Below are 54,327 nucleotides of genomic sequence, written 5' to 3' on the forward strand. Positions count from 1 at the left end.
AGGTGGAGGTGACGGCACATCGGCGGGAGTGCCCTTGAGGTCTGCCCCGCAGACCGGTTTGCACAGAGTCGATATCCCTGTATGGTCTGCCGTACGGCCGCTTCTCGTCGGTGCGGGTCACACGAGCGCGTAGGCCCGGATCACCGTCTGCTCGGTCCGGTTCCCGGCGGCGTCCCACGCCACGACCCGCAACGAGACGAACCCGTTGGTGGCCGACGGCTTCGGGTGGTGCAGGGAGACCTCGGCGGTACCGTCACGGCCGAGTTTCACCCGGTCGGGACTCGCCCAGGTCGAGCCGTCGTCGTAGGAGACCTCGACGGTCATGCCCGTGACACCCGGCCCCTCGTACCCGGCGGGCCGCGAGGTGGTCACCTCGAAGCCGAAGCGCGAGCCCGCGTGGGCCTGGTTGTACAGGTCGAGCGGCACGTCGTACCCGGTGAGGATCACCGGCAGCGCCTCACAGGCCGCCGCGTCGGGCCACATGAACGCGCACCCCTCGGGCATTCCCGAGGTCGGCGCGGCCGAGCGGAACGTCCAGGACGTGTCCACCTTCGTGCCGAGGCTCTCGACCGCGGTCGGCGTGCGCGTCAGGCCGTAGTCGATGCGGTAGCTCGCCTCCTCGGGCACGAGCAGCGTGTCGTAGGAGTCCTGCCGCACGCCGTCGCGGAAGAAGGCGACGGTGTTGGCCGCGCCCGCCGATCCGTAGTGCGTCGGGTCGGAGTCGCCGAAGGGCGCCACCGCGAACAGCGACCCTGAGTCCGTGCGGCACATCGGGCACGGGTAGTTGCCGTTGGCGGCCGGCACCCCAGGGGCGCGCGACCAGTCGCGGTGATAAGTCCGCCCGGCCTTGAACGACGTGACCGGCTCCTGCGTGGAGGCGGCGCTCACCGTCGACGTGCGGACGGCCTGCTGCCACACGACCCCGTCGCGCGCGTAGACGTAGTCGTCGCGCTCGCCGGGAGCCCAGTGGTAGTTGGCGACCCGGCTCGACGTCGGCTGCGTCGGGAACCACGACAGGGTCGAGTCGTAGGCGAGCCTGCCGACGCGGTCGGCGTGGAAGTCGTTGGCCAGCTTCGCGAAGTCGTCCCGGTCGGCCGTCGCCGTCGGCCTCGCCGGGATCTTCCCGTCGAACTGGACGGGCAGCGAGTACGTGAAACGGCTGTCCATGCGGCCCTTGAGGGTCACCGTGACCGCTCCCCCGCCGAGCGCGGCGATCAGGTCGCGGCCGGCGTCGTAGGGGACGGCCGCGGCGGGCAGCACGACGTCACCGAAGGCCGAAACCGCCGTGGTGCCCGGCGTCGCGCGCGTCTGGAGCAGGCCGGCGGCGCCGTGCGCGGCGGCCGTGGCGATGCGCGCGGTGAGACCACCGGGCTGGTCGGTGACGGCCAGGACGAGCTTGCCTGTCACGTCGAGACCGGCGTAGTCGGCCTCGGTGCCTGCGCCGACCGCGACGACGCTGCCGCGCACGTCACCGTCGAAGCGCAGACCCACGACGGACGACAGCACGTCGAGTGCCTTCGTGCGGTGACCCGAGGCGATCGTGGCGGTCAGGATCGGGTCGCGCAGCTCGTGGCCGATGTTGAGGGTGAACTCGCCGTGCCGCGCCTTCGTCACCGAGGGGATCACGCCGTAGACGGAGTCGCCGTCGGTGAGCAGGTCGAAGTCGCCGAGCCCGATGCCGGCCCCGTCGGCACGGACTCGCCCGAGGTGAACCGACACCGACTGGGCCTCCATCGGCCGCTTCTCGCCGCGCACGCCGGCGGTCACGTCCACCGCGTCGCGGGCGTCGGCGTCGAGCGTGACGTCCTCGTCGAGCACGATCTCGGGCTCGCCGTAGTAGTCGGTGGAGGCGATGGCCGTCCCGAATCCGTCGTCGTAGGTCGTCAGGCGGATCTGCACGGCGTAGCGCCCCTGCGGGACGGTGATGCTGTGCTCGGCCTCGCCGAGGGTCGTGGCGGTGCGGTAGACGACCGCGTCGGTCGCGACGTCGAGCAGGTCGATGTTGGCCTGACCGGCGGCCTCACCGTCGCGTCCGGTGAGGTGGAAGGTCATCGTCCGCTGCGGCGGCGCCTTGATGTAGCCGACCGAAGTCGTCAGTGTGCGGCCATTGGCAGTCGCTGCCAAATATCCGTTGTAGCGGCCGATCTCGCCGATCGAGGGGTCGACCGTGACGGTCACGTCGGCGGTGCCGTGCGCGGGGACGTCGAGGGTGGTCGCCGACAGCGCGACCGCGCCGGCGGGGACGGCGTTGCCGCGGTCGAGGTTCAGCGCCAGCGAGAGGGTCACGGCCGCGTCGCCGGTGTTGGTGTAGGTGACCGCGCGGGTCTGCGGCCCGGCATCGGAGCCGACGTTGCCGAAGTCGGCGGTCGAGGACGCGAAGACGGTGGCCTTCGAGGCCTCGTCGACGGCGAGCCGGCCGCCGCCCTGCTCGTACACGGTGTACTCGGGGGCGTTGTCGGCGGTGGAGACGAGGGCGTCCTTGAGCTGCCGCGCGGTCCAGTCGGGGTGCTGCTGGACGAGCAGCGCAACGGCCCCCGCGACGTGCGGCGTGGCCATCGAGGTCCCCGACAGCGACGTGTAGTGGTCGTCGACGGGCCGCCCGGCGGCGGTGCCGGAGGCGCGCGCGGCGACGATGTCGACGCCCGGACCGGCGATCTCGGGCTTGATGGCGCCGTCGACGCGCGGCCCGCGGCTGGAGAAGTCGGCGAGGCGGTCGCTCTTGTCGAAGGCGCCGACGGTCAGAGCGCTGTCGGCGATGCCGGGTGAGCCGACGGTGGACTCGCCCGGGCCGGAGTTGCCGGCGGCGATGACGAACAGGACGCCGGTGGAGGCGGTGAGCGCCTCGACGGCCTCGGTCATCGGGTCGGAGACCTCCTGGGTCGCTCCGCCCAGGCTCATGCTGATCACGTCGGCGCCCTGCGCGGCCGCCCACTCCATCCCGGCGATGATGCCGGAGTCGTTGCCGGAGCCGCGGTTGTTCAAGACCTTGCCGACGAGCAGGTCGACACCCGGCGCGACGCCCTTGTAGGCGCCGCCGGAGGCCGCGCCGCTGCCCATGATGGTGCTGGCGACGTGCGTGCCGTGCCCGTTGAGGTCGGCGACGGCCTCGCCGTCGATGAAGCTGGCGGTGGCGGAGATGTGCCCGGCGAAGTCGGGGTGGGTCTCGTCGATGCCGGTGTCGAGGACGGCGACCTTCACGCCGGTCCCGTCGAAGCCGCTGTCCCAGACTTCGGGTGCGCCGATCAGCGGGACGCTGACGTCGAGGACGGCGTCGACCCTGCCGTCGAGGGAGATGCGCTCGACGGCCCCGGAGGTCGCCTCGCGGTAGAAGTCCTCGGCGGCGGCCTTGTCGACCTCGACGGCGCTGGCGCCGATGGAGGCCAGCGGCGTCGACGCGGTGACCGCGTCGAGGGCCGAGGCGTCGCGGGAGAGCGTCGCCGCCGAGGGCGTGCCGGAGTAGTCGACGATCAGCGGCAGCGTGGCGCTGTCGGCGTCGCCGTGGCCGTCGGCGACGAGCCTGGTGATGTTGAACAGGTCCCGGTCGAGCAGGCCCGCGGCCATGCCCGCCGACGCGCTGTCGGGGTAGATGAAGGTGTCGCCCTCGGGCGAGGTCTCAGTGCGGTAGATCGGCGAGGTGCCCTCGGCGGGAACGGCCGTGAAGCCGGTCTTGCCGTCGGGGCCGGTGCTGACGGTGATGGTGTCGCCGGTGACGAGGGTGACGGTGGCGGTCGGGGGCAGGGCCGACGGCCAGGCGAGCGACCCGGACGGGACGCTCGGCGCGGGATCGGCGGCGGCCGTCCCCGGCGCCGACAGCACGGCCAGGGTCACCGCCGACGCGAGAACGAGACCGAGTCTTCGGTTGGTGGACTTCACGGGGGCTCCAGGGCTGAAGGGCATGATCGTCGGTGATGCTTCAGCAGTAACGAGCCTTGCTCAATGCCTTCGGCTGGCGGGTGCTTGCCAGTGGCACAAACACGTCATGCCCCGTCGGGACCGGCCGCCCGGGGAATGTCGGGGCGGCGCAGGCCGCTGGCGCGCCAGGGCGCGGTCACCCACCCCAGCTGCGCGGCCTGCCACCCCAGCTGCATGCGGGTCGCCGCGCCGGCCCGGTCCATGAGGGTCTTCACCCGCCTGGCGACCGTGCGCCGCCCGATGCCGAGCTGACGGCAGATCGCCTCGTCGGTGAACCCGGTCAGCAGCAGCACCAGCAGCTGCGCCTCCTCCTCCGACAGCCCGTCGGTGCCCGAGGCCGACATCGGCAGGGCGTGCAGCCACAAGATGTCGAACAGCGAGATCAGCGTGTCCAGCAGCGGTGAGCGGTGCACGAGGAAGGCGCCGCACTCGCTCGGCGTGACACCGTGGCGCTGCGGGAGGAGGGCGTACGCGCGGTCGACGATGACGAGCTTGGTGGGCGTGTGGTCGAGGACGCGCGCCTGCTCACCGGCGACGACGAAGGTCTCGGCGCGCTCGAAACCGCCCGGCTCCTCAAGGCCGCGCCGGTCGTAGATCGTGCGATAGGTGATCCCGGCGGCCATCTGCTCCAGCTGCATCGGATTCGCCTTGACGTCGAGATAGGGCGGGGCGTCGACGATCAGCACCTCCCGCTCGGCCTGCCCCTGCACGTCGGCGAGACGGCGCGCGACGGTCGGCCCGGGCAGCAGCTCGATCAGCTCGGCGTCGTCGGCGGGGACACTGCGGTAGCGCTCGGCGAGGTCGTTGAGCTCCTGGCGGGCACGCTGGAGGTCGCGGGCGCGGTCGAGGAGGAGAGCCTGCCCCGTCAACTCGGGCGGGGAGGCGGTCACCACGCCGGGACGGTCGCGCGCGACGTCGAGAAGACCGAGAGCTACCAGCCCCTCGATCGCGGCGGCGACCTCGTCGGACGTCAAGCCCGTGACGGCGGGCAGACCGTCGACAGCGGCACTGCGGCGCTCGGCGACCGCGCGGTAGACGGTCGCCTCCCGCGTGGTCAGGCCCAAAGCCTCCAGCGCCATCCCGACAGTCTGCCCCGCCGAAGATCACGCGGCGGTCGAGAAGAGGGCTCGTTACGACGCGTACCGCGCCGCCATCACCGAGAACAACTCCTTGCGCTCCCACTCCGCCTCAGCACCGAGCATCCGCACCACCCCGTAGGAACCCAGCTCGGCCGCCCCCGTCCGGCCGAAACCGGCGAAGGTGAACCACAGGGCCGTATCGACGCCCTTCTCCTCGAACACGTCCAGCAGCTCGTTGAAGTAACGCACCTGCTCGCCCTCGTCGGCGACCGCGTCGGCCGGCGCCTGCCACGCCATCCCCCCGCGCAGCCCCGCACCGGTGTACGCGCACGTGCCGTACTCCAGAATCGCCACGGGTTTCCCGAAGTCGCCGAGCGCGGCGATCTCCTGGGGAAAGGTCTGCGCGTTGTAGGCCGCGCGGTAGGCGTCGGCGCCCACGTAGTCGAACGGCGTCCAGTCGATGAACTCCCACGGCGCCGCCGCGTAGGTCACCGGCCCCCCCGAAGTGCTCGCGCACCCGCCCCACGAGCCCGGCGAGATGCTCGTTGAGGCGCGCGATGGCCGGTCCCAGGTTCATCCACCACTCCTGGTCGGCGTTGCCGATGACCTCAAGGCGCTCGCCGTAGCTCGCACCGGGAATGAAGCCGGGCATGAAGGCGGTGAACTCGCACCCGGTCACCAGACGCACCGAGGCGCCGTCCGCGCGGAGCCTTTCGGCGCGGACGGCGCAGTCGGTGAACAGCTCGGCCGCCTCGGCGTGCGCGACGTCGACGGGAAACGGCGCGAACCAGATCTCCAGCCCGGCCTCGGCGGCGTGTTCGGCGGCGGTACTGAGCCGCTCGGGGTCGCCACCGGAGATCCGCACGGCGTCGCAGTGCAGTTCTCCGGCGATGACGCGCATGTCGCGCGCGGCGATGTCGGGGGTGAGGTGCGGGCGGCTGGTGAACCCGGGAAGGAAACCGGTGTCGTAGTTGATTCCTCGTGCTCGCATGCCTACGAGTGTGGCTACTCCTGCTCGTCCTCGGCGCCCCTGGCGATCGCGACGGAGCATTCGGCGTGATGGATCAGCGCGTGGCTGACCGAACCGAACAGCAGGCCGCGGAAACCGCCGCGACCACGACCGCCGACGGCGATCATCGAGGCGGTACGGGAGGCTTCGACGAGCGCCTCGGCCGGCTGGCCGCGCACGATCTCGGCGCTGACCGACACGTCGCCGGGAGCGGCGTCGATCTCGACCAGCGCGGTGTCGAGGAGCTTCTCGGCCGCGGCGAGCGCCTCGGCGCCCTCCTCAGGCGGGAAACCCTCGGGGAGGGCGTGCAGGGCGCGCACGGTCGCGCCGCGCAGTTTGGCCTCCGTGATGGCGAAGCGCAGTGCGAGGCGGCCTTCGGGCGAGCCGTCGACGCCGACGACGATGGGCCCGGTGGGGTCCTCGCGCGGCACGTCGGGGCGCACGACCAGCACCGGGCACGTGGCGTGCGCGGCGACCTGCACGGCCGTCGAGCCGACCAGCAGTCCGGTGAAGCCCCCGTGGCCACGGTTTCCCACGACGATCAGGTCGGCGTTCTCGCCCTCGGAGAGCAGCGCCTGCGCGGCGCCGGCGATCTCCATGTGCGTGGAGATCTCGATCTCCGGGGCCGCCATGCGGGCGCGCTCCTCGGCGTCGGCCAGAATCACCTTCGCCGCCTCGCGCAGGTCCTCGCGCGGAATGCCCATCGCGGCCAGATCCATGGGGGTGTCCACCATCGACCAGATCACGGCGTGCACGATCCGCAGCCGAAGCCCTCGCAGCATGGCTTCGTGTGCGGCGGACTCGATCGCGCGCGTCGACGATTCCGATCCGTCCGCGCCTACGACTACCTGCCCGACCATGGTGATCACCTCTCCACGTCCAATGTTTCACGTGAAACGGCGCGTTGTCCCCGGCTCAGTCGGGCCGGCGGTCACCAAGAAGCCGGGTGGCCAGGACCGCCGCCTGTGTGCGGCGCTCCAGGTCGAGCTTCGACAGCAGACTCGAAACGTAGTTCTTGACGGTCTTCTCCGCCAAGTACATCCGTTCGGCGATCTGCCGGTTGGTCAGACCTTCGGCGATGAGCGAGAAAATGCGCCGTTCCTGTTCCGTCAAGGCGCGCAGCTCGGCCGGTTCCTCCGGACCGCGGCGGATCCGTTCGAGCACCCGGGAGGTGACCACGGGATCGAGCATGGACCGCCCGCTCGCGACGATCCGTACCGCGTCCACCAGGTCCGTGCCACGCACCTGCTTGAGGACATACCCAGCAGCGCCCGCCATAATCGCGGCGAAGAGGGCCTCGTCGTCCTCGTATGAGGTGAGAATGAGGGCTTTGACCGCCGGATCGGCGGCTCTGACCTCGCGGCAGACGTCGATGCCGCTGCCGTCGGGGAGTCTCGCGTCGAGGATCGCCACATCCGGGCGCAGCGCCGGGATCCGGCGGCGGGCCTCCTCCGCCAGGCCGGACTCGCCGACCACCTCGATGTCGCCCTCGCGCTGCAAGAGTTCGCACAGGCCTCGGCGGACGACTTCGTGGTCATCGAGCAGAAAGACCCTAATCATGCTGCATTCTTACCGCGCGTAACGGCCGCGCCTTCGGGCCCTTGGCCTGTTCGGGTGAGGTCGGGCGGCCCTTGTGGACGGACGGCGGGCCGGGTACGGAGTCGGGCCGGCCGCTCGGCTCGCCGTTCTCGTCATCGCCGCCCGGGTCATGGTCCTCGCCGTCGTCGTTCTCCTCGTCGACGCCCAGCAGTTCGCGGCAGTGGTCGCCGACCTTGCCGTGCCCGCCGGCCTCGGCGCGCAGCGCCGGGAAACCCGGGTCGCGGCGGGCCGTCCACTCGTCGTCGAGGTAGAGCCGGCACAGTGACGGGAAGTCGGCGGCGGGTGCGCTCTCCTCCGCACCCGGGGTGGGGGCCGAGGGCTCCTTCGCCGAAGGTGGTGGCGGTTCCTCGCCCGCCAGAGTCGCGGGTGTGCCGTCGGTGGTCTCGCGCTCCCCGGCGGCGGTGTCGGCGGTGTTCCCCGGGACCGCGGGGTGCTCCGGCGGCTCGCTCGAACTCGCCGCGAGCGCGACCCCGCCGAGAAGGGTGATGGCGATGACTGCCTTGACGACGGCGAAGCGGACGAGGAGGCGGCGCGCCCTTGTCGGCTGGACCGGCGACAGAAGGGTGCGGTAGGCGCGGACGGCCTCCTCCTCCCCGGCGGTCTCGCCCGGACGCGCCGGAGCGGCGGCCGCCGTGAGCAGCGCGGCCAGGCGCTCGTCGACGAGGTCGGGCTGTCGGCTCATGTCGTTTCCTTCGAGGTGAGCGCCGGTGCCGTGGCAGCCGGGGTCGCGTCGGCGGCGAGCCGGTCGGCGAGGCGGCGCAGACCCCGGTGGGCGGCGGTGCGCACGGCGCCGGGCCGTTTCCCGAGGACGCGCCCGGCCGAGCGCGCGTCGAGGCCCATCACCACGCGCAAGAGGACCGCCTCGGCCTGCTCGCGCGGGAGGGAGGCTATCAACGCGATGGCTGCGTCGGTCGCGAGGGCGTCGACGGCGAGCAGGGCGGTGTCGGCGGGGCCGCCGAGTTCGGCGAGCTGCTCGTCGGAGACGGTCGGGCCGGGTGTGCGGCGTCTGCGGCGGACGTGGTCCATCGCGCGGTGGCGGCCGATGGTGGCGGCCCAGCCGCGAAAACCGTCGAAGTCGCCGTCGAAGCCGTGCAGGTCGCGGGCGATGTGCAGCCACGTCTCCGAGGCGACGTCTTCGGCGTCGGCGCCGACGAGGGCGCGGAGGTATCGCAGGAGGCGGGGCTGGACCTCCCGGTAGAGCAGGCGAAAGGCGTCCTCGTCACCACGACGTGCCGCCTCGATGAGGGAGGACAGGTCGTCGGTCACCGCTCAAGGGTGCCTCAGGAACGGTGACGGGCAACACCCGCCGACAGGTGTAACACCACGACCCACCCGGACGCTTAACCGGTGTGGAGGCGGCCGAAAGTACGGGTCGCCACGGCGTTGTGCAAATTTTCCTGTCAACCATCGATTTATCGAAGATTGCACCGGTCTTTTGCTTGACCATCCGGAGATTCTCCGGCAGAGTCGAGGCGCCGGGCCGCCATCCCGGCGTCGCCGCACCGGCGGGCCTTCGGGCCGGCGACCAACGGTGCGCGTGGCAATTGCCGCCCGCCTGCTCCGCGGCTCACGGCGCGGGGCGCACCTGCGGGGGTTTCCCCGACCCCCGCAGGCCGGGTCTCCCGACTCGTCCCCGCACACCGCGACCGAATGTACCGGCAGGTGCGCCCCCGGGACCTCTTCATCGATTAGAACGAATGTGCGAAGATCTCCGGGTGATCAACGGCGAGAGACTCGACCGCGCCGACCCGGCGAGGAAACCCGTGCGAGCGTGGCAGACCCTGAACGGCGAACACCGCGTGGTCGTGGGCCGCCTTCGCGGCCGCTGGTACGTCGAGCACCGCTCGCAGCACTGGCGAGCGCACACCTACGACGAGCGGGGTGAGGCGATGGTGATCGCCGACCGCGTGCGCGCCTCGATCCCCGGTCACGCGTGGATCGAGCTTGAGCCGCTGCACTGAGGGGTCCCGCACCGACTCGGCTCAGCGGAGCCGGTCGTAGACGAGCGCCAAGGTCCCGTACTCACCCGCGTGCTGGCTCGCGAGCGTCCACCGGCCGGTCGGCAGACCGTCGTCGAAGAGACGCGGGCCGCCGCCGAGGAAGACCGGGAAGATCGTCAGCGTGAGCCGGTCGACCATGTCGGCGGCGAGCAGGGCCTTGATGACGCTCGCGCTGTTGAGCACGAGGATGTCGCCGCCTTCGGTCGCCTTGAGGTCGGCGACCACCTCGGCGGTCGGCTTGCCGGCGATCGTCGTCCGCTCCCACGGGGCCTGCGTGAGGGTCGAGGACAGCACCACCTTGTCGGTGTCGAGGAGCCATTTAGCGAAGCCCTCGTCACGCGGGTCGACGCCCTCGGTTCCGATCACGGTCGGCCAGAAGGCGAGGAAACCCTCGGCGTTGACCCGCCCGAGCAGGGCCGTCGTCGCCGACTCCCGGATGCTGGTCATGTGGTCGCGGGCGACGTCGGTGTGCGCGTAGGGCATCACCCAGCCGTTGTCCTCGGGGTCGCGCGGCCCGGCGTAGTGGCCGTCGAGGGAGAGGCTCATGTTGGTGACGACCCTGCGGCCGGTGGTCTGCGTGCTCATGCCGTGTTCCTCTTATCGGTGTCGAGTGAGTCGGCGGCGAGGATCGCCACAAGCTTGTCGAGGCTCTGGCCGAAGCCGATCTCGATGCCCGCGATGAAGTCGGCCGCATCGACGGTGGTGTCGGTGGTCTGGAATCGGATGTCGAGTTCCGTGCCGGCGTCGGCCGGGCTGAGACCGACGTCGAAGTGGGCGGTGAACGCGGGCCGGCCGTCGGGAAGCCGGGGGGTGAGCCGGTAGGCGAGGTGTTCGCCGGGGCGGACCTCGTCGACGACGCCTTCCGCGCGGCCGGCGACCAGGTCGGAGCCGTCGGCGTCCTCGACGTCGCGGTACTCCTGGACGATCTGCCCGCCCGGCCTCGCCTCGAAGACGAGTTCGGATACGCGGAGATCGTCGGGTGTCCACCAACGGGCGAGCAGCGCGGTCTCGGTCAGGTGCCGCCAGACCAGCGCGGGGTCGGCCGCGAGTGTGCGCAGGAACCTGAAGGAGCGGCCGTCGGCCCAGCCCGGCTCCTCGGCGGCGAGGCGTTCGGTGTCGAGACTGAGCCCGTAGCGGTCGAAGGTCGCGCGGGACCCGTCGGCCTGTTCGGCGGTGTCGGCGGTGTCGGCGAGGTGATTGAGCGCGGCGACCAGGCGACGCAGGGGCTCCGACCGCAGCGCGTAGACGCGTCGCTGGCCGGAGCGCTGCGAGGTGACCAGGCCCGCGCGTTCGAGGGTCTGGAGGTGCTTGGTCGTCTGCGGCTGGCGCGCCTCGGCGAGCTGGGCGAGGACCCCGACCGAGCGGGGCCGCTCGGCCAGCAGATTCACGAGCCGCCAGCGGGCCGGGTCGGCCAGCGAGGCTAGGAGTGCGTCCATGGACAGAAGTATTCCTTATGAGGAATATTCTTGTCAAGGAATATCTTTCGCCTGGTCAGCGCCGCCCGCCGAACTCCCAGGCGTGCACCTCGATCTCGGCGTACAGGCCGGCCGTGAGCGATGCCCTCGCGGCGTCCGGGCCGGGTGCCGTGACCAGCGCGCCGGTGCCCAGCCAGGCGTTGCCGTCGTCGGACAGCAGCGGGCCGAAGGCGATCAGCGCGTCCCGGTCCGCGGGCACCGGTTCCTCGATGAGGCCCGCGCCGAGGCCGAGGACCAGGTATCGCCGGGCGTCGCGGTCGCCGGGAAACGCCCACATGTCGCGGCCCAGCTCGTTGCGCCAGCGCCGCAGCAGCACGTCGCGGTAGACGCCGGCCTGGTAGCCGGGCTCGTCGAAGGCGAAGGCGCGGGCGGCGGCGACGTCGGGGAGCTCGGCGATGTGGACGCTGCCGGTCGGCGTCTCACCGTCGGCGGCGAGGGTCGGGCCGCGCGCGATCAGCTCGGCGGCGAAGCCGTCCATGTAGGACCAGTGGGCTTCGACGAGTTCCTGGCGCAGGGCCAGGGAGCCGGGGCGGTCGCGGTGGTAGCAGAGGAATTCCATGGGCACAGTCTCGCCCACGACGGCGAAAGGGCCGGGCGGCTCAGTCCCGCGAGGCGTTCTCGCGCTGCGCGCGGAACCACAGCATCGGCCCCACGCCCAACATGAACACGCCGGTCAGCGCCAGCACTGCGCCCAGGTGGAACTGCGCCTCCGCGGTGAGGGCATGCGGCGGGCTCACCGGCTCCGAGGACCGTGCATTGCTGTGGACCCTCGATCCCATCGACGGCACGGTGAACTACGCGCACGGCGTGCCGCTGTGCGCGTGTCGCTGGCACTGCTCAAGGACGGCGTGCCCGTCGTCGGCGTCATTGATCTGCCGTTTCTTGGGACGCGGTTCCATGCCTCCCGCGGCGGCGCCTTCCAGGACGGCGAACCGATCTTCGCCAGCGACACGGCGGCACTCTCGGACGCCCTGGTGTCCCTTGGGGACTACGCGGTCGGCAAGCGATCGGAGGAGAAGAACAGGCGCCGCCTGGCGTGGTCCGCTGACGCGTTCACCGCGCTCCTGACGCCTGGCTTCCGAGCCGTTGACAGTGGAGCAACAGCAGTGCCGCGACGGCGTTCGCCGACCGGATGTCACCCCTCGCGTGTCATCGGATAGGTGTCCCCGTCGATCCACAACGCGTCCTCGTCGGTGACGAAAAGGAAGAGACCGCGCTCGGGCGGCGGGTTGCGCAGGTAGGCCACAGCGGATTCGGACAGGTGGACCTTGCCGTCGCCGAGGTGGGTGATGCCCGGCGGTTCCGTATGCTCGGCGAGCCATTCCGCCCGCTCCGCGTCCATGACCGTCTTGTAGACCCGTGAACGGCCCGACTGCTCCAAGTCGCGCACGATGTCGTCGTACCGGGCGAAGGTCAGGACGGTTTCCAGCGCCTCCTCGAAGGTCTGTTCACCCAGGAACTCATTGTTCCTGAAGGTGCCGTCGCGCGGAACCCGGGCGTAGGAGATCCAGGTGGAGCCCGAGGACACGACGTGACCGACGGGGAACCCATCGGGATGCCCGTCGGTCAGACGGACCGACACGGTCTGCGAGCCGGGAACCGAGGAGGGCTCCCGGAGCAGGAAGAGGTCGCGCACCGCCAACTGGCCCTTGAGGTCGGCGCCGATGCGATTCAGATCCATGGATTCCTCCGGTGACGACCGCGGCGACCCATCGGCGGATGAAGGTGACACCGCCCGGCATGGGAGGACAAACATGAAGATTACCCGGCGACCTAACGGGGACGAATCCTGTCAACGGGGAGATCTCCCGAACGAACTCACTCGTGAACGGGCGACGCCGGCCGGATGTCGGACCAGGAGGCTTAGCGTCCTCGTCGCAACCAGCTGACCCTGACCCACGGCTGGCGGTAAGGCTGATGGGGTGGTGTCCTGCTGAGTGGGTGGCTCGTTGTTCTGGTCCTGCCGGTGGAGTTCTTAACAGATGATCAAGCCACGTCGTTCGCGGCAAGGTCGGCAGCCCACCGCCGCGACCACTCGATGACCGGACACAGGGCCTCGCGGGCGTCGTGGCCGAGTGGGGTGAGGGTGTAGTTGCCGTCGCGCAGCACCTCGGCGAGCCGAGCCTCTTGGAGCTCTGTGAGCCGTTGCTGCAGGACGCTTGACGACATGCCGTCGCAGCGCCGCTGCAGGAGCCGGAAGCCGAGCGGCTCGTTGCCCAGTTCCCAGATGATGCGCAGAGTCCAGCGGCGCCCGAACAGGTCCAGTGCGGCCATCAACGATCGTCCCGTGGTGGAACCGCGGACCGGCCGGCCCGGCATGGGCGTCGGCGACTCGTTCATGACTCTCCGTCAATTCTGGCGCTTCGGATTCCGAAACGGTAGTATCGCACATCGCGACCGCGCTTCGGAATTCGAAGCACTCATTCCGACACTGGAGGTTCCATGCCCAAGGGCTACTGGGTCAGCGTCTACCCCACCATCACCAACCCTGAGGGGCTTGCTGTCTACAACGAACTGGCCGGTCTGGCCCTCAAGGCCGCGGGCGGGCGGGTGCTCGCCAGCATCGGCAGCCGGGTCGTCGCCCACGAAGCCGGAATCGCCGAGCGCGTCGTCCTGATCGAGTTCGACAGCTTCGAACAGGCGGTCGCCGCATACGAGAGTGCGGCCTACCAGGAGGCGCTCGCCGAACTCCCCGACGGCTTCGAGCGCGACTTCCGCATCATCGAAAGCCTCGACTGACCGAAGTCCGGTCAGGTCTTCACTGAAGCTTCGATGAGTCGAGGCCCGGAGCGCTTGGCGCTGCGGGCCTCATACGTAAGGAGCGAGACGGTAAATCATCTGCGAGAGGGGAGCGGCCCATGGGGACCGTGCAACGACGATCCGCGCCTGCGCAAAGATCTCGACCGGTCCTGTCCGATGAGGACGTCGACGCCCTCACCGCCGACACCGTCCAGCCCTTCCACGATCGCGCCTTGTGGTCGCTGCCGTACGAGTCGGTCGCCCGCTCCGAGGAAGTGCTCTTCCTCGACATCCGCGCCCACCGCGCGAAGGTCCGCAGAAACCCCCTGAGCAGCATGAAGGCCGGTCGCCGCCCCTGTTCAGGAGTGGTTACCGGCCTTCAAGGTCAGTGGAGACTAGGGGACTCGAACCCCTGACCCTCTGCTTGCAAAGCAGATGCTCTTCCAGCTGAGCTAAGCCCCCGGGGCGCCGGTGCGCGCTAGCGCACGTCCTCGGCGGGGGTGGTGGCCTCGTGCCAGAGCGCGCGCTCTTCACCGGCCGCCTTGACCTTCTTGACAACGATCGCGGCGACGGTCACAACGCCCGCCAGCAGCAAAAGCTTCTTCCACATCGGCAATGTCCCCCTAAGGAATCTGTCCTGCCGTCAAACGCGACCAAGCATACCTCCGGCCCCGGCGCAACCTCCCTTGGCGTACGGACTTGCGTGTCGCTGCGCACGTGGTGGCAACCGAAACGGTCACGTGCGCGTCGTGGGTGCGCGACGATCGGGTCATGAGCATCCTTTCGAACGATCCCGACGACATGGGCGACGACGAGCAGGAGACCGAGACCGCGCTCTACGAGCGAAACATCGAAGACCCGCCGTCCGAGCTGATCATCGACACCGACGACGACGGTGTGGTGGGCATCGAGGAGTGGCTGCCGATGGAGACGCGCCCCGGCGACGCTCGCAAGGAGGCGGAGGAGACCGACGACCGCTCGGCCGAGGAGGCCGCCGAGCACGTGTCGCGGCGGGACACCTACTAGGCGCGGATGTCGGCGACGGCTTCGCGGACGTCGGGGTGGGAATCGTCGGCGAGGCGGGCGAGGAGTTCGGCGGCGCCGGGCGTGCGCCAGCGGCCGATCGCCCAGGCCAGTGACTCGCGCACCTGCCAGGCGGGATGGTCGGCGAGGGGCGCGAGACGGTCGACCGGGCCGCGCCGCCGCCGGCCGAACCAGTGGAGCACCGACTCGAGTTCGGCGACGTCGTCGGGCGCGGCCGCGTCCAGGCGTGCGAGCAGCACTCGCGGTGGCGGCGCGGGCGGATCGATGGAGCCGGGGCGGTCGCGCAGTCGCCGGGACCCGAAGCTCCCGAGGGGCTGGCAGCAGGGACAGGGGCGGGTCCCGTGCACATCGGGCTTGTAGCGCCACCCGAGTCCTTGGGAAACCTCGCGGACCTTGTGCACCTCGCGTCGGGAAACCCCGCGCCGGATCAGGACCTCCCAGCCGCGCGGGTCGTCGAGTCCGGCGATCCGTCCGACGGCCTCGGCGGCGCCCACGACCTCGGGGACGGCGGAGTAGCGGCCGACGGTGACCTGCTCGTCGTCGGCGACGCGGAAATGGACGGCGACCATGCCGCGCCGGGACTTGTGCCGGGCGAGCTCGCGCAGCCATTGGTGGGTGAGCGTGTACGACGGCAGCACGGGGAAGCAGTAGACGCCGCGTGAGCCTTCGCGGCCGTGGCTGACCGCTCGGATCCCGGCGCGGCGGATCCGCGCTGCGTCGACCCGCGGGGTCAGGTGCACGAACATGGGCATCGGGTCAGTCTGTCAACGCCGCGCGCATGCGGGAAATGATTTCCTCGGCTTCGTCGAGGGTGAACTCTCCGGTGATCTCGGTGGTGGAGTCCACGATCGGCCCGGAGATGCTGGGGGCGGTGAGGACCTCGTCGCCGATGAGGAGGGCGACCTGGTTTCCCACGTTGGCGGTGGTGAAGGCCGCCCATCTGTCGGCGCCGGCGGCGGTGAACTCAAGGATGATCTTGTACCCGCCGGTGTTGATGTCGGTGTCGATCCGAGCCTCGGCCAGATCGCCTCCGTTGAGCGCCCGCGGGTCCAGGAGGTACTTGACCGCGTCGGAGTCGCAGGCGGCCGTCTGGGCGGCCGCGTCGGGGTACTGGCGCGGGAGGTCGGCGAGCTGGCCACAGTGGATGTAGGGGACGTTGAAGGCGACCTCGGGCGGCAGCAGCTCGACCTCGGCCGGGCTGAGCCCCGCGAAGGGCGCCAGCGCGTCGCCGGAGCCTCCCAGCGCCGCGGGTGCGGTCAGTGAGCGGGCGAGATCGGCGGCCTCCGTGCCGACCTTCGCCCAGAGCTCGTCGAGGTTTCCCGCCTCCGGCTCACTCGCCAGACCCTGCTGCACGGTCCCGTCGGTCTGCGCGACCACGGCACGGAACCCGACGGCGTCGGGACTGATGGCCTGGGTGGGCCACGGGTACTCCAGCTCCGCCGTCTGCTCCGCCTCGGAGCAACCCGTCGCGGCGAGGAGCCCCGCCGTTAAGAACACCGCGATCGTCTTCTTCAACGCCGCCTCCCCCACACGTCGATGTGCAAGGAACCCTACCCAGTGCGTGCACATCGGACCAGACCGTCACACCCGGTCGTAGCGGAGCAGCACGGTGGTGCCGTCGAAGGCGCGCGTCTCGACCAGGCGCAGCCGGACGCGCGAGTCGGCCGGGGCGAAGACGGGTTTCCCGCCGCCGAGCAGGACCGGGTGGACGACCACGTGGTACTCGTCGATCAGGCCCAGTTCGGTGAGCTTCGACGCGAGCTTCGAACCGCCCATGAGCAGCAGCTCGCCGCCCTCCTCCTTCTTGAGCTCCGCCAGCCGCGCGCCGATGTCGCCGCCGATGACCCGCGTGTTCCAGTCCGCCTCGGTGAGCGTGTTGGAGAAGACGATCTTCGGGGTCTTGCGCCACACGGGGGCGAAGCGCAGGTCGTGCGGGTCATCCGAGATGGTCTCGGCGGACGGCCAGTACGACGACATCATGTCCCACACGAGCCGCCCGTACATGAAGACGTCGGCGCGGTCGGTGAGCTCGTGCGAATAGTCGGAGAGTTCCCGGCCCATCGTCGGCCAGTCGAACTCGCCGGCCGGGCCCTCGATGAAGCCGTCGGCGGACTGGTGGACGAAGTAGACGACCTTGCGCATGACTCGCTCCTCTGCTGGTGAAGGCGCCCGGTGGCGCTCTCAGCATGGGGTCGGGGCGAGGTCGCGCGCTTCGACATCTCGCGGAGAGGTTTTCTCCCGCGCCTCAGCCCAGTGCGGCTTTCGCCGCCTCCGCGAAGCGACGGCCGTCGGCCTTCCCGACCGCCTTGACGGTCATCCGCGCCTCCCCCTGCCTGATCGTGACCACGCCGACGAGCAGGCCGTTCCAGGTCACGTCGTCGACGCGGCTGAGGGGAAGCGTCTCGACGCTGCTTCCGGCGGCGAAGACCAGGCGCTCGTTGGTGAGGGCCAGCAGGCCGCGGCCGGAGGCCGTCTCGCCGGCGGCGAGGCAGACGACGATCTCGTCGTCGCGCACATGCCGGTCGAGGAGGGCGAGCGTCCCCGCCGGTCCGGGGACGGCGAGGTCCTCGGCCGCGGCGGCGATGTCGGGGCGGGGTTCGTCGGGGTGCATGGGGAGAGCGTGGCAGGCGGGGTGAGGGCTTGGGTAGGGGGATCAGAGGCGGGCGAGGACCTCGGCGCGCTTGGCGGCGTACTCCTCGTCGGTGATGAGGCCTTCGGCGTGCCAGTCACGAAGCGACTGCAAGGTCGCGCGAGGATCAGCCCCGGGCGCTGCCTGCGCCGCCGGCACCGCCTGTGGGGCGTAAGGGGGCGGCGGTGGAACCACGAACGGCGCGGCGTACACCGGTGGCGTCGCCGAGTCGGTGGAAAGCATGCCGGCGTAGGCGCCGACGGCCGAGCGTGCGGCTTCGACGAGCTTCACGCCGTCCGCCTTCAGCACGCCCTTGATCTCGGCCCGCGCCTCGCCGGCCGCGACCGTGATCTCGCCACTGAGCATCCCGGGGCGCCACTCCACCGCCGTGACGCGAGGCAGTGGGAACTCTTCGTGCGTCTGCTTGCTGCGACCGTGCACGAGGAACAGTAGCCGCTCGTTCGTCAGCACGACGAGTCCCTGGCTGCCGCTGTAGGTTCCCGTCGCCATCAGCTCGACGAGTTCGTGCTCGTACAGGTACGTCACGAGCTCGTGGATCTCGCGTTTCCCGCCCAGCGTGGCGATGCCCTTCGCAGCGGCGGCGATATCACCGCGAAGCCCCGACGTGTCCATCCGTCCACTTTCGCAAGCGGCGGTGGACCCGCCCATCGGATGATCGGATACGCGGGCGGCCGCCGGCGCAGGGAAACCTTCGCCACCCGCCGAGCCCGGTGCCGTGCACGCACCAACGCCCCAGCCGCGTCAAACGCCCGGCGCGACCGGCCCAGGCGCTTCCAGTGCGTCGGCTTCCCGCTCCAGGCCCGCCGCGATGTCATCCCAGTCGGGTCCGTGCATCCAGAGACTGGCCGCCGCCGCCCGCATGAGCTTCGGCTCGTTCGGCCGCTGCAACAGCACCAGCCGGTAGGCGAGGTTGCGAACCCACACTGGAAGATGACCATCGGCGATATGCGGACACAGCTCCTGCAGCATCGCAAGGATCGCCTCCGCGTCGGAGAAGGTCAGCACCTCGACGAAGCGGTTCTCGCCGTGGCGGCGATCGCACTCCGGCGTGGGCCGGTATTCATCGCCGTACAGGCATCGTGCGTGCTCCGCCAAGGTCGTGTGCATGACCGCAGCCTATGGCCGTGCGCAAGCGAAAAAGAAGCGCCAGGACCGACCGGGTTTCCCTGGTCTGACCTGGCGCTTCGTCACACTGGTGGGGCTAGATGGAATCGAACCATCGACCTCAGAGTTATCAGCTCTGCGCTCTAACCGACTGAGCTATAGCCCCAGACGCGACGAGACGAAACGATACCTTAGGCACCGGGCGCTCGTCGCGCAGGTATGGGGGTAAGCGCCGGCGGGCGACTACTCCTTCTCCGACAGGGTCAGTTCGATGCCGCCGACGAGGTCGGCGCACACGTTGTAGATGAACGCCCCGAGGGTCGCCATGGCCGTGAAGAGCACCATGTTGACCACTCCGAGCAGTGCCGACACGCCGATCACGCCCCGCGCGGTGAACGTGAACCCACCGCTCTCACTGCCCGACCCGACGAGCGAGCCGACCAGGTCGTTGAGGCTGGTGAAGACGCCCATCGAGTCCAGCGCGATGTACAGCACCGTCGTGGCCACGATCAGCACGATGAAGAGAACCAGTGACACGGCGAAGGAGAACTTCATCACCGACCACGGATCGATCCGCTTGAGGTGGAGCCTGGCTCGCCGTGGACCGCGCGCCGCGGCCGCCGAGACGGCCTGACGGGCCGCCTTAACAGCCTCGGCGACCTTGGTCGACGAGCTCGTCTGCGGTGGTGGAGGCAGCGCCTCTGGTGAAGTCGGCGGAGGCGTCATGCCGGGCGGCCGGGTTACCTTGCTGCCCCCCGGCACGTCGGTCACCTCAGCGCCGCCCACGTTGGCGCGACCGACCGCCGCCGGGCCGTTCGCCTGCGTGTCCGTCATGCGTTAAGTCCTGTTCGTCCGGCTCGTCCGCGCTACGAGCGATAGCCACCAAGGTAACGCCTTCCGGCAGATCCATCAGCTTGACGCCCATGGTGTTGCGATCCCGTGTCCGCCGGACAGGTTTGACAGGCGTACGGATCACTCCGCCGTTGGAGGTGATCGCGAAGAGCTCGTCGTCCGGTAGGACGCTCAGCGCGCCGACGAGGCCGCCGCGCCGTTCCGTGATCTTCGCGGTGAGCACGCCCTTCCCACCCCTGCCCTGACGCGGGTACTCGTCGACAGGTGTGCGCTTGGCGAAACCCCCTCCGGTGGCGACGAGGATGTCCATGCCCTCGCGCACCACCTCCATCGTAAGGAGAACGTCCCCATCGGTGAAGCGCATACCGATGACTCCGGACGTCGCACGGCCCATCGGACGCAAGGATTCGTCGGTCGCCTGGAAGCGGATCGCCTGCGCGTTGCGGCTGACCAGCAGCAGATCGTCCTCGGGACCGATCAGCGCGGCGCCGACGAGCTCGTCCTCGCCCTTGAGGTTGATGCCGATGACGCCGCCGGTGCGGTTGGAGTCGAAGTCGGTGAGCTTGGTCTTCTTGACGACGCCGTCCCGCGTGGCCAGCACCAGGTAGGGCGCGACCTCGTAGTTCGTGATCTGGATGACCTGCGCGATGTGCTCACCGGGCTGGAAGGCGAGCAGGTTGGCGACGTGCTGGCCGCGGGCCGTACGCGACGCCTCGGGCAGCTCGTAGGCCTTCGCGCGGTACACGCGGCCCTTGTTGGTGAAGAACAGGACCCAGTCGTGGGTCGAGCACACGAAGAAGTGGCTCACGAGGTCGTCGAGCCTCAGGGTCGCGCCCTGGACGCCCTTGCCGCCGCGGTGCTGGGTGCGGTAGGCGTCGACCTTCGTGCGCTTGGCGTAGCCGCCGCGCGTGATGGTCACGACGACGTCCTCGCGGGCGATGAGGTCCTCCATGGAGACCTCGCCCTCGAAGGGCACGATCTTCGTGCGGCGCTCGTCGCCCCACTTGGCGACGGTGGCCTCGAGCTCTTCCTTGATGATCGAACGCTGACGCTCCGGGCGTGCCAGGATGTCCTCGAGGTCGGCGATCTTCGACTCGATGTCGACGAGCTCGTCGATGATCTTCTGCCGCTCCAGCGCCGCGAGGCGGCGAAGCTGCATGTCGAGGATGGCGATCGCCTGGATCTCGTCGACGTCGAGGAGCTGCTGGAGGCCCAGCTTCGCCTCGTCGGCCGAGGGCGCGCTGCGGATGAGCTGGATGACCGCGTCGAGCTGGTCGAGGGCCTTGCCCAGACCACGCAGGATGTGGGCCCGCTCCTCGGCCTTGCGCAGGCGGTACTGGGTGCGCCGGACGATGACGTCGACCTGGTGGGCGACGTAGTGGCGGATGAACTGCGCCAGGTTGAGCGTGCGCGGCACGCCGTCGACCAGGGCGAGCATGTTCGCGCCGAAGGTCTCCTGCAGCTGCGTGTGCTTGTACAGGTTGTTGAGGACGACCTTGGGGATCGAGTCCCGCTTGAGGACCAGGATCAGCCGCATGCCGGTACGGCCGGAGCTCTCGTCGCGGATGTCGGCGATGCCGGTGAGCTTGCCCTCCTTGACCAGCTCGGCGACCCGCAGCGCGAGGTTGTCCGGGTTGACCTGGTAGGGCAGCTCGGTGACGACGAGGCAGGCGCGCCCCTTGGCGTCCTCCTCCATCTCGATGACCGCGCGCATGCGGATCGAGCCGCGACCGGTGCGGTAGGCGTCCTCGATGCCGGAGCGGCCGACGATCAGGCCGTAGGTCGGGAAGTCGGGACCGTGGACGAGCTTGATCAGCTCCTCAAGGGTCTCCTCCTCGGGCACGTCGTGGTGCTCCAGGCACCAGTAGACGGCCTGGGCGACCTCCCGCAGGTTGTGCGGCGGGATCTTGGTCGCCATGCCGACGGCGATGCCCTCGGAGCCGTTGACGAGCAGGTTGGGGATGCGGGCCGGCAGTACGAGCGGCTCGGTGGTCTTGCCGTCGTAGTTGGGGCCGAAGTCCACCGACTCCTCGTCGATGTCGCGCATCATCTCCATGGCCATGGGATGCAGGCGCGACTCGGTGTACCGCATGGCGGCCGCGCCGTCGTTGCCCGGCGAACCGAAGTTGCCCTGGCCGTCGATCAGCGGGTAGCGCAGCGACCAGGGCTGCGCCATGCGCACGAGGGTGTCGTAGATCGAGGAGTCGCCGTGGGGGTGGTACTGACCCATCACGTCACCGACGACGCGGGAGCACTTCACGTACCCGCGGTCGGGGCGGTAGCCCCCGTCGTACATGCCGTAGAGCACCTTGCGGTGCACCGGCTTGAGGCCGTCGCGCACGTCGGGCAGGGCCCGGCCGACGATGACGCTCATGGCGTAGTCGAGGTACGACCGGTGCATCTGCACATCGACGCCTACCGGCTGGATGCGCCCGCCCGACGCGTCGTCCGACACGGTGGTCTCCGTCACGGTTTGCCTTTCACCTTGCTTGAGAACCTGTGGATAAGTCTGTGGATAATGTGGACGGCCCTGTGGACCGAAGCCGGGGGCCGTCCACGATGCGCACTAGATGTCCAGGAAACGGACATCCTTGGCGTTGCGCTGGATGAAGTTCCGCCGCGACTCCACGTCCTCACCCATGAGGACGCTGAAGAGCTCGTCCGCGGTTGCCGCGTCGTCGAGGGTCACCTGGAGCAGGGACCGCGTCGCCGGGTCCATGGTGGTCTCCCACAGCTCGTGGTAGTTCATCTCGCCGAGACCCTTGTACCGCTGGATGCCGTCGAAGCGACGGGGGTCGGCCTTGCCGGCCGCGATGCCCATCTCGATGAGGCCGTCGCGCTCCCGGTCGGAGTAGGCGTACTCGACCACGTCGCCCTTGCGGTTCCACTTGATCTTGTACAGCGGCGGCTGCGACATGTACACGTGGCCCATCTCGACCAGCGGGCGCATGAAGCGGAACAGCAGCGTGAGCAGCAGGGTGTTGATGTGCTGGCCGTCCACGTCGGCGTCGGACATCATGATCACCTTGTGGTACCGGAGCTTCTCGATGTCGAACTCTTCGTGGATGCCGGTGCCCAGGGCCGTGATGATGGCCTGGACCTCGTTGTTCTTCAGCACCTTGTCGATGCGGGCCTTCTCGACGTTGAGGATCTTGCCCCGGATCGGCAGGATGGCCTGCGTGCGGGGGTTGCGCCCCTGCTTGGCCGAACCGCCGGCGGAGTCGCCCTCGACGATGAACACCTCGGACTCGCGCGGGTCGGTCGACTGGCAGTCGGCCAGCTTGCCCGGCATCGACGACGTCTCCAGCAGGCTCTTGCGGCGCGCGAGTTTCCTCGCCTGCGCGGCGGCCTTGCGGGCCTGCGCGGCGGCCGAGGCCTTCTGGATGATCGTCTTGGCCTCGCCGGGGTTGCGCTCGAACCAGTCCGCCAGACGCTCGTTGACGATCTTCTGGACGAAGCCCTTGACCTCGGTGTTTCCCAGCTTGGTCTTGGTCTGGCCCTCGAACTGCGGCTCGCGCAGCTTCACCGAGATGATCGCCGCCAGGCCCTCGCGGATGTCCTCACCGGAGAGGCGGTCGTCGCCCTTGAGGAGCTTGCGGTCGGTGCCGTACTTGTTGACGATCGTCGTCAGTGCCGCACGGAAACCCTCTTCGTGCGTGCCGCCCTCGTGAGTGTTGATCGCGTTGGCGAAGGTGTAGACCGACTCGCCATAGGACTCGTTCCACTGGAGCGCGACCTCGGCGCCCATGCCGGCGTCGTCGTCCTGCGACTCGAAGTGCACGACCGTGCGGTGCAGCGGCGACTTCGTGGCGTTGAGGTGCCGGACGAAGTCGGCGATGCCCTCGTCGTAGCGGAAGGTGACCTCGCGGGGCTTGTCCTCCTCGAAGTTCTCCGGCCGCTCGTCACGCAAGATGATGGTCAGGCCCTTGGTGAGGAAGGCCATCTCCTGGAGGCGCCGGTAGATCGTCTCGAAGTTGAACTCGACCGTCTCGAAGATCTTCGGGTCCGGCCAGAAGGCCACCGAGGAACCCGTGGTGGTCGTGGTCTCGCCCTTCTCCAGCGGCGAGGGCTTCGAGTAGTCGTACGTCTGCCGGTAGACGTTGCCGTTCTTGTGGATCTCCACGGCCATCTTGGTCGACAGCGCGTTCACGACGGAGACACCGACGCCGTGCAGTCCGCCGGAGACCGCGTAGGCCTTGCCGTCGAACTTGCCGCCCGCGTGCAGAACCGTCAGCGCGACCTCGACACCCGGCTTCTTCAGCTTCGGGTGGAGGTCGACGGGGAAACCGCGGCCGTTGTCGATGACACGGACGCCGCCGTCTTCGAGCAGGGTGACGTTGATCGTGTCGCAGTAGCCGGCCATGGCCTCGTCGACCGCGTTGTCCACGATCTCCTGGACAAGGTGGTGAAGACCACGTTCGCCGGTGGAGCCGATGTACATACCGGGACGCTTGCGTACTGCTTCAAGCCCTTCGAGGACCTGGATTTGGTTTGCGCCGTACTCGTCCTTGGCGGCTGCGTTCACGCAAGAACCCACTTTCTGATGTCTCGTGCTGCCCGACCGGGACTGTGGCCCCGGGCCGTTCGCGAGCCGGCGCACGTCACACCACACGAATGGCACTGACGGGCCGGCCCACTTCGATCCTACTTGCCCCCTGCGACAGGAACGGCACCGCACACGCCCTGAGTTCGCCGTGTGGCGCCGAAAACCCCGCTCGCCTACTCCCCCACTCGGGTGCAGGCTACCCGTACGTGTCGCGCGAGCCTGGAAATCGTACGCGCCGAGGGCCGAGATTACGGCGGGTCTGGGTGGGACCGTGCACGCGCACCCTGGTGACCAGCCCGTGGCCGATGTCCTCGGCGATCTTCTTCAGAATCGTGCCCTGGAAGAGCCGCAGCTGAGTCGCCCAGGCCGTCGACTCCGCCTCGATGACCAGCTCGGTCTCGGCCAGCGAGACCGGACGGCAGTGCGCGGCGATCTCGGCGCCGACGATGGCCTCCCAGCGGCCGAAGACGCCGTGGTGGGCGGCCGGCTGCTGCCAGCCGCGGTCCTTGAGGAGCTTCGCCAGCAGCACCGACAAGGCCTGCGGGTCGCGCTTGTCGGGCCCCGGCCCGGTGTACCCGGCGGACTTCCGGCGCGGTCGGTAGGGCATCCCCTGCTCACGCGACAAGGCGGCCACCACCCTCGATCTGACGGGAAACCCGCAGGTCAGACGACACGGCGAACCTCCCCTTCGGCGACGTCGTAGCGCGCGCCGGCCAGCGCGGCGGGCACGTCCCCGGCGACCGCGCAGGTCACCAGGACCTGGGCGGCGCCGTCGACGAGCTCGGCGAGGCGGTCGCGGCGGCTGGCGTCGAGTTCGGCGAACACGTCGTCGAGGATGAGCACCGGCTCGATCCCCTCGGCGCGCAGCAGGTCGTATGCGGCCAGGCGCAGCGCCAGCGCGAAGGACCACGACTCGCCGTGGCTGGCGTAGCCCTTGGCGGGCAGGTCCCCCAGCTGGAGCGTGATCTCGTCGCGCTGCGGCCCGACGAGCGTCGAGCCGCGGTCGATCTCGGCGTCGCGGGCGGCGGCCAGCGCGTTGAGCATCCGCGCCGACAGCAGCTCCCGGTCGGCGGTCAGCTGCCCGGTCCCGTCGTCGAGGTTCGACCTGTAGGTGATCGTCGCCCGCCCCTTGCCCTGGCTGACCGCGTCGTAGGCCTTCGTGACGTACGGCGTCAGCGTCTCGACCAGCGCCAGGCGCCCGGCGAGCAGCTCCCCGCCGTACTCGGCGAGCTGCTTGTCCCAGGCCTCCAGGGTGCGCAGGTCGCCGGAGTCGGCGGCCGCGCGACGGCCGGTCACCTTGCGGGCGAGGTAGGCCGTGCGCAGGAGCGTGTTGCGCTGCTTGAGCACCCGGTCGTAGTCGCTGCGGACACCCGCGTAACGGGGGTGGCGGGCGACGAGCAGGTCGTCGAGGAAACGCCGGCGCTCCGACGGCTCGCCCCGCACCAGCGCGAGGTCCTCCGGCGCGAAGAGGATCACCCTCAGCGCGCCCAGCAGGTCCCGCGCCCTCGGCAGGGCCGAGCGGCCCAGCCGCGCCCGGTTCGACTTGCCCGGGACCAGTTCGAGTTCGGCCAGCAGCTCGCGGCCCTCGTGGACGATCGCCGCCCGCAGGATCGCGCGCTCGGCGCCGGCCCGCACCAGCGGCGCGTCGGCCGAGACCCGGTGGCTGCCCAGCGTCGCCAGGTAACCCAGGGCCTCGACGAGGTTGGTCTTCCCGGCGCCGTTGGGCCCGACCAGGACGCTCGGCCCCGGCTCAAGGTCGACGACCACGTGCGGGTACGAGCGGAAGTCGATGAGCTCGAATCGACGAACGTGCACGTCCCTACCGCCCGACCCGCCTGTGGTTCTCGGTTATTTCTTGTTCTTGACGGCGTGTCCGCCGAACTGGTTGCGCAGGGCCGAGACGGCCTTCATCGCCGGGGAGTCGTCCTGCCGGGACTCGAAGCGCGCGAACAGCGACGCCGAGATCACGTGCAGCGGGACCGCGAGCCGGATGGCCTCCTCGACCGTCCAGCGGCCCTCTCCGGAGTCGCTGGAGTAGCCGGTGATGTCGGCCAGCTCCGGGTCCTCCTGGAGGGCGTTGTCGAGCAGGTCCAGCAACCAGGAGCGGATGACGGTGCCCTCGCGCCAGGACTTGATCACGGCCGGGACGTCGGTCACGTGCTCGCTGGCTGCCAGCAGCTCGTAGCCCTCGGCGTAGGCGTGCATCATGCCGTACTCGATGCCGTTGTGAACCATCTTCGCGTAGTGCCCGGCACCGACGCCGCCGGCGTGCACGAAGCCGAATTCACCTTCGGGTTTGAGCGCCTCGAAGATGGGCATCAAACGGGCCACGTCCTCGTCGGAGCCGCCCACCATCAACGCGTAGCCGTTCTTCAGACCCCAGACCCCGCCCGACACTCCGGCGTCGACGTAGCCGATCCCCTTGGGCTTGAGGTGCTCGGCGTGCACAAGGTCGTCGCTGAAGCGGGAGTTTCCTCCGTCGATGAGGATGTCGCCCTCGGAGAGCAACTCCCCGAGGGCGTGCACGGTGTCGCGGGTGGCGTCACCCGAGGGGACCATGATCCACACGGCGCGGGGGCCTTCGAGGCCCTTCACGAGCGCCTCGAGACTGTCGACATCGGACAGGTTCGGGTCGCGGTCGAAACCGACGACCTCGTGGCCGGCGTTGCGCAGGCGGGTGCGCATGTTCCCGCCCATCTTTCCCAGGCCGACGATGCCGAGCTGCATGGATGGTCCCCTTTTCGCTTAACTCTCGAACCGGAGCGGCTGGAGCAGGTACTTGTAGCCCTCGATCTCCTGGACCTCGTCGTCCTCGCCGGGGGCGGCACCGGTCAGCACGACCGGCTTCATCGGATCTGTGAACGAGAGTACGGCGGTCGGCGCGTTGATGGCGGACAGACCGTCCAGCAGGTACTGGGAGTTGAAGGCGACGGTCATCGGTTCGCCGTTGTAGTCGCAGTCCATGGCCTCGCTCGCCTTGGCGTCCTCGGTGCCGCCCGCCTCGACGACGAGCCCGTCGGTGTCGATCCGCAGCTGGATGCGGGTGTCGCGTTCGGCGACGAGGGCCACACGGCGGGAGACCTCGACGAGTTCGGCGGCGGTGACACGGAGCTTGGCGTTGTAGGCGGTCGGCAGCAACGACCGTAGCTTAGGCAGCTGGCCGTCGAGCACGCGGCTCGTCGTGTGCCGGTTGTGCGCCGAGAAGCCGACCAGGCCGGTGCCGCCTTCCTGCGGCATCGCGATCGTGACGTCGCCGCCACCGCTGCCGAAACTGCGGGCGGTGTCCGACAGGGCCTTCGCCGGGATCAGCATCGTCAGGTTGATGTCGTCGTCGTTGGGCGCCCAGTCGAGCTCGCGGACGGCCATGCGGTAGCGGTCGGTGGCCAGCAGCGCCAGGCTCGTGCCGATCATCTCGACCTGCACGCCGGTCATCGTCGGCAGTGTGTCGTCACGGCCGGCGGCGACGGCGACCTGGGAGACCGCGGTGGCAAAGACGTCGGCGGGGATCGTCCCGACCGCGCCGGGCATCGCCGGGAGCGCGGGGTAGTCCTCGACGGGCATGGTCGGCAAGGTGAAGCGGGCGCTGCCGCAGGTCAGTTCGGCGTGGCCGTCGGAGGCGGCGAACTCGACGGGCTTGGCGGGCAGGGCCTTGACGATCTCGGCCAGCAGCCGACCGGACACCAGGGCGGTGCCCGGCGAGTCGGCGTCGACGGCGACCGTCACTTGGCTGGAGGTCTCGTAGTCGAAGCCGGAGATGGTCAGGGCGCCGTCGTTGACGCTCAAGAGCGCCCCGGCGAGGACCGGCACTGAGGGGCGCGTCGGCAGGCTCTTGGCGGTCCAGGTGACCGCTGTCGTCAGTGCGTCTCGTTCGACTCGAAACTTCATGCTCTCTCCTTGCGGTGCGGACCGGCGGCCGCTCGTCACGGCCCGGCTGGCTGAGTTTTCCACACAGCGACTGTTGATTGTTTCCCTCTATAGGTAAATACCGTCGTCGTGTTCGGTGCTGTGGAAACTGTGGAAAAGGCCTGTTTCGGCTGGCCACGACGCTACGGGCCTGTGGACGTCCTGTGGAGGCGCCTGGGGAAAACCATGGGGTTCATCCACAGGTTGGCATGATCGCTGAGTTGTCCACATTCGTCCACAGGTCTGTACACAGGGTTTCCCACAGGTTTCCCACAGGGATGTGCACACCGAAAGGCGACTTGTCCACAGTGTTGTCCACATCGCGTCCACAGTCTGTGGACGCAGGCGTGTCTTCTGTGGATGACACTGTGGACAGAGCTTCTGACCTGCGGATTCAGGTTGTGCACAGGGACATGAGAGTTGTGCACATCCTGTGGACGAAGGGTGTGGACGACGAAGCCTCCCCAGCCCGTTTCCGGGCCGGCCGACGGCGTTCGGGCATGGGAAACGGCCCCCGCGCGAGGTGCCGCGGGGGCCGTGAGAAAGACCTCGGGTCGTGTGCTTCACACCGGCGGACCGGCTTTTCAGTTGCCCGTCTGCTTGATCCGGTTGGTCAGCTCGGCGATCTGGTTGTACAGCGTGCGCCGTTCGGCCATCTGTTTGCGGATCTTGCGGTCGGCGTGCATGACCGTCGTGTGGTCGCGGCCGCCGAAGGCCTGCCCGATGCGGGGCAGGGACAGGTCGGTCAGCTCGCGGCACAGGTACATGGCGACCTGGCGGGCGTTGACCAGCACGCGCGAGCGCGAGTGCCCGCACAGGTCGTCGTTGGTGACGCTGAAGTAGTCGGCCGTCGCGCGCATGATGTCGTCGGCGGAGACGTCGGGCGGGCCGTCGTTGTCGGGGATGTAGTCCGACAGGACCTGCTCGGCCAGGGCGCGGTCGATGGGCGAGCGGTTGAGGCTCGCGAAGGCCGTCACCCGGATGAGGGCGCCCTCCAGCTCCCGGATCGAGTGCTGGATGCGGCTGGCGATGTACTCCAGGGCGTCGAAGGGGGCGTCGAGGCGCTCCTGGGCGGCCTTCTTCTGGAGGATCGCGATGCGGGTCTCCAGGTCGGGCGGCTGGATGTCGGCCAGCAGTCCCCACTCGAAGCGGGTGCGCAGCCGGTCCTCCAGCGTCGACAGCTGCTTGGGCGAGCGGTCGGAGGTGATGACGATCTGCTTGTTGGCGTTGTGGAGGGTGTTGAAGGTGTGGAAGAACTCCTCCTGCGTCCGCTCGGCGCGCTCCAGGAACTGGATGTCGTCGATGAGGAGGATGTCGACGTCGCGGTAGCGGCGCTGGAAGGCCTGCCGCTTGTCGTCGCGCAGGGAGTTGATGAAGTCGTTGGTGAACTCCTCGGTCGACACGTACCGGACGCTGCGGGCGTTGCCCAGGCCGGTGGCGTAGTGGCCGATGGCGTGCACGAGGTGGGTCTTGCCGAGGCCGGAGTCGCCGTAGATGAACAGCGGGTTGTAGGCCTTGGCGGGCGACTCGGCGACGGCGACCGCGGCGGCGTGCGCGAAGCGGTTCGAGGAGCCGATGACGAAGGTGTCGAAGTTGTACTTGGCGTTCAGGCGCGAGGCGTTGGCCGGGTTGGACGTGTTGCTCGCGCCGATCGGCCGCTGCGGGCGGGGGGCGGGGATGTCGCCGCCGTCGGAGTGGCCCATCTTCGCGCCGGAGCGGTAGGAGCCGCCCATGGGCGAGCGGTTGTCGAGGGCGGTGTCGTCGATCGGCGACGGGGGCGCGACGGGCGGGGCGTGGCGCTCGCGGTCGGGCGGTGCGTAGACCGGTGGCGCTTCCTGCGGCTCGCGGGGGGAAGGAGGTACGGGTGCGAGGTTGTTCACCGGTGCCTGAGGGGGCGGGGGCAGCAGGGACGGCTGGATGAGGCCGACGTCGTCGGCGCGGTGGGCCGGGGCCTCTTCGGGGGCCGGCGGGCGGACGGTGACCGCTATCTGCACCGACTGGCCGAGGTGATGGCCGAGGGCGGTGGTGAGGGTCGACCGCAGACGCGACTCGAATGCCTCGCGCGCGAACTGGTTCGGCGCGGCGATGATGACGGTGTCCTCGAACAGGCCGAGCGGCTGAGTGAGGCGGAGCCAGGCGCGCTGCTGCGCGGACAGACCGGCATCTCCGAGTTCTTCGGTGACGGCCCGCCACACCGCGCTAAGGTCGGTCGACGCCGCAGCGCCTTCAGTCGTCTCGCCTGCCACGGCGGTCCCACCCCCATGATCGTGTTGGTTATCCACAGGTTATCCACAGCCTGTGCATTCGCTGATCAGCCTGGTTCCGTTGTGACCACGACCCCGGTTCAAATCCGGACGTATCATGACGCAACGGGGCGCTACGAACGGTTTAGAGTATGGGGAGCGCGTTGCCGAAGACCTGCACCAAGCTGGCACGCTAGTCTGTGGCGCGCGTGGACACAAGCGTTGTCCACAGGTTCCTGTGGATTATCGCGGGGCAGTTGGCACGCGATTCCACCCGGGCCGGTTGTCGATCGTCGCGACCTGCCAGTACTGTTGACCGGCCGTTACCTGGGCGCCGCCGTGCCATTGCTACCCTTGGACACGCACGTATGCGTCCGCACGGCTGTAGTCAACACCGTGCAACACCGATCTTGGAGTTCCAGCCGTGAGCAAGCGCACCTTCCAGCCGAACAACCGCCGCCGCGCGAAGACCCACGGCTTCCGGCTGCGTATGCGTACGCGCGCCGGCCGGGCCATCATCGCCCTTCGCCGTCGCAAGGGCCGCGAGCGTCTCTCCGCTTGATAGCGGACGAGACGACTCGCCGCAGTCTTCGTGAGGCCCGCTCGTGCTGCCAAAGGCCGCGCGGCTGCGGAGCCGCGCTGACTTCTCCGCCACCACGCGGGGACGTCGTGCTGCCCGCGGCGCGCTCGTCGTGCACCTGAAGGTGACCGGCGACGGCCGACCGGCGCGAGCGGGTTTCGTCGTGTCCAAAGCCGTCGGCGGGGCCGTCGTCCGCAACAAGGTGAAGCGTCGGCTGCGTCACCTCGTCGCCGAGCGGATCAATACCTGGGAGCCCGGCACCGACATCGTCGTCAGGGCGCTCCCGCAGGCCGCCGACCGTGACCACACCGGTCTCGGCGCCGATCTCGACGGGGCTCTCGCGAGTGCGAGACGGCCCCGTAAGCACGGGCGGGAGCGTCCGAAATGACGCCAGCCCGGCTCCTGTCCTTGCCCATCGTCGCGTACCGTCGATGGATAAGCCCGGCACTGCCGGCCCGATGCCGATTCCACCCGTCGTGTAGCGCCTACGCCCTTGAGGCGATCTCGGTGCACGGGGCGTTGCGTGGTCTCTATCTCGCGGTCCGTCGCGTGCTGCGCTGCCAACCGTTCCACCCGGGCGGTTATGACCCTGTGCCGCCACCACGGCGCAAGGTCGATGAAACTGAAGCTAGGGAGACGTAGCTTGTCCGGCATCTTCCCGCTCGAGTGGTTGTACTGGAGCATTTCCTGGCTGCTGCTCAGCTGGCACTCGCTCTGGGACATGATCCTGCCCGAAAATGCCTTCCTGGGCACCAACTGGGACTGGATCCTCGCGATCGTCTTCCTGGTTCTGACCGTTCGCACGATCTTGTTCCCCTTGTTCGTCAAGCAGATCAAGTCCCAGCGGGCGATGCAGGCTCTGCAGCCGAAGGTCAAGGAGCTCCAGGCCAAGTACAAGCACGACCGGCAGGAGATGCAGCGGCAGCTCATGGAGCTGTACCGCAAGGAGAAGGCCAACCCGCTCATGGGCTGCCTTCCGATGCTGCTCCAGGCGCCCGTCTTCATCGGTCTGCTGCACGTTCTGCGTCGTGTCCACCCCGGTAACACGCAGACCGACCTGTACGGCTGGTCGACCGAGCAGTTCGACAGCTTCCTCGGCTCGCGCCTGTTCAACGCGCCGATCTGGTCGAGCTTCAACACCCCCGACGCCGACCTCCAGGCCGTGGGCTCGGGCACCATCACGGTCAAGATCATCTGTGCCGTCCTGATCGCGTGCATGGTCGCCACGACCTACATGACCTCGCGTCAGATGATCCTCAAGACCGGCTGGGCCGAGGACCGCCAGCAGAAGATGATGCAGCGCCTGATGCTCTACGGCATCCCGGCGACGCTGCTCATCTCCGGCGTGATGTTCCCGATCGGTGTCGTCCTGTACTGGGTGATCTCGAATGCGTTCTCCCTCGGGCAGCAGATGTGGGTGCTGCGCAAGTTCCCACCGCCGAAGATGGCGGGCTCGAACGGCGCGAAGACCGCAGCCGGGAAGCCGGGATCGAAAGCCGCCGAGAAGGCACGTGCGGAGGCCGTGGCCCGCGCCAAGGAATTGGCGCCGAAGCCCGGAGCGAAGCCGGCCAACTCGAAGAAGGGCGGCACCCGTAAAGGTGCCGGCAAGTAAGGGAGAGGCAGCACGTGGCTGAAACGACGACGGATGTCGCCCGTGGTGAGGCGGAGGGGCGCACCACCGCGGGGGTAGACACCGACGCGCTGTTCGAGCAGAGCGAGATCGCCGCCGACTACGTCGAAGGCCTGCTCGACATCCTCGACACCGACGGGGACATCGACGAGCTCGTGAAGGACGACCGACCGATCGTCGAGGTCGTCGGCAGCGGGCTCAACCAGCTGGTCGGACCGGGTGGGGCGACGCTGGAGGCACTACAGGAGCTCACGCGTCTGGCGGTCTTCCGCAAGACCGGCGAGCACAGCAGGCTGATGCTGGACATCGGGGGCTTCCGTTCCGGGCGCCGTGCCGAACTGCAGGCTCTTGCGAAGAAGGTGGCCGACGAGGTCGCGCAGTACGGGAACCCCGTGCGGCTCGACCCGATGAACGCCTTCGAGCGCAAGTGCGTGCACGACGTCATCAACGCCCGCAAGGACGTGGCGAGCGAGTCGGAGGGCACCGAGCCCGACCGTCGCGTGATCGTGAGTCCGGCTTGAGTTCGCATGACGAGACCACGAACGGCCCCTCCACGGAGGGGCCGTTCCCCGTTGAGGGGGCGGCTGGCACGGGCGGTGGAGGCGACGCGGGCGGTGTGGGTGGCGTGCCGCCGGGTCTGGCCGAGGTCGCGGCGAAGGTGTTCGGGGAGAAGGTCTCCCTCGCGGTTTCCTACGCCGAACTGCTCGCGACCGACGGGGTCGAGCGTGGGCTGATCGGCCCGCGCGAGGTCCCGCGCCTGTGGGAGCGGCACATGCTGAACTGCGCGGTGCTCAGCGAGGTCGTGCCCGAGGGCGTCGCGGTGATCGACGTCGGGTCCGGTGCGGGCCTGCCGGGCATCCCGCTGGCGATCGTGCGCCCCGACGTCGAGGTGATGCTCGTCGAGCCGATGCTGCGTCGCACCACTTTTCTGGAGGAGGCCGTGGCGGCTTTGGGGCTGACGAACGTGTCGGTGTTCCGGGGGCGCGCCGAGGAGTGCGAGGTCGCCGCGCCTGTGGTGACCGCCCGCGCGGTGGCTTCGCTCGACAAGCTGGCGCGGTGGTGCATGCCCCTGGTGGCGCGCGGCGGCGAGTTGCTGGCGATGAAGGGCAGTTCGGCGGCCGACGAGGTGGCCGAGCACGCGAAGGCGGTCCGCAAAGCCGGGGGCGCCGAGGCGGAAGTGCTGACGTGCGGGGCGGGGCTGCTGGAGGTGCCGACGACGGTGGTGCGCGTGCGGCGGCGGTAGGTTCGTGCGGCGGCGCGAGGTGGAGTGCGCGGCGCTGAGTGTTTCCCGAACTTGAGTGCGAACGGCGGCCTGCGGGCCGCCGTTTCACGTGAAACATTGGGGCGGTCTGGGCGTTTGCTTCCCGGGCCGGGGGTGCGGCGGGGTCGGGCTCGTGGCGGTCGGTGGGGTCGCTTCGACCCGGTGGCACACGTTGGCGGTCGGCGTCGACTGTTGCGCGCAGTGCGTGCCGACGAGTCGCCGCCCGAGCGTTGGGGTGGAGTGCAGTGGTCGACCAGGGCCGCGCCACACGTCGTCAGGCTAGATGCGCGCTCGAAGGCGTCCACTCGGTTCGGCGACGGGCTTGCTCTCCTCCTCGACGCCCTCCCCCGCTTCGCGGCGCTCGGTCCGCTCGCATGGTCCGGGTCTCGCGACTGGGAACGCTTGCTTCGCGCCGGCCGATCCCACGACGCCCGCGGCCTACTCGTGCTCCGGCCCCCTCGCTTCTTGGCTGCCCGTCCTATCGCCGTGCTGGTTCCCCGGTACCTTCCTCAGCCGAGGTTGCCGGTATGGCGAATACCTCAGCGTCCAGTACAGGGTGGTGCCCGACGAAGCGACAACAGACACCCGGCGAGGGCCACGCCGAGCGAGCCAGTTGCGCGACGGGGATGCTTGGGCCATCGCGCGTGGCACTGGTGAGGAAGTTCCGAGCTGGCGGTCCACGCGAAAGTCTGTCACTCTCCTCCCGCCTGCCCGCTCCGTGAGGTTCGGCAGCCCCGCCGGGCGCGGATATCGTCCCCTCGCTCCCCTCGCTCCCCTCGCTCCCCTCGCTCCCCTCGCTCCCCTCGCTCCCCTCGCTCCCCTCGCCACGGCCCGCAACCTCCGCCCGCCGGACGGCCGCGGCCTCCGTGGCACCGTTTCACGTGAAACATCGAACGAACGCCGCCACCGTTTCACGTGAAACATCGCACCTTCCTCCCCGCCCCACGCTCCCCGTTTCACGTGAAACATCCCCCCACCGGCGACTTCATCTCCCCCACCACGGCTACCGGCCGCCGCCCGGCGAACTTGCCGCAGCGATGCCCGGGTGTCGGATGGCGGGCACGCAAAGAAGCCTCGTAGTCTGTCGAAGCATGCGCGCGACCGTTTCACGTGAAACACCGGGCGATCTGACGGTGGAAGCAGCCGCGCGTATGTCGTGTCCGACGCGACGAGGTGTGGATGATGTCTGAAGATGCGACCCCGCTAGGCGGCAACTCGAGCCACCGGCGGATCCGCGAGATGCTGGATGCCGCAGCGGCGCAGGGAACACCTGCGGCCGCTCCCTCTGAAGCCGCGCCTTTAAGGGGTGCGCGCAGAGAAGCTGATATGGCGGAGCCGTACCACGGGGAGCGGGAGATGCGGCAGATCTACACCGACGACGAGTCGGAGCGCAGAGCCAGTCGGGTTGGACCCGGCGGGGTGTATCCACAGACGCGCGGGCGTCATTCCGACGAGGACAAGGCGCAGGCCGCCGGCCTGCCCACGGGGCCGCGCAAGCCGCCCGAGGCTGAGGACGACCTGCCGCTGGCCCAAGAGGCCAAGCGCGCGGTCAAGGTCCTCAACCCCGGCGGAGCGGTCCTCATGCCGCGCCCGACGCACTGCCGAGTCATGGCGGTGGCCAACCAGAAGGGCGGCGTCGGCAAGACGACCAGTGCGGTGAACCTCGCTGTATCCCTTGCGCTGCACGGGAACCGGGTCATGGTCATCGACCTCGACCCGCAGGGGAACGCCTCCACCGGTCTCGGCGTCGACCACCACACCGAGGTCCCGAGCATCTACGACTCGCTCATCGAGAGCGTGCCGCTCAACGAGGTCGCCACGACCGTCGACGGCATCCCGAACCTGTGGTGCGTGCCGGCGACCATCGACCTCGCCGGCTCCGAAGTCGAGCTGGTCTCGATGGTGGCCCGCGAGTCGCGGCTGCGCATGGCGATCGAAGGCTACGAGCAGGAGCTCGACTACGTCTTCATCGACTGCCCGCCGTCGCTGGGTCTCCTCACCGTCAACGCGCTCGTCGCCGCGCAAGAGGTGCTCATCCCCATCCAGTGCGAGTACTACGCGCTGGAAGGTCTCGGGCAGCTGCTGCGCAACATCGAGCTCGTCAAAGCCCACCTGAATCCGCAGCTGCGGGTCTCGACGATTCTGCTCACCATGTACGACGGGCGCACCAAGCTCGCCGACCAGGTCGAGCAGGAGGTGCGCGGCCACTTCGGCGACACCGTCCTCAAGTCGGTCGTGCCCCGGAGCGTGCGCGTGTCGGAGGCGCCCGGCTATGGCCAGTCGGTCATGACCTACGACCCGGGCTCGCGAGGAGCGACGAGCTACTTCGAGGCCGCCGAGGAGATCGCCGTTCGCGGCGCCGCGATGGGAGACCGGTAATGGCGCCGCCGAAGCGACGTGGCCTAGGGCGAGGCCTCGGGGCACTCATCCCGACCGACGTCTCCGACCTGACCCGCGAGACAAGCCCGGCTGCCACGCCGGAGTTTCCCGCGCTGCACGCCGCCATGGACCAGCTGGAGAGGCAGCGGGCTGAGCGGCCGACTCCGCCCGACGTTCCCGAGCAGTTCGTTGTTCCACGTGAAGCATCGCTGCACGGCGACGCTCCCAAGCCCAAGGAAACCCTTGCGGCCGCCGAGCCCGGCGAACAGGCCAAGCCGGTCGCCGCCGCCGAGGAAGACGACGAACTCGACCTCGAACCGGTTCCCGGCGCGAAGTTCCGCTTCGTGCCGCTCGACCAGATCCTGGTCAACCCGAAGCAGCCGAGGGAGGTCTTCGACGAGGACGCCCTTGAGGAGCTGAAGACCTCGATCCGCGAAGTCGGGCTCCTCCAGCCCATCGTGGTGCGCCCCTACACGCAGGAAACCGAGCACGGCACCCTCTCCCGTTACGAGCTCATCATGGGCGAGCGTCGCCTGCGCGCCAGCCGGGCGATCGGCCTCGACTCGATTCCCGCGATCGTGCGGGAAACCCGCGACGAGGACATGCTTCGCGACGCCCTCCTGGAGAACATCCACCGCGCGCAACTGAACCCCCTCGAAGAGGGCGCGGCCTACCAGCAGCTCCTCGAAGAGTTCGGGGTGACGCAGGAGGAGCTGTCGCGCCGGATCGGGCGCAGCCGGCCGCAGATCTCGAACACGATCCGCCTGCTGAACCTCCCGGGTGCCGTCCAGCGCCGGGTCGCCGCCGGTGTCCTCACCGCGGGCCACGCCCGCGCGCTGCTCGGGCTGGGCCTGGCCGAGCAGCAGGAGCACCTGGCGAAGCGCATCGTTGCCGAGGGACTCTCGGTGCGTACGACCGAGGAGATCGTCCAGGACCTGACGGCGGTCGCCTCCCCCGAGGAAGTGACCGATCCCGTCACCGGCAAGCGGAAGGTCAAGGCGCACGCGCCCGGCGTCGAGGAGCTGTCGAACCGGCTCGCCGACCACTTCGACACACGTGTGAAGGTCAACCTCGGGCAGCGGAAGGGGCGGATCATGATCGAGTTCGCCACGGTCGCCGACCTCGAACGCATCATCGGCGTGATGGGCATGAAGCCGAAGAACGAGGACTAGCGCAGGTTCGCCGTTTCACGTGAAACGGCGATGATGAAAGCCGGGTGGTTCGCCACCCGGCTTTCGTGTTCCCGGTGCCGAGAAGGGAGACGCCGTGCGCCTCTACCTCAAACCCGCCGTGCCGTCCGATGCCAAGTCCATCGACGCTCTCCTCACGGACCATTCCAGGGCGCACACCGGTCGGGGATCCCCGACCGGTGTCGCCAAGGCGAGACTCAGGACCCCGGGAACCGTCTCCGCCATCGTCGCGGCGGCAGACCGGCGAGCGATCGGGTTCGGGCACGTGTGGCGCGACGGGGAAGTCGCCCGCTGCCTCGTCGTCGCTCGCCCCGACGTCTGGGGAGGGCGGCCGATCGTCGCTGCCCTCGTCTCCTTCGCGGAGCGCCGGGCGGTGTCGGTCGGTGCCGGGACTTTGAAGGTGCACTCGAACGCCACGGACTCCGTCCTCGGGGATGTGCTGGCGTCGACCTCGTTCGAGCCGGTGACTCGGATATCCCGCATGCGCGTCGACTTGGCGAGCCGGCCCACCTCGGTGGCGCCGCCGCCCGGTGTGGACGTCGGTCGCTTCGACGAGGAGCGCGACTCCGGGGAGATCTACGCCGTGGCGCACGAAGTGTTTCCCGAAGGAAACAACGAGCCGGCGTGGTGGCGCGATCATCGCGAGAATCCCCTGCGGCCGTACGATCCGGCGCTGTGGATCGTGGCTCGCCGGGACGGAAGGATCGTGGGCTTCGCCCTCGGTTCCCGGCGGATGGAGGACGGCGGACCCGTCGGGTATCTCGGAGGGTTCGGCGTCCGCGAGTCGGAACGCGGGCACGGGATCGGGCAGGCGCTGCTGGTCGCCATGATGGACGCGTTCATCGACCGAGGGTTTCCCGCGATGACCCTCAGCGTCTCGACGGGAAACCGGACAGGAGCGCTGTCCCTGTACCGAAAGTTCGGGATGACCGAGGCGCCCGAGTCGACCGAGTGGATGAAGCGACTCGGGTGATTCCGGCTGGGCCGCCGTTTCACGTGAAACATCGGGCAGGCCGAGGATCGCTCGCTTCGTTGCGGCGGTTGGGCGCGCGGCTCCCGTTTCACGTGAAACATCGCGGTGCGGTTGGGGACGGGCCTTCCTTTCCGACCTCCCGGTTCTGGGCGATAGTTGAAGCTCGCCCTTCCGATGTGGTGCCCGGGGTGCTCGGCGGATCCCCGAGTCGTCGAATGCGGAGCTACCTTTCGCCGTCCCGAAAGAAGGGTTGCGGAGGCGACGGCGGTCGTGAGCCGGTACCGGTCGCGGCTTGTTTCACGTGAAACATCGCCGGGAGGGAGCGGCCGGTGAGAGGAATCGGTTGGCCTTCAGGCGGGAAGGGCGAAGGCTTCGTTTCACGTGAAACATCGGGCCGGGCCTCCGAGGAAGGAGCGACGGAGAACCGGCACCGGCGCTCGCGGCCGTTTCACGTGAAACGGCCGCCGCCGTTTCTGAGTTCTTGGTTGGGCGGCGGAGTTCAGTTGGGTCGGCCAGCTGGTGTGGATGAGCGGCCGATCCCGACGCTTGTCGCGGCGAGCCCTCCGACGGGATCCCTTTGGGGGCAGCGGAAGTAGCGCCGAGTGTCGCCAATCTCGGGTCAGCGTCGAGTCCTTCGCCGTCGACGCGCGGCGCGCGTCGAGGAGTCTGCGATCGCACCCAGAGGTCCTCGGCGATCCGCTCCGCGCGGTATCTCGGTCTGCGATGGCGACGGCGACGGGGAAGGCGACAGAGACGGGTCGGTGCGCGAGCTGTTTCACGTGAAACATCGGCCCGGGACGGCGGTGCCGTGAGCGGGTGGCCGGCCGGCCGGTTGTGGGGGACCCGCGTCGCTCGACTGTCGTCGCATCAGCCGACCATCCTGGCGAGCGATCGTCGGGGGTGAGGAGACTGCGGTGGAACCGAAACCCGCGCACCTCGACACAGCGCCCAGGCGGGAAACCGTGATGTTTCACGTGGAACATCGCGGGCCGCCCACACGTCGGTGAGGCGTAGCCAAAGCCAACTCTGCGGCCGGTGGGCGTGAGCCCTGCTACGTCCGGGTGTGAGCTTGCCCGGATTATGGGAATCGGACGTGCGTCACCCCTGGTGATCGGTCACTCTTGACCACGTGTCTTCTTCCACGCTCACCGGGGAGATCGGCGTCCTAGTCGATCCGCCCGTCACCGCCGACCTCGTCAACGAGATGACCGACCTGTGGGTCCGGGTCACCAACGCGGGTGGATCCGCGGGCTTCGTCGCCCCGGTGACCGTCCCAGAGGTGCGACCGACCACCGTGTCGATCCTCGCGCGAGTGATCGACGGGACGGACACCCTGGTGGCCCTCACGGAAGGAGAAACCATTGTCGGCTGGTGCGTCCTCGCGTCCAACGACAGTCCGCCGCGACAGGGATGGCGTACGGTCCGGCACGTTCAGGTCGACCCCGACCGGCAGGGCGCGGGACTCGGCGGGCGGCTGCTCGCCGCGGTCGACACCGTCGCCCGCAGTGTGCTCGCGCTCGAAGCGCTGAGCCTCAAGGTTCGCTCCGGCACGGGTGCCGAAGAGTTCTATCTGCGCCACGGATTCGTCGAAGTCGGGCGACTCCCCCAGGCGGTCAAGATCTCCGCCGACGACTACCGCGACGACATCATCATGTGGCGGCGCCTGCGTTAGCCGCCCGCTCATCAGGCGGCCTCGCCGGCGCCTGATGCCGGGTTTCCCACACGCTCGAACCCGTGCGGGAGACCTTGTCGGCAGTGGACGCCGTCGTCGATGTTTCACGTGAAACGGTGCCCTCGCCGCTCGACAGCGGCGGGGGTTTCCTTTCGGTGAAAGTGGACGCCGGGCGGTGCCGGATGTCGCCCGGACCCGGTACCGTGCCAGGCGTGGCAGCCGACGCGCAGGGACCCCGACTACCCGACTTCGTGGCGTGGCCGTCGTTCCCCTTCACCGGTGAACTTCGGCTCAAGCCCATCGACGAGCCCGTCGGCGTCGAACCGCCGAGACGCGGTGAGGATCCCGCCGAGTGCCCCTCGTGCGCCTCCACCGACGCCGACTACCTCTGGACCGACGACCGCTGGCGCGTCAAGGGACTCCCCAAGCCCAGCGGTCTGCCGATGGTCCTCATCCTCGAGACGCGCTCGCACCTCGACCTCGGCGACCTCTCGACGATGCACGCCGCCGAACTCGGCGTCCTCACCGTCCGCCTGGAGCGCGCGATCCGCTCGCTCGACGGCGTCGGCCGCGTCCACGTCGCCCGCTGGGGAGACTCCAGCGCGCACCTTCAGGTGTGGTTCCTCGCGCGCCCTTACGGCCGGCTGAACATGCGCGGCCCGTTCATGACGATGTGGGACGACATCCTGCCGCCCGTCGAGGAGAAGAAGTGGCGGGAGGATCTCGACTTCCTCGCCGCCTACCTCAACGACGGCTAACGCCGGATGGCGTTGCGCACCAGCGATGCCAGCAGATGCCCGACGCCGATACCGGCGGCGCGGGCGGCGTGCGGAAGCAGCGACGTCTCGGTCATCCCCGGCGCCACGTTCGCCTCCAGGAAGGCCGGCTCACCGTCGGGCGGCACCATGAGGTCCACCCGCGACAGGTCGCCCAGCGCGAGCGCCTTGTGCGCGGCGACGGCGATCTCGGCGACGCGCTCGGCGACGTCGGCGGGCAGACGTGCGGGGCAGTGCCACGTGGTCGCGCCGGCGTTGTAGCGGGCGACGTAGTCGTACTCGCCGCCCTTCGGTGCGATCTCCACGGCGGGAAGGGCGCGGGGGCCGTCGCCGAGGTCGACGACGGAGACGGCGATGTCGGCGCCCGGCACGAAGCGTTCGATGAGCGCGGTGTCGCCGTAGGCGAAGGCGGCCATCATCGCCGCGGGCAGTTCGCCGGCGGTCGAGACGCGCTGGACGCCGAGACCCGAACCGCCGCGAGAAGGTTTTACGACGAGTGGGAGGCCCATGCTGTCGCCGATGCGTTCGAGGAGCGCTCCGGCACCGAGATCGGAGAAGGTCTCGCGCGGCAGGGCGATCCAGTCGGGCGTGGTGATGCCCGCCTCGCGCACGAGGGTCTTCGCTCCCGGCTTATCCCACGCCCGGCTCGCCGAGGTCGCCGAGGGACCCACGTAGGGCACCCCCAGAAGCTCCAGGACGCCCCGAAGGGACCCGTCCTCCCCTGTGGCACCGTGCAGCGCGAAAACGACCGCGTCGGGCGGATCCTTGGCCAGGGTCGACAGCAGCGAGGAGTCGACGTCGGAGATCTCGGCGTGGACGCCGAGTTCGCCGAGCGCATCGGCGATCCGGCGTCCCGAGCGCAGAGACACGTCGCGTTCGTAGGAGAGGCCGCCGGCGAGGATCAGGACGCGGGCGTCGGCCAGTTCGGCGATGGCCTGGGCTGCGGCGGGCTCCGATCCGCTGGCGCTCATGGTCGCGGGACCACGTCGTCGGATGCCGACGGGTGACTCTCGCCGAAGGTCTGGGACAGCGCGGACTGTTCGGTGATCACGTCGGCGAGCCTACGCACCCCCTCGCGGATGCGGTCGGCAGGAGGGAAGGAGAAGTTGAGGCGCATCTGGCCGCGTCCGGAGCCGTCGGCGAAGAAGCCGGTGCCGGGGACGTAGGCGACGCGTTGCTGGAGCGCGCGCGGCAGCATGGCCTTGGAGTCGAGCCCTTCGGGAAGCTCGGCCCACACGAACAGGCCGCCGCCGGGCTTGGTCCAGCGCATCCCGGCCGGCATGTAGTCGGCCAGGGCGCTCAGGAGCGCGTCGCGGCGGGAGCCGTAGAGCTGGCGGAAGGTCTTGACCTGTTCGCGCCAGGCCATCGTCGTCAGGTAGCGCACGACGGCGGTCTGGGTGAGCGCGCTCGGGCAGAGGATGGCGGCCTCGGTGGCCAGGACGAGCTTGTCGCGGACGGCGGGCGGGGCCAGGACCCAGCCGACGCGCAGTCCGGCGGCGAAGGTCTTGGAGAAGGTGCCGACGTAGAAGATGCCCTTGCGGCGGCGGGCGCGCAGCGCCTTCGGCGGCTGGCCCTCGAAGCCGAGCGCGCCGTAGGGGTCGTCCTCGACGACGAGGAGGCCGGCTTCCTCGCAGATGTCCAGGACGCGTTCCCGGCGCTGCTCGGTGAGGGTGACGCCGGTCGGGTTCTGGTAGGTCGGCACGGTGTAGAGGAATTTCGGCCGTTTCCCGTGCTTGGCGAGATCGGCGAGGGTTTCCTCAAGCGCCTCGGGGATGAGCCCGTCGTCGTCGACCGGGACGTGCACGACCTCGCACTGGGCGGCCTGGAACACGCCGAGGGCGCCGACGTAGGTGGGGCCCTCGGCGATGACGACGTCGCCGGGGTCGCAGAAGATGCGGGTGATGAGGTCGAGAGCCTGCTGGGCGCCGACGGTGACGACCACGTCGTCGGGCGACGCGCCGACGGACAGATCGACTCCGGCGTCGGCCATGACCATGCAGATGGCCTCACGCAGTTGTGCGTCGCCCTGTCCGGGTCCGTAGAGGAGGGCCTTGGCGCCGTCGGTGGCGAGCATCTCGGCGAACATCTCGCCGACCTCGCCGAGCGGAAGCGCTGCGGTGTAAGGGTTCCCGCCCGCGAGGGAGACGATTTCGGGACGGCTCGCCACGGAGAAGAGTGCGCGGATCTCCGACTGTGCCATGCCGTGGACCCGCTGCGCGTACCGATCTGTGTAGTCGTCGAGTGTCGTACCGGACACGGCACCTCCTGCGGACGTAGAGATCTGCCATGCTACCGACACTTCTACGAATACGATAGGTAGCGATGTCACGACGAATTGTGAGCTTGACGCTCGATGTGCTTGAGGACCTGCCGCGCCGATGCCGGGGATGTGTGTTCTGGGAGCTCGATCCGGTGGCCGCGGAGCAGGCTTGCGACGGCGGGGACGCCGGCTTCGAGAAGGAACTCTGGGTATCCACTGCCCTGCTGGAGTGGGGCGCGTGCGGCCGGGTGGCCTACGAGGGCGACACCCCGGCCGGTTACGTGCTGTACGCACCCCCGGCCTACGTGCCGCGTGCGGCCGCGTTTCCCTCGGCGCCGGTGTCGCATGACGCGGTGCTGCTGACGACGGCCCATGTGGTTCCCGAGTACGCCGGGAGCGGGATGGGGCGGGAGCTGCTGCAGTCGGCGGCGAAGGACCTGGCGCGCAGGGGGATGAAGGCGATCGAGGTGTTCGGCGACCAGCGCGGCGAGGAGCACGCGTGCGTGGCGCCGGCCGACTTCCTGCGCTCGGTGGGCTTCAAGACCGTGCGTTCCGACCCGCACTATCCGCGGTTGCGGCTGGAGCTGCGCACGGCGCTGTCGTGGCGGGCGGAGGTCGACAGGGCGCTCGACCAGCTCCTGGCGACGGCGGGTTCGGTGATCGGGGCGCAGGCGCGCGGCTCCTACGAGCGGGTGCGCGGGCACTGAGTTTCCCGCCTGGTCAGGCGGGGGCGGCCGCGGTTTCCAGCTCGGCGATGGTCTCGCGAAGCCAGCGGATCTCGGTGCGGCTGGTCGCGGTGGCGATGGTGAACAGGCCTTTGCGGAACGGGTCGGCGAAGTCCTCGGCGCGCAGCGGCTTGTCGCCGTCCCAGAAGAAACTGGCCGGCTGGGTGAGGAAGTCGAGCCGGCGGCGCAGGACGGTCGCCTGTTCGGCGGGGTCTTCGAGGTGCCGCAGGAACGCCAGCATCGTGAACCAGCGGTTCTCGTCGGTGATGAACAGTTCGCCGGGCCGGGCCAGGCGGGTGTGGAGTTCGGCTTCCCCGCACTCGGTGAGGCTGAGCATGTGGCGGGGCGCGGCGACCTGCCCGGGGCGGGTTTCCCGCACGATCAGGTTGTTTCCTTCGAGCCGTTTCAGCAGCGGGTACAGGGTCCCGTCGGCGATCGGCCGGACGTGGCCGGTGAGGGCGGCGACCCTTTTGCGCAGTTCGTAGCCGTGGAGTTCGGCGTCGCGCAGGAATCCGAGCACGGCGAGTTCGAGCATGTCCTCATCCTACCCCTGTTGCGAGATACCTCGGTATCTATGTATCTTGTTGGCGAGTTACCCCGACTGAGGAGCACGCCATGCGATCCGCCCCTGTTCGCCCCGACGGCGCCGCCATCCGCTGGGCCGAGATTCCCGGCCGTGAGCCGGCCCGCGTCTACCTGCACGGCTTGGGCGCCAGTTCGGCGCCGTACTACGCCGGTGTTGTTTCCCACCCGGAGCTGGCCGGGCATCGTTCGCTGCTGATGGACCTGCTCGGCCACGGTGTCAGCGACCGGCCGGGCGACTTCGCGTACACCTTGGAGGCGCATGCCGACGCGGTGGCCGTGGCGATGGAGGCCGCGGCTGTCGGCGAGGCCGACGTCGTCGCGCACTCGATGGGCGGTGCGGTGGCGATTCTGCTGGCGGCGCGGCATCCCGGGCTGGTGCGGCGGCTGGTGTTGGTCGACGCCAACCTCGACCCGATCGCGCCGCAGCCGGCGCGGGTGGGGAGTTCGGGCATCGCCGCCTACACCGAGGAGGAGTTCCTCGACGGTGGGTGGGAGGCGACGCTGGGGCGTGTGGGGCCGCACTGGGCGGCGACGATGCGCCTTGCCGACCCGATCGGGTTGCACCGTACGGCGCTCAACCTGGCGCGTGGATCGGTGCCGACCATGCGCGAGCACCTGGTCGGCATGTCGATCCCCCGCACCTACCTCTATCCCTCGGCCGACGGTGAGGTCGCCGGCGAGGCGGGGCTCGTCGCGGCGGGCGTCGAGGTGCTCGCGATCGACGACTGCGGGCACAACATCATGGTCGACAACCCCGACGCGTTTGCGCGCGCTGTCGCCGGTGCGCTGCGTGGCGGGCGCGGTGGCCGTACCGTCGGGGTATGAGCGAAATTCTGGACGAAGCGGTCCTGCGCGAGAAGTTGACCGACGTCGCCGACTGGTCGGTCGAGGGCGAGAGCATCGTGCGGGTCGTGGAGTTGCCGACCTTCCCCGACGCGATCGCGGTCGTCGCGCGGGTCGGCGTGGTGGCCGAGGAGATGAACCACCACCCCGACATGGACATCCGCTGGCGCACCCTGACGTTCCGCTGCTCGACGCACTCGGAGGGCGGGGTGACGCGCAAGGACCTCGCGCTGGCGAAGATGATCGACAAGATCGTCGACGCGGAGTCGTGACGGTGGGGCGATGTTTCACGTGAAACGGGAGGTGTTTCACGTGAAACATCGTGCCGGTGGGGTTCGGGTTCGCCGGTCGTGCCGGCCGGAGGCGCGACCTGAGGTCGGGGACGACGGGACCATGGGGACGGCGAGGACGGCGGGGACGGCAGGGACGCGCTGTCGCCGAGCGGCGGTCGTGAGTTCCCGCCGGAGCCCTCCCCCGTAGACGAAAAACGGCGGCCCCTTCCGGGACCGCCGTTTCACGTGAAACGGTGCTCGACCAGCGGTTACATCGAGCCTCGGTTACAGCGCCTGCTCGATGAGCTTGCGGAGCACGCCCTTGGGCTTGGCGCCCACGACCGTGCCGACCGGCTGCCCGCCCTTGAAGACCATCAGGGTGGGCACGGAGAGAACCTGGTAGTTGCGCGCGGTGTTGGGGTTCTGGTCGATCTCCAGCTTGACCACCGACACCTGGTCGCCCAGCTCGCCGGCGAGTTCCTCGAGTACCGGCGAGACCTTGCGGCACGGTCCGCACCACTCGGCCCAGAAGTCGACCAGCACCGGCTTGTCGGCCTCCAGCACATCGCTGGCGAACGAGGAATCGGTGACGACCTTGGTGGCTCCCACGATCTGCTCCTAACTAAAACGGTGGACTTCAGAGTGACTCGATGGCCGCGACGTAGCGCTCTGCGTCCAGAGCGGCCGCGCAGCCGGTCCCGGCTGCGGTGATCGCCTGCCGGTAGGTGTGGTCGACGAGGTCGCCGGCGGCGAAGACGCCGGGAATGTTGGTGGCGGTACCGGGGGCGGCGACCTTGACGTAACCCTCGCCGTCGACGTCCACCTGACCGGCGAACAGTTCACTGCGGGGGTCGTGGCCGATGGCGATGAACACGCCGGCGGCGGCCCGCTCGCGCGTCTCGCCGGTGTTGACGTCGCGCAGGACGATGCCGGAGACCTTCCCGTCGGTGCCCTGGATGCTCTCGACGACGCTGTTCCACTCGACGCTGATCTTCGGGTTGGCCAGCGCGCGGTCGGCCATGATCTTGCTGGCCCGGAATTCCTCGCGGCGGTGGACGATCGTGACGGTGCGGCCGAACTTGGTCAGGAAGTTCGCCTCCTCCATCGCGGTGTCGCCGCCGCCGACCACGACGATGTCCTGGTCGCGGAAGAAGAACCCGTCGCAGGTCGCGCAGGAGGAGACGCCGTGGCCGAGGAGCTCGTCCTCGCCCGGCACGTTGAGGTGGCGCCACGCCGAACCGGTGGCGAGGATCACCGCGTGCGCCTTGTAGGTCGTGTCGCCGACGGTGACGCTCTTGACGTCTCCGTCCAGCTCGACCGAGACGGCGTCGTCGGTGATGTACTCGGCTCCGAAGCGCTCGGCCTGGGCGCGCATCTGGTCCATGAGCTCGGGGCCCATGATGCCCTTCTCGAAGCCGGGGAAGTTCTCGACCTCGGTGGTGGTCATGAGCGCACCACCGGACTCGGCGCCCTCGATCACGAGGGGCTTGAGGTTGGCCCGCGCCGTGTACACCGCGGCCGTGTACCCGGCCGGGCCGGATCCCACGATGATCACGTTGCGAATGTCGCTCACTGCAAGCTCCTTGACGTCACGCTTCGGCGGCCAGCACTGTCTGACCGCGCAACGTCATGGTACGGAGAAGTCATTCCCGATGGTCCCTCGCGGCGGGCGAGGTGTTGCTCACGCCGCAGTCGCGTAGAGCTCGTCGGCCCCGGTGAGGCCGCAGTCGGCGCCGACGGCGACGAGACGCTGTCCACCGTCCACTTGGGACACTCGCACGACGATGGACGGCGCGCCCTCGAAGTAGGCGAAGTCGGCCACGGCGACGTCGCCCGGGTAGCGCGTCTCGATCGCCGTGAAACAGGCGCCGAGGGCCGTTTCGTCCGACGACAGGCGCTTCAGGTCGGTGTCGACGCTGCTGTTGACCGTGCTCGACGTCCCGACCTCGGGAAGAGTCGTGCGCGAGTAGTCGCGCCCGGAGTAGTAGATCTCCGCGCTCGACTTGTCGGTGGTCTTCGGCCCCTCGTCGGTCTCGGCCCCGAAACTGTTCTCGTCCGACGCGGAGTCTGGCGCGGCCAGCTCGGGGTTGTCGGCGTTGCCGGGGTTCGAGGCGGAGTCGGACTCGTCCGCCGACTGCCCGCGCCACAGGGCGCTGACACCGACGGAGACGCCGGCCAAGACCACGATGCCGGTCGTGAAGGCCAGCACGAGCCTCGGCCAGCGGCGGCGGGATGTTTCACGTGAAACGGGCACCGTCGCCGGGTGGACGCGGGTCCGCTCGGCCTCCAGCGCGAGATCGAGCCGCGTGATCAACTCGGGCGGCATCGGCGGGGTCTCCGCCGCGAAGGCGCGCAGGTCGGCGCTCACCGCGTCGAGGGCGGCGTGCTCGTCGGGCAGCCGGTCGGGCTGTCCTTCGCTCATGTGCCACTCTCCCCTCGTGTTCGGTCGGCGCGTTGTGGTGATGTTGATGGGACGACCGGATCGGCGTCGGGGTTCCGCAGGTGACCGAGCAACTCCGCCAGACGGGTGCGACCTCGCGCACACCTGCTCTTGACCGTGCCCTCCGGGACCTCCAGGATCCTGCCCGTCTCGGAGACCGGGTAGCCCATCATGTCGACCAGGACCAGCGCCGCGCGCTGGTCGAAGGGCAGCGCGTCGAGAGCCTCGGCGACCGCCATGTTCGTGGCGACCTTCGACGGGTCCCCCTCGCTCGACACCGGCTCCGGGCCGCCCTCGGGCAGCGGCTGCGCGGCACGCACCTTATTGCGGCGGACCCGGTCGAGGCAGGCGTTGACGACGATGCGGTGCAGCCACGTCGTGACGGCCGAGTCCCCGCGGAAGCGGCCCGCCGCACGGTAGGCCGAGATCATCGCGTCCTGGAGGGCGTCGGCGGCGTCCTCGGGGTGCCCGAGGGTGCGCAGCGCCACCGCCCACAGGCGCTCGCGGTGCCGGCGGAAGAGCTCGCCGAAGGCCTCGTGGTCACCGACGAGGTGCCTGCGCAGCAGCTCGCCGTCGTCGACCTCGTCGAAGTTGCTCACGGGCGCCATGACTAGTTCGCGTAGACCTGGATTTCCTGCACGGCCGCCTGGTAGTGGCCGTTCTCGATCTGCGGCAGGTCGGTCAGCCAGATCATCAGGTACCGGTACGAGGAGCCCGCCTCGGGCTGGAAGCGCTCGGTGGCGCCGTCGTTGACCTTGGGCCCGTCGAGGGTCTTGAAATCGGCGATGACGGCGTTGGGGTCGGAGGCGTCGTCACCGGCGCGCAGGGAGAGCTCGACGCCGTCGGAACCGAGGTTGACGATCACCTGGGTGATCTCGCGCTTCTCGCCGAGGTCGATGAGCAGGCCCATCCCCTCCTTGAGGTTCCCGAAGTTCGAGCGGTTGTGGTACTCGTTGGTCTGCCAGCCGGTCTTCGGCTTGCCGTCGATGGCCAGTTCCACGCCGTCGTTCTCGTCGCCGTCGCCCTTGGGGTCGATGAGCGTGACCTGGCTGGCGTCGAGCTTGATCTGCTGCGCGGTGGCCGCCGGGTCCTGCGACTCCTGGGCGGTCGCCTGGTCGGGGTCCTTCTCTGCCGACTCGTCGTCGGGAAGGAGGTTGGTGATCACCAGCAGCGCGACGAGCGCGGCCACCAGCATCCCGGCGATCGCGTAGGCGAAGCGCCGCCCGACGGGCTTGGCGGGCTGCTCGGGGTGCAGGTCGTCGTCGCCGCCGGCCACGAACTCCAGCGCGTCGGTGCCCTCGGTGCCTTCGAGGCGTGAGAGCTCGTCGACGAGTTCGGCGGCCGTGGGGGGCGCGTCGGCGGGGTCGAGCAGCTCGGTGGTGAGCCGGTCGAGGTAGCCGGGGACTCCCGGGAGGGCCGTCGCGGGGGGCAGGAGGTTTCCCGCCTCGTCGCGCGCGGCGTCGGGGAGGATCGCCGGGCCGGGGACCTCTTTGGGCCACAGGCCGGTCAGGGCGCAGTACAGGGTCGCGCCGATCGCGCGGACGTCACCGGTCTGGGTGGCGGCCGCGTCGGCGCGCGGGTCGGACAGGACGACGCGGTCGTCGTCGGAGAGCAGGACCGTCCCGGCGTGGACGTTGCCGTGCGCGACGCCGGTGGCGTGGACGGCGGTCACGGCCTCGGCGACGGCGAGCGTCACGGCGATGGCGTGCCGGGGGTCGAGCGGCGAGTGGATGACGATGTCGCGCAGAGAGCGACCCTCGACCCATTCGCGGACCACGTAAGCGCGGTCACCCTCGTCGACGGCGTCGTACACACCCACGATGTGGGCGTGGTTGACGCGGCTGGCGGCCACGGCCGCCTGGAGCATCTCCACGGCGTCTTCGCCTCCGGGGGTGCGCAGCACCACCGTGACGGGCCGTGCGAGGAGTACATCGGTCCCCCGCCAGACTTGCCGACCGGTCGAGTCATCGTTGATGTGCTCGTCCAGCCGGTAACGGTCGGCGAGGAGTTCGCCCACCGCAGGCGCACCGACCTGTGTCACCTCGTGTCCTCCCTATGTCGACCGCAGGCTGCCGCGGACCTCTGACAGCCTACGGTGTCCGCGGACGGTCGCCTAGGCCTGAGGGTCGCCTCTGTTGACGTGACGCAAAAGGGGACCAAGTCCTCAGCGTCCGAGCTTGCCTTTGACCAACCCAACCACATCGGTGACTTCCTTGGCGCGCAGTGCGTACGCCACGCCCAGATAGACCACGGCCAGCACGGCGCCGCCGGCGATCAGGTCGATGATCGCGTTGAGTTTGCCCGAACCGGACAGTCCATTCGGGATCAGCCACAGCACGAGCCAGCCCGCCAGGGCGCCGGCCGCCGAGGCCGCGCCGAGCTTGACGAGGGAAACACTGATCCGCCGCATTCCCAGCGGGCCGAGACGGCGGCGCAGCAGGACGGCGGCCAGGAGGGCGGCGACCACGTAGGAGACGCCGTTGCCGACCATGAGGCCCTGCGCGACCATCGCGGCCGGAAGCAGCGCGAAGGTCAGCAGGTAGATGCCGACGCGCATGGCGACGGCGGGGATGTTGAGCAGCGCCGGCGTCTTGGTGTCGGGCAGCGCGTAGAACACGAAGGTCTGGAGCTGGCTGACGGCGAAGGGCATGAGGGTGAGACCCGCCATCGCGGTGACGAGTCCGGTGGCCTCGGCCTGGTCGGCGGTGAAGTTGCCCCAGTCGAACAGCAGGCCGGCGATGGTGCCGCCGAACACGACGTAGGCGCCGGTCGCGGGGAGCAGGATCACACCGGACAGCCGGATGCCCTGGGAGAGGTACATGGAGACCTCGGCGTTGCGTCCTTCGGCGGCCACGGCGCTCATGCGGGGCATGAGGGCGGTGATGATCGAGACGGCGACGATGCCGTGCGCCATCATCATCAGCAGGTAGGCGGCGTTGTAGATGAAGGGGCCGGCGGCGTTGGGGTCGCGGTCGCTGACCTCGTTGAGGATGCGCAGGACGGCGATGACCGAGACCTGGCTGACGGCGACGTAGCAGAACATCCACGCCGACAGGCGTGCGATGTGGCCGAGGTGGAGCTGCCGGAAGTCGAAGCGCCACTTCATCTTGAAGCCGACGCCGCGCAGCGAGGGAAGCAGCCCGAGGACCTGCACGATGATGCCGGCCGTGGTGCCCCCGCCGAGCAGCAGGATCATCGGCGCGGTCATGTTCTCCGGGGTGGGGGCGGTCGCGCCGAAGAAGACGAGGAACAGGACGCCGGTGATGACGATGACGATGTTGTTGAGGATCGGCGCCCACATGGGGGCGGCGAAGTGGCCGCGGGTGTTGAGAATGGCGGCCAGGACGGCGGCGACCCCGTAGAAGAAGATCATCGGGAGCATCAGGTACGACAGCTGCGTGACCAGGGTCGTGTTGCTCTTCGTCAGCGCGGCCGACAGCAGCGGCGCGCAGAGGACGACCAGGGCCGTCGCGGCGGCCAGGAGCAGCACGATGAGGGTCACGAAGCGCTGGGTGTAGGCCTCACCCCGGTCGGCGTCGGTCTTGCGCGCGCGGACCAGCAGGGGCACCAGGACGCTGGTGAGGATCCCGCCGAGGAGGAGCTCGTAGATCATCTGGGGGAAGAACTGGGCGGTCGAGTAGGCGTTGCCGACCGCCGCGCCGCCGATGGCCGCGCCGATCACCGCGTTTCGTCCGAAACCGGTCAGGCGGCTCACGATCGTGCCGACCGCCATGACGGCGCTGTTGCGGACTACGCTCCCGCCGGTCTCGGTGCTGGTCGCCTCGGCCATACAGATGTCTCCCCAGGAGGGTCGGATAGGCTTTCCGATTGATGTCAGACCGTATCGCTATCGATGAGTTGAGTGTCCCCCCGGTCGCCGATGAACTCGGCCGGGCCTTCGCCGACGCCGGATTCGAGCTGCACCTCGTGGGCGGTTCGGTACGCGACGCCCTGCTCGGGCGGATAGGCAAGACGGGGGCCGCGTGGGAGGACCTCGACTTCGCGACCTCGGCCCGCCCCGAGCAGACCCTCGAACTGCTGGAGCGGATCGCCTCGACCACCTGGACGACCGGCGCGGCCTTCGGCACGATCGGCGCGACTTTTCGCGGCGAACGGGTCGAGGTGACCACATTCCGGGCGGATCAGTACGACCGTGTCGGCCGCAATCCGATCGTGGCCTACGGCGACACCCTCGAAGACGACCTGCGCCGCCGCGACTTCACCATCAACGCGATGGCCGTCTCGGTGCCCGGGCACGAGTTCTCCGACCCGCACGACGGGCGCGGCGACCTCGCCCGCCGGGTGCTGCGCACTCCCGGCACGCCGCAGGAGTCCTTCGCCGACGACCCGCTGCGGATGCTGCGGGCCGCGCGCTTCGCCGCCCAGCTGGAGTTCGATGTGGACGGTGACGTCCGCGCGGCGATGACGGCGATGTCGGGCGACCTGTCGCGGATCACCGCCGAACGGATCCGCGACGAGTTCGTGAAGCTGATGGGCGGCCTCGACCCCGTGCTGGGACTGCGCCTGCTGGTCGACACCGGACTCGCCGACGTGTTCCTGCCGGAGCTGCCGAACCTGCGGATGCAGATCGACGAGCACGCGCAGCACAAGGACGTCTACGAGCACACGCTGACGGTCGTGCGCAACGCGGTGTCCCTTGAGGACGACGGGCCCGACGTGGTGCTGCGCATCGCCGCGCTGCTGCACGACATAGGCAAACCCGACACCAAGGGCCTTGGCACCGACGGCCGGGTGACGTTCCACCACCACGAGCTGGTCGGCGCGCGGATGGCGCGCAAACGCCTGCGGGACCTGAAGTTCCCCAAGGACCAGGTCACCTCGATCTCGCACCTGATCGCCCTGCACCTGCGCTTCTACGGGTACGGGCGCGGCGAGTGGACCGACTCGGCGGTGCGCCGCTACGTCACCGACGCCGGCCCGGAACTGTCGCGGCTGCACAAGCTGACCCGCTCGGACTGCACGACCCGCAACAAGCGCAAGGCGTCCCGTCTCGCCGCCGACTACGACGCGCTGGAGGAGCGCATCGAGCGGCTGCGCGAGGAGGAGGACCTGGCACGCGTGCGGCCCGACCTCGACGGCAACGAGATCATGCGCCTGCTGGGTCTGGCTCCGGGGCGGATCGTCGGGGAGGCGTGGAGCCACCTGAAGGAGGTCCGGCTCGACCGCGGGCCGCTGTCGCGCGACGAGGCGGAGGCCGAACTGTGGCGCTGGGCGAAGGAGAAGGGGATCCTGCCGACCGAGTGACCTCGGGACGCGCTATCCCCCGCTGACCTCCCGGATCCCCGCGACCACGACGCCCCAGAACTCCTTCGGCGGCATCTGGTGCCCGACGCCCTCCAGCGGCAGCAGCCGCGCGCCCGGGATCTCGCGCGCCAGCGCCTCGGCGTGCCCGAGCGGGAAGAGCGGGTCGTGGGTGCCGTGGACGACCAGCGTCGGCGCCTTGATCTCGCCGAGGCGGGGGCGGACCTCTTCGCCGGCCGCCGCGGCGAAGTGGTTGTAGAGCGAGGCCGGGATGTCCTTGGTGCGGGCGAAGACGCGGTAGGACAGCTCGCGCAGCTCCTCCTCGTCGACGGGTCGCGCGCCGGCGAACATCCGCTCCCCCAGCAGGAAGGCCTCGAACAGTCCCTCCTTTGTGGACGTGTCGGGGCCCGGTTCCTCCGACGCGAAGGACGCGGCGACCTCGGGCGTCATCGGCGGCAGGTCGTTGCCGGGGCCGCCCGGTCCCCCGGGGCTGGTCGACATCAGCACCAGCGACGAGACGCGGTCGGGGTGCGCGACGGCGGCGCGCTGTGCGATGCCGCCGCCCAGGGAGATCCCGGCCAGGCAGGCGGTCTCGATGGCGAGGGCGTCGAGGATCCCGACGGCGTCCTCGGCGAGATCGTCGTGGGTGTAGCCGGGCTTGCCGGCGGGGTAGGAGACCGAGCGGCCGGTGTCGCGCAGGTCGTAGCGGATGACGTGGCGGTCTTCGGCGAGCAGCGCGCAGAATTCCTTCTGCCACCAGTCCATGGAGGAGGCGCCGCCGCCGATGAGGAGTACGACCGGGTCGGAGGGGTCGCCGAAGGTCTCGACGCACAGTTCGGCGCCGTTGGCGTCGATCATTCGCTCGCTCATGACAGCTCCTACGGTTTTCGAAGTTACTGCTACGATAATCGTAGTAGTGGAAGGAGTCAACGCGATGCCCGAGAAGCGCACCTACGGCCAGGCCTGCCCGATCGCCCACTCCCTCGACCTGGTCGGCGAGCGCTGGGCCCTCCTCGTGGTCCGTGAGCTGCGGTTGGGTCCGCGCCGTTACGGCGATCTGCAGGCCGCGCTGCCGGGGATCGGGCCGAGTGTGCTGTCGCAGCGGTTGCGTGATCTGGAGGCCGTCGGGATTCTTCGCAAGCGCGGCAAGGAGTACGGGCTCACCGAGTGGGGTGCCGAGCTGGATCCGGTCTTTCGCGCGCTGGCGCATTGGGGTGTGCGCTCGCCGGTCGTGCCGCTCGAAGGGGCGGTGGGGACCGACTCGATGTTCCTTGGGCTGCGGACCTTCTTCGGTTCCAGGGATCCACAGTGGACGGGGAGTTAC

59 protein-coding genes, 2 tRNA genes and 1 pseudogene (1 of these 62 only partly in view) are annotated in these 54,327 nt (G+C 69.5%); 22 read left to right on the plus strand and 40 right to left on the minus strand.

Features of this window, described 5'->3' with window-relative positions:
- Positions 1-117: 117 nt before the first annotated feature.
- The 3 genes from AB0I28_RS21795 to AB0I28_RS21805 form a co-directional block, all read right to left on the minus strand.
- Positions 118-3,873: a S8 family serine peptidase gene (locus AB0I28_RS21795; RefSeq protein ID WP_357495973.1), complete on the minus strand. Its 3,756-nt coding sequence runs from the start codon at positions 3,871-3,873 to the stop codon at positions 118-120.
- A gap of 104 nt (positions 3,874-3,977) precedes the next feature.
- Positions 3,978-4,991 (minus strand): helix-turn-helix domain-containing protein, encoded by a 1,014-nt coding sequence (locus AB0I28_RS21800; RefSeq protein ID WP_357495975.1) that lies wholly within the window; start codon positions 4,989-4,991, stop codon positions 3,978-3,980.
- Positions 4,992-5,042: 51 nt separating this feature from the next.
- A complete protein-coding gene (locus AB0I28_RS21805; RefSeq protein WP_357495977.1) occupies positions 5,043-5,483 on the minus strand; it encodes a hypothetical protein in 441 nt (146 codons plus the stop codon).
- A 46-nt stretch (positions 5,484-5,529) separates the two neighbouring features.
- Between AB0I28_RS21805 and AB0I28_RS21810 the strand changes: the two genes are divergently transcribed.
- Positions 5,530-6,051 carry a hypothetical protein gene (locus tag AB0I28_RS21810; RefSeq protein ID WP_357495979.1) on the plus strand — a complete coding sequence of 174 codons (522 nt, stop codon included), beginning with the start codon at positions 5,530-5,532 and terminating at the stop codon, positions 6,049-6,051.
- Here the strand turns inward: AB0I28_RS21810 and AB0I28_RS21815 are convergent.
- Genes AB0I28_RS21815 through AB0I28_RS21830 form a run of 4 tightly spaced genes read right to left on the minus strand, consistent with a single transcriptional unit; the run spans position 5,997 to position 8,865 of the window.
- Positions 5,997-6,860, minus strand: coding sequence for a universal stress protein (locus tag AB0I28_RS21815; protein WP_357495981.1), 864 nt, complete (start codon positions 6,858-6,860; stop codon positions 5,997-5,999). The two genes, AB0I28_RS21810 and AB0I28_RS21815, sit on opposite strands and share 55 nt — an antisense overlap.
- A gap of 55 nt (positions 6,861-6,915) precedes the next feature.
- Positions 6,916-7,560: a response regulator transcription factor gene (locus AB0I28_RS21820; protein WP_357495982.1), complete on the minus strand. Its 645-nt coding sequence runs from the start codon at positions 7,558-7,560 to the stop codon at positions 6,916-6,918.
- Complete coding sequence (locus AB0I28_RS21825) at positions 7,553-8,281, minus strand: hypothetical protein (RefSeq protein ID WP_357495984.1); 729 nt, start codon at positions 8,279-8,281, stop codon at positions 7,553-7,555. Before AB0I28_RS21825 ends, AB0I28_RS21820 begins: the two co-directional genes overlap by 8 nt.
- Complete coding sequence (locus tag AB0I28_RS21830; RefSeq protein ID WP_357495986.1) at positions 8,278-8,865, minus strand: RNA polymerase sigma factor; 588 nt, start codon at positions 8,863-8,865, stop codon at positions 8,278-8,280. The genes AB0I28_RS21825 and AB0I28_RS21830 overlap by 4 nt, the downstream gene beginning before the upstream one ends.
- 431 nt (positions 8,866-9,296) lie before the next feature.
- On the opposite strand from AB0I28_RS21830, the gene AB0I28_RS21835 reads away from it, so the two are divergent.
- On the plus strand, positions 9,297-9,560 hold the full coding sequence (locus AB0I28_RS21835; RefSeq protein WP_357495988.1) for a hypothetical protein: 264 nt from the start codon (positions 9,297-9,299) through the stop codon (positions 9,558-9,560).
- A 21-nt stretch (positions 9,561-9,581) separates the two neighbouring features.
- Here AB0I28_RS21835 and AB0I28_RS21840 read toward each other — a convergent pair whose 3' ends face one another.
- The 4 genes from AB0I28_RS21840 to AB0I28_RS21855 are packed head-to-tail and all read right to left on the minus strand — an operon-like array spanning position 9,582 to position 11,811.
- A complete protein-coding gene (locus AB0I28_RS21840; RefSeq protein WP_357495990.1) occupies positions 9,582-10,184 on the minus strand; it encodes a dihydrofolate reductase family protein in 603 nt (200 codons plus the stop codon).
- Complete coding sequence (locus tag AB0I28_RS21845) at positions 10,181-11,035, minus strand: metalloregulator ArsR/SmtB family transcription factor (protein ID WP_357495992.1); 855 nt, start codon at positions 11,033-11,035, stop codon at positions 10,181-10,183. The genes AB0I28_RS21840 and AB0I28_RS21845 overlap by 4 nt, the downstream gene beginning before the upstream one ends.
- Positions 11,036-11,090: 55 nt before the next feature.
- Positions 11,091-11,633, minus strand: a complete 543-nt coding sequence (locus AB0I28_RS21850; RefSeq protein WP_357495993.1) for a YciI family protein — start codon at positions 11,631-11,633, stop codon at positions 11,091-11,093.
- Between the two features lie 40 nt (positions 11,634-11,673).
- Positions 11,674-11,811 carry a hypothetical protein gene (locus AB0I28_RS21855; RefSeq protein WP_357495995.1) on the minus strand — a complete coding sequence of 46 codons (138 nt, stop codon included), beginning with the start codon at positions 11,809-11,811 and terminating at the stop codon, positions 11,674-11,676.
- A gap of 84 nt (positions 11,812-11,895) precedes the next feature.
- Between AB0I28_RS21855 and AB0I28_RS21860 the strand changes: the two genes are divergently transcribed.
- Entirely contained in the window at positions 11,896-12,234 is a 339-nt protein-coding gene (locus AB0I28_RS21860; protein WP_357495997.1) for an inositol monophosphatase family protein, read from the plus strand.
- Here AB0I28_RS21860 and AB0I28_RS21865 read toward each other — a convergent pair.
- Together AB0I28_RS21865 and AB0I28_RS21870 are read right to left on the minus strand one after the other, a co-directional pair.
- Positions 12,210-12,755, minus strand: a complete 546-nt coding sequence (locus AB0I28_RS21865) for a hypothetical protein (protein ID WP_357495999.1) — start codon at positions 12,753-12,755, stop codon at positions 12,210-12,212. The two genes, AB0I28_RS21860 and AB0I28_RS21865, sit on opposite strands and share 25 nt — an antisense overlap.
- Positions 12,756-13,060: 305 nt before the next feature.
- The gene (locus AB0I28_RS21870; RefSeq protein WP_357496001.1) at positions 13,061-13,348 is read right to left on the minus strand and encodes a helix-turn-helix domain-containing protein; all 288 of its coding nucleotides are present in this window, start codon (positions 13,346-13,348) and stop codon (positions 13,061-13,063) included.
- A 168-nt stretch (positions 13,349-13,516) separates the two neighbouring features.
- On the opposite strand from AB0I28_RS21870, the gene AB0I28_RS21875 reads away from it, so the two are divergent.
- Together AB0I28_RS21875 and AB0I28_RS21880 are read left to right on the plus strand one after the other, a co-directional pair.
- Entirely contained in the window at positions 13,517-13,813 is a 297-nt protein-coding gene (locus AB0I28_RS21875) for a DUF1330 domain-containing protein (protein ID WP_357496003.1), read from the plus strand.
- 119 nt (positions 13,814-13,932) lie between these two features.
- Entirely contained in the window at positions 13,933-14,229 is a 297-nt protein-coding gene (locus AB0I28_RS21880; RefSeq protein ID WP_357496005.1) for a hypothetical protein, read from the plus strand.
- Here the strand turns inward: AB0I28_RS21880 and AB0I28_RS21885 are convergent.
- A tRNA-Ala gene (locus AB0I28_RS21885) sits at positions 14,203-14,275 on the minus strand. The genes AB0I28_RS21880 and AB0I28_RS21885 overlap by 27 nt on opposite strands.
- Positions 14,276-14,291: 16 nt before the next feature.
- The gene (locus tag AB0I28_RS21890) at positions 14,292-14,423 is read right to left on the minus strand and encodes a DLW-39 family protein (RefSeq protein ID WP_357496007.1); all 132 of its coding nucleotides are present in this window, start codon (positions 14,421-14,423) and stop codon (positions 14,292-14,294) included.
- 161 nt (positions 14,424-14,584) lie between these two features.
- Between AB0I28_RS21890 and AB0I28_RS21895 the strand changes: the two genes are divergently transcribed.
- Complete coding sequence (locus tag AB0I28_RS21895) at positions 14,585-14,839, plus strand: hypothetical protein (RefSeq protein WP_357496009.1); 255 nt, start codon at positions 14,585-14,587, stop codon at positions 14,837-14,839.
- Here the strand turns inward: AB0I28_RS21895 and AB0I28_RS21900 are convergent.
- The 15 genes and pseudogenes from AB0I28_RS21900 to dnaA form a co-directional block, all read right to left on the minus strand.
- Positions 14,836-15,609, minus strand: coding sequence for a HEAT repeat domain-containing protein (locus AB0I28_RS21900; RefSeq protein WP_357496011.1), 774 nt, complete (start codon positions 15,607-15,609; stop codon positions 14,836-14,838). The genes AB0I28_RS21895 and AB0I28_RS21900 overlap by 4 nt on opposite strands.
- 4 nt (positions 15,610-15,613) lie before the next feature.
- Positions 15,614-16,372: a hypothetical protein gene (locus AB0I28_RS21905; protein ID WP_357496013.1), complete on the minus strand. Its 759-nt coding sequence runs from the start codon at positions 16,370-16,372 to the stop codon at positions 15,614-15,616.
- A gap of 66 nt (positions 16,373-16,438) precedes the next feature.
- On the minus strand, positions 16,439-16,999 hold the full coding sequence (locus AB0I28_RS21910) for a dihydrofolate reductase family protein (RefSeq protein WP_357496014.1): 561 nt from the start codon (positions 16,997-16,999) through the stop codon (positions 16,439-16,441).
- 103 nt (positions 17,000-17,102) lie between these two features.
- Positions 17,103-17,468: a hypothetical protein gene (locus AB0I28_RS21915; protein ID WP_357496016.1), complete on the minus strand. Its 366-nt coding sequence runs from the start codon at positions 17,466-17,468 to the stop codon at positions 17,103-17,105.
- Positions 17,469-17,510: 42 nt separating this feature from the next.
- On the minus strand, positions 17,511-18,119 hold the full coding sequence (locus tag AB0I28_RS21920; RefSeq protein ID WP_357496018.1) for a PH domain-containing protein: 609 nt from the start codon (positions 18,117-18,119) through the stop codon (positions 17,511-17,513).
- A gap of 129 nt (positions 18,120-18,248) precedes the next feature.
- Complete coding sequence (locus AB0I28_RS21925) at positions 18,249-18,614, minus strand: hypothetical protein (RefSeq protein ID WP_357496020.1); 366 nt, start codon at positions 18,612-18,614, stop codon at positions 18,249-18,251.
- Positions 18,615-18,700: 86 nt separating this feature from the next.
- Positions 18,701-18,777, minus strand: a tRNA-Ile gene (locus AB0I28_RS21930).
- Between the two features lie 77 nt (positions 18,778-18,854).
- A pseudogene (locus AB0I28_RS21935) lies at positions 18,855-19,274 on the minus strand (DUF3566 domain-containing protein); the annotation flags it as partial.
- Between the two features lie 109 nt (positions 19,275-19,383).
- Entirely contained in the window at positions 19,384-21,933 is a 2,550-nt protein-coding gene (gyrA, locus tag AB0I28_RS21940) for a DNA gyrase subunit A (protein WP_357496022.1), read from the minus strand.
- Between the two features lie 96 nt (positions 21,934-22,029).
- The gene (gyrB, locus tag AB0I28_RS21945) at positions 22,030-23,988 is read right to left on the minus strand and encodes a DNA topoisomerase (ATP-hydrolyzing) subunit B (protein WP_357496023.1); all 1,959 of its coding nucleotides are present in this window, start codon (positions 23,986-23,988) and stop codon (positions 22,030-22,032) included.
- Between the two features lie 217 nt (positions 23,989-24,205).
- The gene (locus tag AB0I28_RS21950; protein WP_357496025.1) at positions 24,206-24,616 is read right to left on the minus strand and encodes a DciA family protein; all 411 of its coding nucleotides are present in this window, start codon (positions 24,614-24,616) and stop codon (positions 24,206-24,208) included.
- Between the two features lie 56 nt (positions 24,617-24,672).
- The gene (gene recF, locus AB0I28_RS21955) at positions 24,673-25,824 is read right to left on the minus strand and encodes a DNA replication/repair protein RecF (RefSeq protein WP_357496027.1); all 1,152 of its coding nucleotides are present in this window, start codon (positions 25,822-25,824) and stop codon (positions 24,673-24,675) included.
- A 33-nt stretch (positions 25,825-25,857) separates the two neighbouring features.
- Complete coding sequence (gnd, locus tag AB0I28_RS21960) at positions 25,858-26,736, minus strand: phosphogluconate dehydrogenase (NAD(+)-dependent, decarboxylating) (protein ID WP_357496029.1); 879 nt, start codon at positions 26,734-26,736, stop codon at positions 25,858-25,860.
- A gap of 18 nt (positions 26,737-26,754) precedes the next feature.
- Positions 26,755-27,894 (minus strand): DNA polymerase III subunit beta, encoded by a 1,140-nt coding sequence (gene dnaN / locus AB0I28_RS21965; protein ID WP_357496031.1) that lies wholly within the window; start codon positions 27,892-27,894, stop codon positions 26,755-26,757.
- Positions 27,895-28,496: 602 nt separating this feature from the next.
- Positions 28,497-30,158 carry a chromosomal replication initiator protein DnaA gene (gene dnaA / locus AB0I28_RS21970; protein ID WP_357496033.1) on the minus strand — a complete coding sequence of 554 codons (1,662 nt, stop codon included), beginning with the start codon at positions 30,156-30,158 and terminating at the stop codon, positions 28,497-28,499.
- A gap of 421 nt (positions 30,159-30,579) precedes the next feature.
- Here dnaA and rpmH point away from each other — a divergent pair, with 421 nt between their 5' ends.
- From rpmH to AB0I28_RS22025, 11 genes are all read left to right on the plus strand, one after another.
- Positions 30,580-30,717: a 50S ribosomal protein L34 gene (gene rpmH, locus AB0I28_RS21975; RefSeq protein WP_184791248.1), complete on the plus strand. Its 138-nt coding sequence runs from the start codon at positions 30,580-30,582 to the stop codon at positions 30,715-30,717.
- 43 nt (positions 30,718-30,760) lie between these two features.
- The gene (gene rnpA / locus AB0I28_RS21980; protein ID WP_357496036.1) at positions 30,761-31,123 is read left to right on the plus strand and encodes a ribonuclease P protein component; all 363 of its coding nucleotides are present in this window, start codon (positions 30,761-30,763) and stop codon (positions 31,121-31,123) included.
- Entirely contained in the window at positions 31,120-31,377 is a 258-nt protein-coding gene (gene yidD, locus AB0I28_RS21985; RefSeq protein WP_357496038.1) for a membrane protein insertion efficiency factor YidD, read from the plus strand. The genes rnpA and yidD overlap by 4 nt, the downstream gene beginning before the upstream one ends.
- Before the next feature lie 10 nt (positions 31,378-31,387).
- Positions 31,388-32,347 (plus strand): membrane protein insertase YidC, encoded by a 960-nt coding sequence (gene yidC / locus AB0I28_RS21990; protein ID WP_357496698.1) that lies wholly within the window; start codon positions 31,388-31,390, stop codon positions 32,345-32,347.
- A gap of 14 nt (positions 32,348-32,361) precedes the next feature.
- On the plus strand, positions 32,362-32,886 hold the full coding sequence (locus AB0I28_RS21995; RefSeq protein ID WP_357496040.1) for a R3H domain-containing nucleic acid-binding protein: 525 nt from the start codon (positions 32,362-32,364) through the stop codon (positions 32,884-32,886).
- A gap of 104 nt (positions 32,887-32,990) precedes the next feature.
- On the plus strand, positions 32,991-33,608 hold the full coding sequence (rsmG, locus tag AB0I28_RS22000; protein ID WP_357496042.1) for a 16S rRNA (guanine(527)-N(7))-methyltransferase RsmG: 618 nt from the start codon (positions 32,991-32,993) through the stop codon (positions 33,606-33,608).
- A gap of 1,344 nt (positions 33,609-34,952) precedes the next feature.
- Complete coding sequence (locus AB0I28_RS22005; RefSeq protein WP_357496044.1) at positions 34,953-36,005, plus strand: ParA family protein; 1,053 nt, start codon at positions 34,953-34,955, stop codon at positions 36,003-36,005.
- Positions 36,005-37,177: a ParB/RepB/Spo0J family partition protein gene (locus AB0I28_RS22010; RefSeq protein WP_357496046.1), complete on the plus strand. Its 1,173-nt coding sequence runs from the start codon at positions 36,005-36,007 to the stop codon at positions 37,175-37,177. Before AB0I28_RS22005 ends, AB0I28_RS22010 begins: the two co-directional genes overlap by 1 nt.
- A 94-nt stretch (positions 37,178-37,271) precedes the next feature.
- Positions 37,272-38,168, plus strand: a complete 897-nt coding sequence (locus AB0I28_RS22015) for a GNAT family N-acetyltransferase (RefSeq protein ID WP_357496047.1) — start codon at positions 37,272-37,274, stop codon at positions 38,166-38,168.
- A 1,129-nt stretch (positions 38,169-39,297) separates the two neighbouring features.
- Positions 39,298-39,840 carry a GNAT family N-acetyltransferase gene (locus AB0I28_RS22020; RefSeq protein ID WP_357496049.1) on the plus strand — a complete coding sequence of 181 codons (543 nt, stop codon included), beginning with the start codon at positions 39,298-39,300 and terminating at the stop codon, positions 39,838-39,840.
- 212 nt (positions 39,841-40,052) lie between these two features.
- Positions 40,053-40,598 (plus strand): hypothetical protein, encoded by a 546-nt coding sequence (locus tag AB0I28_RS22025; protein ID WP_357496051.1) that lies wholly within the window; start codon positions 40,053-40,055, stop codon positions 40,596-40,598.
- On the opposite strand, the gene AB0I28_RS22030 is transcribed toward AB0I28_RS22025, so the two are convergent.
- Complete coding sequence (locus AB0I28_RS22030; protein WP_357496053.1) at positions 40,595-41,587, minus strand: D-alanine--D-alanine ligase; 993 nt, start codon at positions 41,585-41,587, stop codon at positions 40,595-40,597. The two genes, AB0I28_RS22025 and AB0I28_RS22030, sit on opposite strands and share 4 nt — an antisense overlap.
- A complete protein-coding gene (locus tag AB0I28_RS22035; protein WP_357496055.1) occupies positions 41,584-42,873 on the minus strand; it encodes a PLP-dependent aminotransferase family protein in 1,290 nt (429 codons plus the stop codon). Before AB0I28_RS22035 ends, AB0I28_RS22030 begins: the two co-directional genes overlap by 4 nt.
- Before the next feature lie 65 nt (positions 42,874-42,938).
- Here AB0I28_RS22035 and AB0I28_RS22040 point away from each other — a divergent pair, with 65 nt between their 5' ends.
- Positions 42,939-43,583, plus strand: coding sequence for a GNAT family N-acetyltransferase (locus tag AB0I28_RS22040; RefSeq protein WP_357496057.1), 645 nt, complete (start codon positions 42,939-42,941; stop codon positions 43,581-43,583).
- Between the two features lie 13 nt (positions 43,584-43,596).
- Here AB0I28_RS22040 and AB0I28_RS22045 read toward each other — a convergent pair whose 3' ends face one another.
- Positions 43,597-44,136 (minus strand): PadR family transcriptional regulator, encoded by a 540-nt coding sequence (locus tag AB0I28_RS22045; RefSeq protein ID WP_357496059.1) that lies wholly within the window; start codon positions 44,134-44,136, stop codon positions 43,597-43,599.
- Positions 44,137-44,216: 80 nt separating this feature from the next.
- Between AB0I28_RS22045 and AB0I28_RS22050 the strand changes: the two genes are divergently transcribed.
- Both AB0I28_RS22050 and AB0I28_RS22055 read left to right on the plus strand, forming a co-directional pair.
- Complete coding sequence (locus AB0I28_RS22050; RefSeq protein WP_357496061.1) at positions 44,217-45,011, plus strand: alpha/beta hydrolase; 795 nt, start codon at positions 44,217-44,219, stop codon at positions 45,009-45,011.
- Positions 45,008-45,301 carry a 4a-hydroxytetrahydrobiopterin dehydratase gene (locus tag AB0I28_RS22055; protein ID WP_357496063.1) on the plus strand — a complete coding sequence of 98 codons (294 nt, stop codon included), beginning with the start codon at positions 45,008-45,010 and terminating at the stop codon, positions 45,299-45,301. The genes AB0I28_RS22050 and AB0I28_RS22055 overlap by 4 nt, the downstream gene beginning before the upstream one ends.
- A 285-nt stretch (positions 45,302-45,586) precedes the next feature.
- Here the strand turns inward: AB0I28_RS22055 and trxA are convergent, their stop codons facing one another.
- From trxA to murJ, 6 genes are all read right to left on the minus strand, one after another.
- Complete coding sequence (gene trxA, locus AB0I28_RS22060) at positions 45,587-45,910, minus strand: thioredoxin (protein WP_357496065.1); 324 nt, start codon at positions 45,908-45,910, stop codon at positions 45,587-45,589.
- A 28-nt stretch (positions 45,911-45,938) separates the two neighbouring features.
- Entirely contained in the window at positions 45,939-46,874 is a 936-nt protein-coding gene (gene trxB, locus AB0I28_RS22065) for a thioredoxin-disulfide reductase (protein WP_357496067.1), read from the minus strand.
- 108 nt (positions 46,875-46,982) lie between these two features.
- On the minus strand, positions 46,983-47,723 hold the full coding sequence (locus tag AB0I28_RS22070; RefSeq protein ID WP_357496069.1) for a hypothetical protein: 741 nt from the start codon (positions 47,721-47,723) through the stop codon (positions 46,983-46,985).
- Complete coding sequence (gene sigM / locus AB0I28_RS22075; protein ID WP_357496070.1) at positions 47,720-48,340, minus strand: RNA polymerase sigma factor SigM; 621 nt, start codon at positions 48,338-48,340, stop codon at positions 47,720-47,722. The genes AB0I28_RS22070 and sigM overlap by 4 nt, the downstream gene beginning before the upstream one ends.
- A gap of 11 nt (positions 48,341-48,351) precedes the next feature.
- Positions 48,352-49,782 carry a protein kinase family protein gene (locus AB0I28_RS22080; protein ID WP_357496072.1) on the minus strand — a complete coding sequence of 477 codons (1,431 nt, stop codon included), beginning with the start codon at positions 49,780-49,782 and terminating at the stop codon, positions 48,352-48,354.
- 123 nt (positions 49,783-49,905) lie between these two features.
- On the minus strand, positions 49,906-51,531 hold the full coding sequence (gene murJ, locus AB0I28_RS22085) for a murein biosynthesis integral membrane protein MurJ (RefSeq protein ID WP_357496074.1): 1,626 nt from the start codon (positions 51,529-51,531) through the stop codon (positions 49,906-49,908).
- 41 nt (positions 51,532-51,572) lie between these two features.
- On the opposite strand from murJ, the gene AB0I28_RS22090 reads away from it, so the two are divergent.
- Positions 51,573-53,006 (plus strand): CCA tRNA nucleotidyltransferase, encoded by a 1,434-nt coding sequence (locus AB0I28_RS22090; protein WP_357496075.1) that lies wholly within the window; start codon positions 51,573-51,575, stop codon positions 53,004-53,006.
- 12 nt (positions 53,007-53,018) lie between these two features.
- On the opposite strand, the gene AB0I28_RS22095 is transcribed toward AB0I28_RS22090, so the two are convergent.
- Positions 53,019-53,873, minus strand: a complete 855-nt coding sequence (locus AB0I28_RS22095) for an alpha/beta hydrolase (RefSeq protein ID WP_357496076.1) — start codon at positions 53,871-53,873, stop codon at positions 53,019-53,021.
- 64 nt (positions 53,874-53,937) lie between these two features.
- Between AB0I28_RS22095 and AB0I28_RS22100 the strand changes: the two genes are divergently transcribed.
- Positions 53,938-54,327 carry the 5' portion of a winged helix-turn-helix transcriptional regulator gene (locus tag AB0I28_RS22100; protein ID WP_357496078.1) on the plus strand. 249 nt of this gene lie beyond the right edge of the window, so 390 of the gene's 639 nt are visible here — the first part of the coding sequence; the start codon lies at positions 53,938-53,940; the stop codon falls past the right edge of the window.

Source organism: Phytomonospora sp. NPDC050363, from assembly GCF_040655735.1.
GTDB lineage: Bacteria > Actinomycetota > Actinomycetes > Mycobacteriales > Micromonosporaceae > Phytomonospora.

Excerpts from the sequence above, each read along its gene's own strand:
- AB0I28_RS21800 (WP_357495975.1), bottom strand. The coding sequence starts at position 4,991 with ATGGCGCTGGAGGCTTTGGGCCTGACCACGCGGGAGGCGACCGTCTAC.
- AB0I28_RS21810 (WP_357495979.1), top strand. The coding sequence starts at position 5,530 with ATGCTCGTTGAGGCGCGCGATGGCCGGTCCCAGGTTCATCCACCACTC.
- AB0I28_RS21815 (WP_357495981.1), bottom strand. The coding sequence starts at position 6,860 with ATGGTCGGGCAGGTAGTCGTAGGCGCGGACGGATCGGAATCGTCGACG.
- AB0I28_RS21820 (WP_357495982.1), bottom strand. The coding sequence starts at position 7,560 with ATGATTAGGGTCTTTCTGCTCGATGACCACGAAGTCGTCCGCCGAGGC.
- AB0I28_RS21825 (WP_357495984.1), bottom strand. The coding sequence starts at position 8,281 with ATGAGCCGACAGCCCGACCTCGTCGACGAGCGCCTGGCCGCGCTGCTC.
- AB0I28_RS21835 (WP_357495988.1), top strand. The coding sequence starts at position 9,297 with ATGTGCGAAGATCTCCGGGTGATCAACGGCGAGAGACTCGACCGCGCC.
- AB0I28_RS21840 (WP_357495990.1), bottom strand. The coding sequence starts at position 10,184 with ATGAGCACGCAGACCACCGGCCGCAGGGTCGTCACCAACATGAGCCTC.
- AB0I28_RS21845 (WP_357495992.1), bottom strand. The coding sequence starts at position 11,035 with ATGGACGCACTCCTAGCCTCGCTGGCCGACCCGGCCCGCTGGCGGCTC.
- AB0I28_RS21850 (WP_357495993.1), bottom strand. The coding sequence starts at position 11,633 with ATGGAATTCCTCTGCTACCACCGCGACCGCCCCGGCTCCCTGGCCCTG.
- AB0I28_RS21865 (WP_357495999.1), bottom strand. The coding sequence starts at position 12,755 with ATGGATCTGAATCGCATCGGCGCCGACCTCAAGGGCCAGTTGGCGGTG.
- AB0I28_RS21870 (WP_357496001.1), bottom strand. The coding sequence starts at position 13,348 with ATGGCCGCACTGGACCTGTTCGGGCGCCGCTGGACTCTGCGCATCATC.
- AB0I28_RS21875 (WP_357496003.1), top strand. The coding sequence starts at position 13,517 with ATGCCCAAGGGCTACTGGGTCAGCGTCTACCCCACCATCACCAACCCT.
- AB0I28_RS21880 (WP_357496005.1), top strand. The coding sequence starts at position 13,933 with ATGGGGACCGTGCAACGACGATCCGCGCCTGCGCAAAGATCTCGACCG.
- AB0I28_RS21890 (WP_357496007.1), bottom strand. The coding sequence starts at position 14,423 with ATGTGGAAGAAGCTTTTGCTGCTGGCGGGCGTTGTGACCGTCGCCGCG.
- AB0I28_RS21895 (WP_357496009.1), top strand. The coding sequence starts at position 14,585 with ATGAGCATCCTTTCGAACGATCCCGACGACATGGGCGACGACGAGCAG.
- AB0I28_RS21900 (WP_357496011.1), bottom strand. The coding sequence starts at position 15,609 with ATGCCCATGTTCGTGCACCTGACCCCGCGGGTCGACGCAGCGCGGATC.
- AB0I28_RS21910 (WP_357496014.1), bottom strand. The coding sequence starts at position 16,999 with ATGCGCAAGGTCGTCTACTTCGTCCACCAGTCCGCCGACGGCTTCATC.
- AB0I28_RS21915 (WP_357496016.1), bottom strand. The coding sequence starts at position 17,468 with ATGCACCCCGACGAACCCCGCCCCGACATCGCCGCCGCGGCCGAGGAC.
- AB0I28_RS21920 (WP_357496018.1), bottom strand. The coding sequence starts at position 18,119 with ATGGACACGTCGGGGCTTCGCGGTGATATCGCCGCCGCTGCGAAGGGC.
- AB0I28_RS21925 (WP_357496020.1), bottom strand. The coding sequence starts at position 18,614 with ATGCACACGACCTTGGCGGAGCACGCACGATGCCTGTACGGCGATGAA.
- AB0I28_RS21950 (WP_357496025.1), bottom strand. The coding sequence starts at position 24,616 with ATGCCCTACCGACCGCGCCGGAAGTCCGCCGGGTACACCGGGCCGGGG.
- gnd (WP_357496029.1), bottom strand. The coding sequence starts at position 26,736 with ATGCAGCTCGGCATCGTCGGCCTGGGAAAGATGGGCGGGAACATGCGC.
- dnaN (WP_357496031.1), bottom strand. The coding sequence starts at position 27,894 with ATGAAGTTTCGAGTCGAACGAGACGCACTGACGACAGCGGTCACCTGG.
- yidD (WP_357496038.1), top strand. The coding sequence starts at position 31,120 with ATGACGCCAGCCCGGCTCCTGTCCTTGCCCATCGTCGCGTACCGTCGA.
- AB0I28_RS22005 (WP_357496044.1), top strand. The coding sequence starts at position 34,953 with ATGGCGGAGCCGTACCACGGGGAGCGGGAGATGCGGCAGATCTACACC.
- AB0I28_RS22010 (WP_357496046.1), top strand. The coding sequence starts at position 36,005 with ATGGCGCCGCCGAAGCGACGTGGCCTAGGGCGAGGCCTCGGGGCACTC.
- AB0I28_RS22030 (WP_357496053.1), bottom strand. The coding sequence starts at position 41,587 with ATGAGCGCCAGCGGATCGGAGCCCGCCGCAGCCCAGGCCATCGCCGAA.
- AB0I28_RS22040 (WP_357496057.1), top strand. The coding sequence starts at position 42,939 with ATGTCACGACGAATTGTGAGCTTGACGCTCGATGTGCTTGAGGACCTG.
- AB0I28_RS22045 (WP_357496059.1), bottom strand. The coding sequence starts at position 44,136 with ATGCTCGAACTCGCCGTGCTCGGATTCCTGCGCGACGCCGAACTCCAC.
- AB0I28_RS22050 (WP_357496061.1), top strand. The coding sequence starts at position 44,217 with ATGCGATCCGCCCCTGTTCGCCCCGACGGCGCCGCCATCCGCTGGGCC.
- AB0I28_RS22055 (WP_357496063.1), top strand. The coding sequence starts at position 45,008 with ATGAGCGAAATTCTGGACGAAGCGGTCCTGCGCGAGAAGTTGACCGAC.
- AB0I28_RS22070 (WP_357496069.1), bottom strand. The coding sequence starts at position 47,723 with ATGAGCGAAGGACAGCCCGACCGGCTGCCCGACGAGCACGCCGCCCTC.
- murJ (WP_357496074.1), bottom strand. The coding sequence starts at position 51,531 with ATGGCCGAGGCGACCAGCACCGAGACCGGCGGGAGCGTAGTCCGCAAC.
- AB0I28_RS22090 (WP_357496075.1), top strand. The coding sequence starts at position 51,573 with ATGTCAGACCGTATCGCTATCGATGAGTTGAGTGTCCCCCCGGTCGCC.
- AB0I28_RS22095 (WP_357496076.1), bottom strand. The coding sequence starts at position 53,873 with ATGAGCGAGCGAATGATCGACGCCAACGGCGCCGAACTGTGCGTCGAG.